The 57,671-nt window shown below is 45.6% G+C and carries 47 protein-coding genes; 28 read left to right on the top strand and 19 right to left on the bottom strand.

The window, feature by feature from the left end; all coding sequences use genetic code 11:
• Positions 1-278 precede the first annotated feature (278 nt).
• Both QUA97_RS13720 and QUA97_RS13715 read left to right on the top strand, forming a co-directional pair.
• Positions 279-1,484 (top strand): EAL domain-containing response regulator, encoded by a 1,206-nt coding sequence (locus tag QUA97_RS13720; RefSeq protein WP_194066028.1) that lies wholly within the window; start codon positions 279-281, stop codon positions 1,482-1,484.
• A gap of 179 nt (positions 1,485-1,663) precedes the next feature.
• On the top strand, positions 1,664-2,404 hold the full coding sequence (locus tag QUA97_RS13715; RefSeq protein ID WP_333194893.1) for a prohibitin family protein: 741 nt from the start codon (positions 1,664-1,666) through the stop codon (positions 2,402-2,404).
• A gap of 259 nt (positions 2,405-2,663) precedes the next feature.
• Here the strand turns inward: QUA97_RS13715 and QUA97_RS13710 are convergent, their stop codons facing one another.
• The gene (locus QUA97_RS13710) at positions 2,664-3,596 is read right to left on the bottom strand and encodes a LysR substrate-binding domain-containing protein (protein WP_333194892.1); all 933 of its coding nucleotides are present in this window, start codon (positions 3,594-3,596) and stop codon (positions 2,664-2,666) included.
• A gap of 393 nt (positions 3,597-3,989) precedes the next feature.
• Here QUA97_RS13710 and QUA97_RS13705 point away from each other — a divergent pair, with 393 nt between their 5' ends.
• From QUA97_RS13705 to QUA97_RS13665, 9 genes are all read left to right on the top strand, one after another.
• Positions 3,990-5,495 carry an APC family permease gene (locus QUA97_RS13705; RefSeq protein ID WP_194066031.1) on the top strand — a complete coding sequence of 502 codons (1,506 nt, stop codon included), beginning with the start codon at positions 3,990-3,992 and terminating at the stop codon, positions 5,493-5,495.
• A 90-nt stretch (positions 5,496-5,585) separates the two neighbouring features.
• Positions 5,586-6,290: a cadmium resistance transporter gene (locus QUA97_RS13700; RefSeq protein WP_194066032.1), complete on the top strand. Its 705-nt coding sequence runs from the start codon at positions 5,586-5,588 to the stop codon at positions 6,288-6,290.
• 20 nt (positions 6,291-6,310) lie between these two features.
• Entirely contained in the window at positions 6,311-6,970 is a 660-nt protein-coding gene (locus QUA97_RS13695; protein ID WP_194066033.1) for a cadmium resistance transporter, read from the top strand.
• A gap of 540 nt (positions 6,971-7,510) precedes the next feature.
• Positions 7,511-8,176 (top strand): hypothetical protein, encoded by a 666-nt coding sequence (locus QUA97_RS13690; protein ID WP_194066034.1) that lies wholly within the window; start codon positions 7,511-7,513, stop codon positions 8,174-8,176.
• A 145-nt stretch (positions 8,177-8,321) separates the two neighbouring features.
• Positions 8,322-8,744 (top strand): YidH family protein, encoded by a 423-nt coding sequence (locus tag QUA97_RS13685; RefSeq protein WP_194066035.1) that lies wholly within the window; start codon positions 8,322-8,324, stop codon positions 8,742-8,744.
• 15 nt (positions 8,745-8,759) lie between these two features.
• A complete protein-coding gene (locus QUA97_RS13680; protein ID WP_194066036.1) occupies positions 8,760-9,206 on the top strand; it encodes a YidH family protein in 447 nt (148 codons plus the stop codon).
• A 19-nt stretch (positions 9,207-9,225) separates the two neighbouring features.
• Positions 9,226-9,462 (top strand): hypothetical protein, encoded by a 237-nt coding sequence (locus QUA97_RS13675; protein ID WP_194066037.1) that lies wholly within the window; start codon positions 9,226-9,228, stop codon positions 9,460-9,462.
• Positions 9,463-9,634: 172 nt separating this feature from the next.
• Positions 9,635-10,138: a hypothetical protein gene (locus QUA97_RS13670; RefSeq protein ID WP_194066038.1), complete on the top strand. Its 504-nt coding sequence runs from the start codon at positions 9,635-9,637 to the stop codon at positions 10,136-10,138.
• A gap of 304 nt (positions 10,139-10,442) precedes the next feature.
• Positions 10,443-11,237 (top strand): sulfite exporter TauE/SafE family protein, encoded by a 795-nt coding sequence (locus tag QUA97_RS13665; RefSeq protein WP_333194891.1) that lies wholly within the window; start codon positions 10,443-10,445, stop codon positions 11,235-11,237.
• Positions 11,238-11,412: 175 nt separating this feature from the next.
• Here QUA97_RS13665 and cysK read toward each other — a convergent pair whose 3' ends face one another.
• Both cysK and QUA97_RS13655 read right to left on the bottom strand, forming a co-directional pair.
• A complete protein-coding gene (gene cysK / locus QUA97_RS13660) occupies positions 11,413-12,390 on the bottom strand; it encodes a cysteine synthase A (RefSeq protein ID WP_333194890.1) in 978 nt (325 codons plus the stop codon).
• Between the two features lie 18 nt (positions 12,391-12,408).
• Positions 12,409-12,855 (bottom strand): RrF2 family transcriptional regulator, encoded by a 447-nt coding sequence (locus QUA97_RS13655; protein WP_194066041.1) that lies wholly within the window; start codon positions 12,853-12,855, stop codon positions 12,409-12,411.
• 101 nt (positions 12,856-12,956) lie between these two features.
• On the opposite strand from QUA97_RS13655, the gene QUA97_RS13650 reads away from it, so the two are divergent.
• Positions 12,957-13,193, top strand: a complete 237-nt coding sequence (locus QUA97_RS13650) for a hypothetical protein (protein WP_333194889.1) — start codon at positions 12,957-12,959, stop codon at positions 13,191-13,193.
• A gap of 220 nt (positions 13,194-13,413) precedes the next feature.
• Here the strand turns inward: QUA97_RS13650 and QUA97_RS13645 are convergent, their stop codons facing one another.
• The 6 genes from QUA97_RS13645 to QUA97_RS13620 form a co-directional block, all read right to left on the bottom strand.
• The gene (locus tag QUA97_RS13645; protein ID WP_333194888.1) at positions 13,414-14,538 is read right to left on the bottom strand and encodes a sulfate ABC transporter substrate-binding protein; all 1,125 of its coding nucleotides are present in this window, start codon (positions 14,536-14,538) and stop codon (positions 13,414-13,416) included.
• A 395-nt stretch (positions 14,539-14,933) separates the two neighbouring features.
• Positions 14,934-15,065, bottom strand: coding sequence for a hypothetical protein (locus QUA97_RS13640; protein WP_333194887.1), 132 nt, complete (start codon positions 15,063-15,065; stop codon positions 14,934-14,936).
• Positions 15,066-15,193: 128 nt separating this feature from the next.
• Positions 15,194-15,778 (bottom strand): Crp/Fnr family transcriptional regulator, encoded by a 585-nt coding sequence (locus QUA97_RS13635; RefSeq protein ID WP_194066043.1) that lies wholly within the window; start codon positions 15,776-15,778, stop codon positions 15,194-15,196.
• A gap of 86 nt (positions 15,779-15,864) precedes the next feature.
• Positions 15,865-16,596, bottom strand: coding sequence for a serine O-acetyltransferase (gene cysE / locus QUA97_RS13630; RefSeq protein WP_333194886.1), 732 nt, complete (start codon positions 16,594-16,596; stop codon positions 15,865-15,867).
• Between the two features lie 152 nt (positions 16,597-16,748).
• Entirely contained in the window at positions 16,749-18,692 is a 1,944-nt protein-coding gene (locus tag QUA97_RS13625; RefSeq protein WP_333194885.1) for an ATP-binding protein, read from the bottom strand.
• Between the two features lie 183 nt (positions 18,693-18,875).
• Positions 18,876-19,907 carry a sulfate/molybdate ABC transporter ATP-binding protein gene (locus QUA97_RS13620; RefSeq protein WP_194066046.1) on the bottom strand — a complete coding sequence of 344 codons (1,032 nt, stop codon included), beginning with the start codon at positions 19,905-19,907 and terminating at the stop codon, positions 18,876-18,878.
• A gap of 194 nt (positions 19,908-20,101) precedes the next feature.
• Between QUA97_RS13620 and QUA97_RS13615 the strand changes: the two genes are divergently transcribed.
• The 5 genes from QUA97_RS13615 (at position 20,102) to QUA97_RS13595 (ending at position 31,240) form a co-directional block, all read left to right on the top strand.
• The gene (locus QUA97_RS13615; protein WP_194066047.1) at positions 20,102-20,305 is read left to right on the top strand and encodes a hypothetical protein; all 204 of its coding nucleotides are present in this window, start codon (positions 20,102-20,104) and stop codon (positions 20,303-20,305) included.
• A gap of 120 nt (positions 20,306-20,425) precedes the next feature.
• Entirely contained in the window at positions 20,426-21,910 is a 1,485-nt protein-coding gene (gene gltD / locus QUA97_RS13610) for a glutamate synthase small subunit (protein WP_333194884.1), read from the top strand.
• Positions 21,911-22,771: 861 nt separating this feature from the next.
• On the top strand, positions 22,772-29,446 hold the full coding sequence (locus QUA97_RS13605) for a CHAT domain-containing protein (RefSeq protein WP_333194883.1): 6,675 nt from the start codon (positions 22,772-22,774) through the stop codon (positions 29,444-29,446).
• 429 nt (positions 29,447-29,875) lie between these two features.
• Entirely contained in the window at positions 29,876-30,889 is a 1,014-nt protein-coding gene (locus QUA97_RS13600; protein WP_194066050.1) for a tellurite resistance TerB family protein, read from the top strand.
• Positions 30,890-31,093: 204 nt separating this feature from the next.
• Positions 31,094-31,240: a hypothetical protein gene (locus QUA97_RS13595; RefSeq protein WP_194066051.1), complete on the top strand. Its 147-nt coding sequence runs from the start codon at positions 31,094-31,096 to the stop codon at positions 31,238-31,240.
• On the opposite strand, the gene QUA97_RS13590 is transcribed toward QUA97_RS13595, so the two are convergent.
• On the bottom strand, positions 31,237-31,800 hold the full coding sequence (locus QUA97_RS13590; RefSeq protein WP_194012650.1) for an RNA recognition motif domain-containing protein: 564 nt from the start codon (positions 31,798-31,800) through the stop codon (positions 31,237-31,239). The two genes, QUA97_RS13595 and QUA97_RS13590, sit on opposite strands and share 4 nt — an antisense overlap.
• A gap of 1,359 nt (positions 31,801-33,159) precedes the next feature.
• Positions 33,160-35,652: a zinc metalloprotease HtpX gene (locus QUA97_RS13585; protein ID WP_333194882.1), complete on the bottom strand. Its 2,493-nt coding sequence runs from the start codon at positions 35,650-35,652 to the stop codon at positions 33,160-33,162.
• 225 nt (positions 35,653-35,877) lie between these two features.
• Here QUA97_RS13585 and QUA97_RS13580 point away from each other — a divergent pair, with 225 nt between their 5' ends.
• Positions 35,878-38,670, top strand: a complete 2,793-nt coding sequence (locus QUA97_RS13580) for a tetratricopeptide repeat protein (protein ID WP_333194881.1) — start codon at positions 35,878-35,880, stop codon at positions 38,668-38,670.
• A 267-nt stretch (positions 38,671-38,937) separates the two neighbouring features.
• Here QUA97_RS13580 and QUA97_RS13575 read toward each other — a convergent pair whose 3' ends face one another.
• The 3 genes from QUA97_RS13575 to QUA97_RS13565 all read right to left on the bottom strand — a co-directional run bounded on the left by QUA97_RS13575 (position 38,938) and on the right by QUA97_RS13565 (position 42,392).
• Positions 38,938-40,245 carry a CAP domain-containing protein gene (locus QUA97_RS13575; protein ID WP_194070763.1) on the bottom strand — a complete coding sequence of 436 codons (1,308 nt, stop codon included), beginning with the start codon at positions 40,243-40,245 and terminating at the stop codon, positions 38,938-38,940.
• 880 nt (positions 40,246-41,125) lie between these two features.
• Entirely contained in the window at positions 41,126-41,800 is a 675-nt protein-coding gene (nblB, locus tag QUA97_RS13570) for a phycobilisome degradation protein NblB (protein ID WP_194070764.1), read from the bottom strand.
• A 130-nt stretch (positions 41,801-41,930) separates the two neighbouring features.
• Positions 41,931-42,392: a CBS domain-containing protein gene (locus QUA97_RS13565; RefSeq protein ID WP_194013033.1), complete on the bottom strand. Its 462-nt coding sequence runs from the start codon at positions 42,390-42,392 to the stop codon at positions 41,931-41,933.
• A gap of 247 nt (positions 42,393-42,639) precedes the next feature.
• On the opposite strand from QUA97_RS13565, the gene QUA97_RS13560 reads away from it, so the two are divergent.
• The 3 genes from QUA97_RS13560 to QUA97_RS13550 all read left to right on the top strand — a co-directional run bounded on the left by QUA97_RS13560 (position 42,640) and on the right by QUA97_RS13550 (position 45,828).
• A complete protein-coding gene (locus QUA97_RS13560) occupies positions 42,640-42,966 on the top strand; it encodes a (2Fe-2S) ferredoxin domain-containing protein (protein ID WP_333194879.1) in 327 nt (108 codons plus the stop codon).
• A gap of 175 nt (positions 42,967-43,141) precedes the next feature.
• The gene (gene dacB / locus QUA97_RS13555; protein ID WP_442922518.1) at positions 43,142-44,584 is read left to right on the top strand and encodes a D-alanyl-D-alanine carboxypeptidase/D-alanyl-D-alanine endopeptidase; all 1,443 of its coding nucleotides are present in this window, start codon (positions 43,142-43,144) and stop codon (positions 44,582-44,584) included.
• Between the two features lie 347 nt (positions 44,585-44,931).
• Positions 44,932-45,828 (top strand): alpha/beta fold hydrolase, encoded by an 897-nt coding sequence (locus QUA97_RS13550; protein ID WP_194070767.1) that lies wholly within the window; start codon positions 44,932-44,934, stop codon positions 45,826-45,828.
• Between the two features lie 212 nt (positions 45,829-46,040).
• On the opposite strand, the gene QUA97_RS13545 is transcribed toward QUA97_RS13550, so the two are convergent.
• On the bottom strand, positions 46,041-46,268 hold the full coding sequence (locus QUA97_RS13545) for a response regulator transcription factor (protein ID WP_194070768.1): 228 nt from the start codon (positions 46,266-46,268) through the stop codon (positions 46,041-46,043).
• Positions 46,269-46,298: 30 nt separating this feature from the next.
• The gene (locus QUA97_RS13540; protein WP_194011711.1) at positions 46,299-46,772 is read right to left on the bottom strand and encodes a Coq4 family protein; all 474 of its coding nucleotides are present in this window, start codon (positions 46,770-46,772) and stop codon (positions 46,299-46,301) included.
• 708 nt (positions 46,773-47,480) lie between these two features.
• Between QUA97_RS13540 and QUA97_RS13535 the strand changes: the two genes are divergently transcribed.
• Positions 47,481-48,203, top strand: coding sequence for a hypothetical protein (locus QUA97_RS13535; protein ID WP_333114762.1), 723 nt, complete (start codon positions 47,481-47,483; stop codon positions 48,201-48,203).
• Positions 48,204-48,375: 172 nt separating this feature from the next.
• Here the strand turns inward: QUA97_RS13535 and recA are convergent, their stop codons facing one another.
• The gene (gene recA / locus QUA97_RS13530) at positions 48,376-49,491 is read right to left on the bottom strand and encodes a recombinase RecA (RefSeq protein ID WP_194011709.1); all 1,116 of its coding nucleotides are present in this window, start codon (positions 49,489-49,491) and stop codon (positions 48,376-48,378) included.
• A 526-nt stretch (positions 49,492-50,017) separates the two neighbouring features.
• On the opposite strand from recA, the gene QUA97_RS13525 reads away from it, so the two are divergent.
• Both QUA97_RS13525 and QUA97_RS13520 read left to right on the top strand, forming a co-directional pair.
• Positions 50,018-51,634, top strand: coding sequence for a glycosyltransferase family 39 protein (locus QUA97_RS13525; RefSeq protein WP_194068288.1), 1,617 nt, complete (start codon positions 50,018-50,020; stop codon positions 51,632-51,634).
• Between the two features lie 331 nt (positions 51,635-51,965).
• Entirely contained in the window at positions 51,966-53,489 is a 1,524-nt protein-coding gene (locus QUA97_RS13520; RefSeq protein ID WP_194068291.1) for a peptide ligase PGM1-related protein, read from the top strand.
• Positions 53,490-53,631: 142 nt separating this feature from the next.
• Here the strand turns inward: QUA97_RS13520 and lepB are convergent, their stop codons facing one another.
• Positions 53,632-54,243 carry a signal peptidase I gene (gene lepB, locus QUA97_RS13515; RefSeq protein WP_194011705.1) on the bottom strand — a complete coding sequence of 204 codons (612 nt, stop codon included), beginning with the start codon at positions 54,241-54,243 and terminating at the stop codon, positions 53,632-53,634.
• 245 nt (positions 54,244-54,488) lie between these two features.
• Here lepB and QUA97_RS13510 point away from each other — a divergent pair, with 245 nt between their 5' ends.
• The 4 genes from QUA97_RS13510 (at position 54,489) to QUA97_RS28305 (ending at position 56,954) form a co-directional block, all read left to right on the top strand.
• Entirely contained in the window at positions 54,489-55,817 is a 1,329-nt protein-coding gene (locus QUA97_RS13510) for a dihydroorotase (RefSeq protein WP_333194876.1), read from the top strand.
• Positions 55,818-55,857: 40 nt separating this feature from the next.
• Positions 55,858-56,376 carry a hypothetical protein gene (locus QUA97_RS13505; protein WP_194068295.1) on the top strand — a complete coding sequence of 173 codons (519 nt, stop codon included), beginning with the start codon at positions 55,858-55,860 and terminating at the stop codon, positions 56,374-56,376.
• Positions 56,377-56,441: 65 nt separating this feature from the next.
• A complete protein-coding gene (locus QUA97_RS13500) occupies positions 56,442-56,768 on the top strand; it encodes a DUF433 domain-containing protein (protein WP_194068297.1) in 327 nt (108 codons plus the stop codon).
• Between the two features lie 3 nt (positions 56,769-56,771).
• Positions 56,772-56,954: a DUF5615 family PIN-like protein gene (locus QUA97_RS28305; protein ID WP_442922516.1), complete on the top strand. Its 183-nt coding sequence runs from the start codon at positions 56,772-56,774 to the stop codon at positions 56,952-56,954.
• 173 nt (positions 56,955-57,127) lie between these two features.
• Here the strand turns inward: QUA97_RS28305 and tsaE are convergent, their stop codons facing one another.
• Positions 57,128-57,577, bottom strand: coding sequence for a tRNA (adenosine(37)-N6)-threonylcarbamoyltransferase complex ATPase subunit type 1 TsaE (tsaE, locus tag QUA97_RS13490; RefSeq protein WP_333194875.1), 450 nt, complete (start codon positions 57,575-57,577; stop codon positions 57,128-57,130).
• Positions 57,578-57,671 lie beyond the last annotated feature (94 nt).

Here is a 57,671-nt window from a genome sequence, read left to right as displayed (position 1 = left end):
ACAACCAGTTTAGCAGTTATTTAGAGCGATGCTAACTGTCGATCGCCTAGAATTAGTTGAGAGATTTCTTGCTTTACCTCGTAATAATACGGACGGCGCTAAGTAACCAGAGAAACATCAATCTAGTTGTCCTTTAAAAATTAGTGTTTTTCAGGGGCGTCTGCTATTTATGTCGGAAAATATTCGGCTGTGCCGATCGAGCTGTGCATTTTCAGTTATTGCCACGGCGATCGCGCGAAGCCACGCCGTTCAATTATATCGCTTTCAGGGAATGACATATGAAAAAAATTCTAGTGATTGAGGACGATCGAGTAATTCGAGAGAATATTCTCAAACTCCTCAAAGCCGAAGGTTTCGACGTGACGGGTGCAGAAAATGGGGCGCTGGGTTTAAATGCCGCGGTGTCAAGTCTTCCCGACGTGATTCTTTGCGATGTGATGATGCCGGAACTTGACGGGTACGGGGTGCTGGTGGCCTTGCGATCGCACCCTGTTACTGCTACAGTACCTTTTGTTTTCCTGACAGGTAAAGCCGAACGTTCTGAAATGCGGCAAGGTATGGAATTGGGAGCAGATGATTACCTCACAAAACCTTTTACTAAAGCTGAGCTTGTGGGTGCGATATCCAGCCGCTTGAAAAAACAAGCAGCTTTTGCCGAACAGCAGCATAATTTGCGATCGCAAAGCAACCCATTACTCCCAGATGCCTCCGACAAATTAGATCGGATAGAAACAAGTTTGCGTGCAGCCTTGGAACGAGAAGAATTCCAAGTTTACTATCAGCCGCAGGTCAATGTTCAGACTGGAAAAATTATCAGCGCCGAAGCTTTGGTGCGCTGGCTGCATCCCGAAAAAGGGTTGATTTCGCCCGCCGAATTTATTCCTGATGCCGAAGCAACTGGCTTCATCGTACAGTTGGGCGAGTGGGTTTTGCAGACAGCTTGCAGACAAATACAGGTTTGGCAAAATGCTGGTTTTTCCTTGCAGCAGGTAGCGGTGAATCTGTCGCCCGCCCAATTTCACCAACCAGAACTCAGCAGCAGAGTTGCCGAAATTTTAGCAGAAATTGGTTTAGCACCGAGCAGTTTGGAATTAGAGCTGACCGAAAGTTTGATGGTGGAGGATGCCGAAGGTGCGATCGCCACTTTGCAACAATTGAAAGATTTGGGAGTTTCTATCTCTATTGACGATTTCGGCACTGGCTATTCTTCTTTAAGCTATCTGACGCAATACCCCTTTGATGTTTTAAAGATCGATCGCTGTTTCATCAGCAATATCGCCGACGGTTGCACAAATGCAGCGATTGTCAAAGCTATTATTGAAATGGCGCACAGCCTCTGTCTTGAGGTAATTGCCGAAGGAGTTGAAACTGAAGCCGAAAAAGATTTTCTGTGGCGCTACGAGTGCGATGCCATGCAAGGATATTTATTCAGTCCTCCTGTGCCGGCTGCGGATTTTGAAAAGTTGCTGGAGGCAGGCAAATAGAGCAGCGGTGTTGTCAATCTTTGTCCTATAATCAAGTACGATGGGGGTGGAATATGGTTGTCAAATCCAGCAAAAAAGTTAACTCACTCAAATCAAAAAATAAAAAAGATAAGGATAAAAGAGATAAGGATGTTTACTTAGCTATCCAACTAACTATAGTAATAATATTTTTAGCTATTATGTCCAAGTTTTTTGTCATAGTCAACGCTGGAGAACGCGGCGTGATGATGCAGTTTGGTAAAGTGCAAGAACAGGTACTCGGAGAAGGAATTCACGTAATAGTCCCCATAGTTTATACTGTAGAAAAGTTGAGCGTGCGAGTGCAGAAACAGGAAAGTTCCGCTGAAGCTTCTTCAAAAGATTTACAAGATGTTTTCACGGATGTAGCGCTCAACTGGCACATTATCCCAGCCGAAGCCAATGCAATTTTTCAACAAATAGGTGACGAAAAAGCAGTGGTAGATCGCATTATATATCCGGCAGTTGAAGAAGTCTTAAAAGCAGTCATGGCAAAATACACGGCTGAAGAAATTATTACTAAACGGGGAGAAGTTAAAGCCGCAGTAGATAATTTTTTGACCTTGAGACTGGTTACATATCACATTGCCGTTGACGATATTTCTTTAGTACACGTTCACTTTTCTGAGCGGTTTAGCGATGCAGTCGAAGCGAAACAAATTGCCGAACAGGAAGCAAAAAGAGGAGAGTTTTTAGCGCTGAAGGCAGTAAAAGAGGCGGAGGCTAAGGTGAATTTAGCCAAGGGAGAAGCCGAAGTGCAAAGGTTGCTGCGGGACAATTTGACTGCGGAATTGTTGGAAAGACAAGCTATCGAAAAATGGAATGGGAAATTGCCGCTGATAGTTGGTGATGGCAGTAAAAATATATTGGATTTGAGCAAACTATTGAACAGCCGTAATTAAGTGCTGTAAGGACACGGCTTTTGGAGTGTCCATAGGTGTCAATTTAACATCAAATGTAGTACCAGTCTACTGTCTGACGATTAGGCCAAGATCCCCCCTAGCCCCCCGGATAGTCGGGGGGGGACAGGAGTATTCTCAAAGTCCCCCGACTATCCGGGGGATTTAGGGGGATCTAGACTGGGGTAAAAACGAGATTTATCAAGGCTTTCGGCTTAAGTTGACACGAAGAAGGACACCGTGCGGTGTCCCTACGGGGATCTTACCAATTACTAGCAAATTCAGTTAATATCCGTTCAAAGGCTTTACTAATTCCAGTTTGAAAACGTTGCCTGTGCTTCACTTTTAAAACTGGTTTAACTATTTCCACAGTCGGCTGAGAAATTTCTCTAAAATCTACAAGTTGAAGAGATCGCAGTGTCGCCAACTGTAGTTCTTTCTTTACCATTAATTCAGGAATAGCGGCTGCCGCAGCGCCACTTTCTACCACGGCTTTTACCATTTCGCTACTGTTCAAAACTAAAATAGCATTCAAGTCAGTAGGATTTATGCCCCAACTTTGCAAAGATTGTTCAAACATTTGCTGAGTTCCCGAACCTGGTTCTCGCATCACCCAATCAGTTGTCGCAATTTCAGTTAAACTAATTTTGACTCGCTCAAACCAAGGGTGGGATTTGCCAACCACAATCAGCAAGCGCTCGCTACCTACAATTTCTTGTTCTAGAGTAATCCCAAGCGCGGGTTTAATGTCTCCCGTCACCAAACCTAAATCAAAAATTCCTGTCGCCGTCCCCATGCAAATCTCATCTGCATTGGCGAGGGTACAATTTACAGTTATACCGGGGTACTTTTGTTTAAAATAGCAAAGTTTTTCTGGCAACCAGTAGTTGCCAATTGTCAAACTGGATCCCAAATTAAAATCTCCTCGCTGCAAGTCGTTTAATTCTCGCAATCCTCTCTCAGTCAAAGCAACTTGGTCGAGAATTTTCTGCGTTTCGATTTGCAGCAACTTCCCAGCTTCTGTGATTTCGATGCGGCGACCGATGCGGTGAAAAAATTTTACTCCGTACTGCTCCTCTAAGTTTTGAATTGCGGCGCTGACAGCGGGTTGGGTAATGTAAAGTTCCTCCGCAGCCCGGCTGAAGTGCAGGTGTTCCGCTACAGCTAGAAAAACTCGCAGTTGGTCTAGCGTCATTCCGGCCATTCTTCCTTCCCTCTTTAGTAAATACAGTTATTTTTTGAGACTAAAATCTATTGCCGCTAAACTTTGACCAGAACTTGTCGATCGACTCTATTGTACAGGTTGGAATTCCCAAAAAATAACGGTTGTCAGCAGTTAATTGAATATTCCTTTTAACCTCAAGGGTTTGAGCTGTTGGCGGCCGATCGCTCCCGTACCGCCAACAGTTCTTTTTCCGGGCCACTGCATCACTTGCACTTATTAATTCAATAAAAAACAACATTTGATTCTACCCGAAAAGGGGATTACGCTTCTAATTAAGCTTCGAGAGCAGGGCCCGACTCTGAAGCATAACCGACAAATTTAAGCCGATCGCCAAAAGTCGATCGACAAAAAGAGAGAAGATAAATGACCAAGAAAACGCAAAAAAATCAGAGTGCCCACGGCTTAAAGCCGGACTGCCTCTCCTTCGGTGAGGTTTTAGCTCAATCCTTTGCCGTCATTGCACCTACAACTATACCAGCATCTAATATAGGCTTAATTGTCGCCCTTTCGGGTAACGGGGCTTGGCTGAGTTTTCTCATCGGCTTGATCGGCCTAGTATTTGTCAGCATCAATATCAACCAATTTGCGAGTCGATCGGCTTCTGCTGGTTCTCTTTATTCTTACATTGTTAAAGGACTTGGCCCTACTGCCGGCGTAATTTGCGGCTGGAGTTTGGTACTCGCTTATCTATTTACTGCGATGGCCGTTTTGTGTGGTTTTGCCAACTTTACGGGTACTTTCATCGGTCATTTAGGCATCCATCCGTCACCGATTACGCTGTTATCGATCGGGGCCGGGGTTGCTTGGTATGCAGGTTACAAAGATATCCAACTCTCTGCTATGGCGATGCTGTGGCTGGAGGGAGTTTCCATTTTAATGATTTCAGTTTTAGGAATTATCATCTGGGCGCACAAAGGTTTTGCTTTGGATATGTCCCAATTAACTTTGCAAGGCGTAACTCCGGGGAACATAGCGACGGGACTTGTATTAGTAATGTTTGCTTTCTCTGGTTTTGAAAGTGCTACATCTCTGGGCGACGAAGCGAAAAAACCTCTAAAAAATATCCCCAGAGCTGTCATGGGCAGTGCTGTCATGGCAGGGTTATTCTTCATTTTAATGACCTACATTGAGATTTTGGGTTTTAGCGGGACTGGAGTTTCAATCACTAATACTGAAGAACCTCTAACTTTTCTGGCGCAACAAGTGGGCATGGGTTGGCTGGGACAATTAGTGGCTTTCGGCGCTTTATTTAGCTTTTTTGCTTGCGTCCTCGGCAGCATCAATCCAGCGGCGAGAGTGTTTTATATGATGGCGCGCCACGGTTTGTTTCACTCTTCATTAGGTGTAGCGCATTCATCTAATAAAACTCCCCATGTTGCAGTAACGATGTGTACATTTCTGACATTTCTTGTGCCTGCTGTGATGTCTATGTTTCACATCAAACTGTTCGATTGCATGGGTTATTTGGGGGCAATTTGCAGCTACGGATTTTTAACGGTGTACATCTTGATTTCGATCGCGGCTCCAGTTTACCTGCACAAAATTCGTAAATTGCGCCTGCAGGATGTGGTGTGCTCGGTTGTGGCGATCGCATTTATGATGATTCCAATTGCCGGCAGCGTGGGCATTCCCGGTAGCACTATGTTCCCAGTTCCAGAAGCTCCTTACGATGCGTTTCCTTACTTGTTCTTCATGTATTTGGTTGCTACTTGCGGATGGTTTATCTTGCAGCGACTGCGCTCTCCTGAACTTGTGGGTTCGATGGAGCAAGGTATTGACGCAATTCATTCCAAGTTCGACGAAGAAAATCCAATTTACGGCGGTGTTCGATTGAATGCAGTATCGATCGACAATCAGGGCTTTGATTAGTTTATTTTCCCAAGGTAGAAGGCCTCTGAAGCCTAGAGATGTATAAGTCAGAAGTAAACACAAAGTACATAAATTGAGGAAAGAATAGAAATGAACGAATTAATGATAGCAATTTCCACTGGTGTGACGGCTTTTACGGCTACGAACCTTGACGATATTCTGATCCTGCTGCTGTTTTTCTCGCAGGTGAATGCAGCATTCCTGCGGCGACACATTGTTGCGGGTCAGTATCTAGGCTTTACAGCACTGGTTTTTGTTAGCCTTCCGGGTTTTTTTGGCAGCTTAATCTTTCCACCAGATTGGATTGGAATGCTGGGTTTGCTGCCAATTGCGATCGGGCTTAGCCGCTTGCTGAATCCAGAAACTGACGATTCGGAAGTTGAGTCAGAATTAGAGCAATCTGATAACTCTTTTTTGAGAAGTTTTCTGTCTCCTCAAACTTACAGCGTAGCAGCGGTAACGGTAGCAAATGGAGGTGACAATATCGGGATATATATGCCGCTGTTTGCTAGCAATACTTTAGAAAGTCTAGCGGTGATTCTCGGCGTATTCTTCTCGCTGGTGGGCGTTTGGTGCTATGCTGCTTATCGGTTAATTCAGATGAAGGCGATCGCAGATACTCTGACTCGCTACGGAAATCAGCTTGTGCCTTTTGTCTTGATCGGATTGGGCATGGCGATTCTGGTGAAAAGCGGCACTCTGGCTAGTCCAACTTTAAGTATAATATCTTTAGTTGGTTGCGGCTTTTGTCTGATAACTATGACCAGAAGTAACGCCAGCGAACCCGAAGTTTAGAAAAGTTTAAGGGACAGCACATGAGTTGGATTGCAGCAGCGATTATTGCCGGAATTACATCTTTTGCCGCAACCAATATCGACGATATGGTGATTTCGATGCTGTTCTTCGCCCAGGTAAATGATACTTTCCGCCCCCGGCATATCTTTGTTGGTAAGTACCTCGGATTTGCAGCACTCATCGCTGCTAGTTTGCCCGGTTTTTTTGGCGGCTTAATTGTGCCGAAAGCTTGGATTGGCTTGCTGGGTTTGGTTCCGATCGCGATCGGCATCACTCACTTAGTCAAGAGAGAAAATCAGGAAAATGATATACAAGCGGTATCGGGTGAATTTAACCGCAAATCTAATTCACCTGTGTCAAAACTAGCAACTCTTTTCAACCCCCAAACTTTGAATGTGGCTGCTGTTACTGTCGCCAACGGGGGAGACAACATCGGCATTTATTTGCCGCTGTTTGCTAGCAGCGATTTGCCGAGCTTGGTGGTGATTTTGGCGGTTTTCTCGGTGATGGTAGGTGTTTGGTCTTATGCCGCTTACCGGTTAACTCGCCACAGGGCGATCGCCCCTATTTTGACTCGCTATACCAAGGCTGCTGTCCCTTTTGTATTGATTGGCTTGGGAATATTCATCCTGATTGAAAGCGGTAGTTATCGGCTGCTCCCGCCATTTCAATCTAACTAAGAATTAGCCTCGGTTCCGCTACTTACATCCCTCTCTAGGTAGATAATTTTTCCGATGTTCATAATTTACAACTCATCATTTTTACCTTACCAATTGTTTTCTTAAAATGGTGTCTAAATCACTTGCCATATATCACCAAATATGCTAAGTTAATAATGAACTAATTAACCGAGCTAAAAGCAGCTTCAAACTAATTTAGCCTCGAATTTTTACGAAATTTCAAGCCATTTTGTGAGCTAGCAAGTTGCCAGACTTAGGCAAGAATATACCTGTCTTTTCAATAAATTATGTAGTGGTGAATCCAACTCAGCTAAAAACTTGAGGAGGAATCCTTAAAATATCGCCCGAACACTTTGCCACTACCCCACGCCGATAGACTTTGACAATAGGTCTAATCCTAAAAAACCAGATTTTTCGATTCTGCCAAATTTGGTTTCTCAGGCTCACCAGTTAAAGAGAGTTCGTTTTTGCCTAAGTCTTAAGATAGCAAGCAAACAGAAAGTTGAAAAAAACCTGACAATCTAGAAAAGGACAAAAATTGTGAAAATCTTCAAATTTGTTTTAGTGCTCTTGGTAATGACCGCCAATTTAGTATTCGTTTCCCCCTCCTGGGCGGGCGCTCCAAAAACGCCGAAATATGCGAGCAATCCCGACTACATAGAGGTGACTCAAGCTCTAAACACTCTCAGGACAGCGAAAGATGCACCCGATACCGCCCAGACTTATACCCCTGAGCAACTTCAGCAAAAAATCGCTCAATTGGAGTTTCAAAAATACACTTTAGAAACGGGAAAACCTTGGGGTCAGTGCCGCAACGAGACAGGAAAAACCCTGGCTGTCTACGGCCCGAAAGGCAAAAAAGCCGCTTCTTCTACTTACGATAATGCCCTTTATTTTCTAGCTGACGGCCAAACAACTGAACATAAATGGGATTGCGATGGAATTTATCTACCCAGCGATATCAAAGCAACCGATTTAAGAACTACAGATCAACCTTCAGAAGCATTGACCGGCGGTGTAGCTATTAAGATAGTTGACGGAACTCAATTTGTAGCGACAGCTAATCCCGATACGGCGGCTGTAGAATTCAACGTTCCTACTGCTAAAGTTTTCAAGTCTGGGGATGCGAATTGGTTTGTTCCTGACGTGACTCAGGCTTACATAGATACGCAGGTTCCCAACGCACCTACTGAGGAAAATGATTAGTTTTGGTGAAGTTGTAGTGCGATCAGTTGTTTAAAGCCTGTTGGAATGCAAGAACCCGCCGGGTATCTATCCCGGCGGATAATCCTCCCAGGTAAAATATATCAGTTGGCGTTCATATTTGGAGTTAATATTAAAAGGTTAATCTATGCTATTAAATTGGAAATCTACGAAATTAAATACAGAAAAGATTAGGCGACCAAATCCGTCGCGGGTGCGGGATCACTTGGCAAACGAGCGTACTTATTTAGCCTGGATGCGGACAGCAATATCGCTGATGGGTTTTGGCGTAGTTATTGTGCGTATTCGCGCCTTCCATGCCCCTCTGCTGCCAACTCCCGGCAATGGTTGGAAGTTGGGTTTGCTCTTTTCAGCAGTGGGTTTGCTGACGGTGTTATTCTCAACTAAGCACTACTTCGGTGTCCGCCACGATATCGATTACGATAGTTATGAACCTACGGATCGCTGGGTAATTCTTTTCAGCTTAGCGATCGCCATCCTAGGGACTGGGGTAATTTATTATATGTTCACCGTTCCTTCTAGCTTAGAAGGTTTGATGGCACCTGAATAATGGTGGTCGTTTAAGATGAATATTAAAGAGTTCGATCGCGTGCAATTATCGTTCCAACCGATGCAAGTAGATGATGAGAAACCAAAGCAGCCCAATCTGTCGCGGGCGATCGACCGATCGGCAAACGAACGCACCTTCTTAGCATGGATGCGGGTAGCGATCGCACTCATGGGTTTTGGCGTCGTCATCGTCCGACTTCGCGTCGTCCAACTCCCCGTACAGTACCGTCACGCGATGGGGTGGAAGTTGGGTTTAATCTTCTCTCTAGTAGGTTTGACGACAGTCTTCATCTCAACTGTGCACTACTTCACCGTTCGCCACCAAATTGACCACGATACCTACGAGCCACCAGACGGCATGGTTTTATTTTTCAGTTTCGCTGTGGGCTTATTGGGAATTGGAGTAATTTATTCGATTTTGGCAACCGCCCTGATCCCAAGTAGTTTTGTAATACCCGATTGATTGTCAACAGGAGTTAACCATGAACAGCGATACAGTTGCCGCGATCGCTTCCATTCTCATCTTAGCTGCTGCTATCTGGGCAGCATTCCTAGTGCTGGAGACTGTCGCGAAAATAGTCCCTAAATTGCTCGGCGTGACAGTCGCGATCGGGCTTTTGCTGGTTTACCTGCAATTTTACTGGGGGATCGATACCGCATATCTTTTGCAAACTGTCAAGCATTTGCCAGAAGCTTTCAATTTCTCGATCGCAGCCTAAACACACACCAGCCAGTATTCTCAACAACCTCTCCCGGATAGATATTTTTGTACCGGAAACAAAGTAGATTTAGGCGATCGGCAATAAACTACGGCAACTCGATTGACTTACTAGACATAACTCAGTTTGGCTGCTAAACTACGGTAAGTCGATCGAGTTATGAGATATTAACGTGGAAAACCCTAAAAAAGTCAGTCAAGAGTACCAGCTTGCAGGACAACTGACTCAACAGTTGCCAGCAGCTAAGGGCTTTCAGGAAGTCTGGTTGAAAAAAATCAGAGGCGGGTTACTTCTGGGAATTGGATATTTGCTATCACCGCTGTGTTGGTGGAACGACATATTTTTCAATCTGCCAATTGCCTACACCTTTGGGTATATCTGTAGTGGGCTTTCCCCAGATTTACTGTTTCCTTGCACAATTGTCGGCTACTGGCTTTCCAATATTGCTGGAATTCTGTTAATGCAATTCGGGGCTGTAGATGTTTTTGCAGACAAACCGAAGGAAAAAAACCTCAAAAAAGAGTTATTGACGGGTTTAGTTTCCTCAACCGCCTTCACTATTGTCGTTGTGGTATTGATTCATTTTAATGTTCTCGATACTCCCGATTTTTTTTCCAGCCAGCAGTCGGTTAAACTCAGCTCTGTTTTACCTGTGACGCTCGTAAATTCAAGGTAGAAAGCAGAATCTAAACCATCAATTAATCGAGAATTTTAAATCAGTTACACAGGTAAATTTAAGATAATCAGGGAGCTTTTATACTACAATTTTTGTGGCTTTATTTATTTGCATTTCCTTAGTCTTGCCAAGGATTCTCTAGCTAACTACGCTGAATTCTTAAGCATTGAAAAGCAAAGATTATAGTGGCAAATATTGAAATGCGAGCTATCTTTTGCCTGTGTTGCTGTGTTGCATTAGCCACCCAGATTATTTATCTATTTGTTGTTGGCAGCGCTTAAATACATAGTTTTTGGGCATAACCGTGAACTACTTATTACTATCGTTTCTCAGTTTTTTCGTGGGGATTATCGTTGGTTTGACCGGAGTTGGCGGAGCGTCGCTAATCACCCCAATGTTAATTTTTGTCTTCCAAGTTCCCGCATCAATTGCTATTAGCTCTGATGTCGTAGCTGCCACATTAATGAAAGTTGTTGGTGGCTTCAAACACTGGCAGCAAAAAACCCTCGACTTGCAAGTAGTTAAGTGGCTGGCTTTGGGGAGCGTACCCGGTTCGCTGGCGGGCGTGGGAATTTTACACTACATCAAATCCAGCGAAAATCAGAACTTAGATGGCATATTGCTGCGCTTTCTCGGAGTAGCGATCGCCCTAATTGTCGCTTTATCGCTGACCCAATTACTGCTCAAGATATTTGTCCCGAATTTGAAATTACCACAGCCGCCAGAGTGGGATTTAAATACTAATTCTGGTCGTATTTGTACTGTGAGTGCGGCAGCAATTTTAGGATGTCTAGTGGGAATCACTAGCGTGTCTTCGGGTGCTATGTTTGCACTGTTGCTGATTGCTTTTTTTCGCCTAGATTCTTCAAAATTGGTGGGTACGGATATTTCGCAGGCGGCAATTTTGTTGATGTTTACCTCTCTGGGACACCTCAGCCTCGGAACAGTAAACTGGAGTTTAGTTTTGCCAATTTGGTTGGGTTCGGTGCCGGGAGTTTTAGTAGGTGCTAAATTCTGCCAAATTATGCCTCAACGCCCGCTTAAGTTTGCGATTTACGGAATGTTGGCGATGGCGAGTTGGAAGTTGTACCAAGTGTGAAAAATCAATCAATTTTGGATTTTAGATTTTATATCAAATCCGGTAGCATCGGAGTTAATGTTACCCACAATCAGGACACGGTAGTGCCGTGTCCCAACAATTAATCTGGGTAGGGACACGGCACGGCCGTGTCCTCCTGGATCGAGATGTTTTACGTTGAATTAGGTTGATTTACTTAATAGCTAATTAATGCTTCAAGTTGGCTGACGGTCGGAAGTTCTAAGTCTTTGAACAAGACTGTACTGAGATAGCGTTCGCCATAGGAAGGCTGCACAAAAACTATCAATTTTCCAGCATTTTCGGGACGCTTCCCGACTTGAATTGCGGCAAACAAAGCCGCACCTGCTGAGATGCCTGACAACAATCCTTCTTCTCTGGCTAGCCGCCGACTGTAGGCGATCGCATCTTCGTCGCTAACTGCAATTACTTCATCAATTAACTCTGGTTTCAACACTTCCGGGATGAATCCTGCGCCAATCCCTTGAATTTTGTGAGCACCAGATTTGCCTCCAGAGAGCACCGGGCTGCTGGCGGGTTCAACTGCGATCGCCCTAAAACTCGGTTTCCGCTGTTTAATTACCTCAGCAACTCCAGTCATCGTACCGCCGGTGCCAACTCCAGCCACAAAAAAATCTACTTTACCGTCTGTATCTTCCCAAATTTCCTCGGCCGTGGTTTCCCGGTGAATTTTCGGATTAGCAGGATTGCGAAACTGTTGCAGCAGGAAAGCATTGGGGGTTTCTTCTGCAATTTCTTCCGCACGGGCGATCGCGCTTAACATCCCTTCATGTCCCGGAGTTAATTCCAACTGAGCTCCGTAAGCTTTTAACATCGATCGGCGCTCTAAACTCATCGTATCCGGCATCGTTAAAATCAGACTGTAGCCTTTCGCCGCCGCAATCATTGCCAAAGCAATTCCAGTATTTCCTGAAGTCGGTTCTACTAAAATAGTTTTCCCCGGTTGAATTAACCCCGCATCTTCTGCCGCATGAATCATGCTCGCCGCAATCCGATCTTTCACCGAAGCAGCCGGATTCATTCCTTCCAATTTTACCACAATTTGAGCAACTACTCCTTCCGCTTGGGGAATTTTATTGAGCTGAACTAAAGGAGTTCTACCAATTATTTTTGTAACATCTCTAGCAATTTTCATGGCTTATTTTCTCTCCAGTTAAATGTAGTACATGGGATTTGCTTGTTTGCGAACATCCCGCTGTTCGCACAAATCTTGTAATGTGTATTTTCCCAACACCGCCCAAGATGCCTGTCTCGCTTCCTGCCAGATTTCTAGCACCGCAGTTTTTTCTATTGTTGCAGATTCCGAAACTTTTTGGAACGGGCCCCGGTCGCCGCCTTCGAGAGTCGAAAACACCTCTAGCAAAGTAATCTGCCAAGGCTCTTTCGCCAGCAAATAACCGCCTTTAGCACCCCGCAGACTCTGGACGATACTCGCACGCCGCAGCACGGCAAGAATTTGGTCTAGATAGCGTTCCGGTATTTCTTGAGAAGCCGTAATTTCGTTCACTGTTAGGGGCGAATCCTTCGGGTGCTGACTCGCCAGTTCCAAGAGCGCTAACAGAGCATATTCTACTCTAGAAGATAGTTCCAGATTCCCCATTGGCGATCGAGTTTAAATTGTAGAATATATTATAGTACATAATTCCGGTAGATGTACAGGTGTTATTATATTTTTATTACAAAAACGGTTGGAGAAATCCCGTGAGCAACGTAAATGTAGGCAATTTAAGCTGTCGGCACTGTCGGTATTACGAGCAGCACGGACACAGGGGCGGAACCTGCCAGATGCTCGGCGTGGCGGTACAGGGTGGGTGGAAAGCTTGTCCGTTTGTGGTTCCGCCCTTTGCACAGTCTTGGGAACACCCAGAAGTGGCTAGATCCCGAAAGTCTCAAATGTTGGAGGGAGCGAGTATTTTACAGGCAATACCCCCGCCTTAAAGTAACTGCTAAGTAGGTAGGCGGATATATGCTTTCTCATCGTTAAGTTTATTCCTACTCACCTACTTAACGGCAGTCAAAAGGTGCGACATACCGCATCTGTTGGCTGTGAGAAGAAAGAAATCAGGAGAAAGAGAAAAGCAAGTGCGATCGTCGCACTTGCTTTTGAACTTATTGAGCATTCGAGGAGAAAATTTAATTAACCCAATTTCGCTCTAGATTATCTCCGGCCCAGACCATTCTCAATTTGATCGAAGATTGCACCGTCAGCAAAGAACTTGCTTTGCGCCCCCTTCCAGCCACCCATATCGCTGATTGTAAACAGTTTGCCAACTCTGGCAAACTGACTGCTAAATTGTCCGGCTACCGTCGAGTTAACAGGCCGAAAACCCACTTTAGCAAATTCTTGCTGAGCTTCCGGCGTGTAAAGATATTTCACAAAAGCCTCCGCCACTTTAGTAGTTCCGTGTTTGGCTGCGTTTTTATCAACTACAGCCACGGGGTTGTCAATAGAAATATTCACTTGGGGGATGATGAAAGGTTCGGTTTCGCCCTTCTGTTTCGCCAACAGAATTTCGTTTTCATAGTTGATCAGCACATCCCCTTGGTTTTGTTTGTAGAAGACATCTGACGCTTCGCGGGCATCTTTAGGAAGCACTGGCACGTTTTTATAAACCTGAGTGACAAAGCTGCGGGCTGCTTGTTCGTTTCCTCCGTTTCGAGTTACCGAACCCCACAAAGCTAAGAAGTTCCAGCGCGCGACACCAGAGGTTTTGGGATTAGCAGTAATTACTTTGATACCCGGTTTGGCTAAATCCGCCCAGCCTTGGATTTTTTTAGGATTGCCCGATCGCGCTACTAATGCTACGACTGATTTGCTAACAATGCCGCTATTTGGCACTTCTCGTTCCCAACCCGCTTTAATTAAACCGGCTTGTTGGATGCGATCGGTATCAAAAGCTAAGGCTAAGTGTACGACATCGGCTTCCAAACCATCAATCACAGCGCGAGTTTGGGAACCGGAACCGCCGTAGCTTTGGCTAAACTTGACATTCTGGTTGTTTTCTCGTTTCCACTTCGCTACAAAGCCGGGAATGATCCTGTCGTAGGCGGATTTGGTAACAGCAAAGGAAACTAAGGTGAGTTCGACATCTTTTGGTTTTGGCTGGCTGATTGCAGGCTGAGGAATTAACCAGCTCAAGCCTAAACCTACTGCAAAAAAGAAAGTAAAAGCTTTGAACAGTGACGATTTCAGGAAGTTTGCTGACTTCAGAGAAAAACCTGCCGAACCAGTCTTTTTTTCCGAGAACCACAAAATTCTACTTTTTAGACGTTCATACCACATTAAGAAGAGTTCCTATTGTTATTTTAGTTTCAGGTGAATTGAGCGCAAAACTTAATGTCATGCGCTGGCAAGCAGTGCAAATGCAATCCAATAATATTTGCCACGAACATCTATAGCCTTTCTCAAAAAGATGAGGTATGACTGACAGCTTACATAACCACCCAAACTAAGAGGCCCAAGCCCAACAACGTCCGCGAATCTTTCTGAGAACCGCTATATAACATTTCGCTATGGCAGTAATTTTTGCTAATGGCAACAATGGCACTATTGAGAGAGTTTTTTCCCGCAGTTGGGCTTCGCACTCAAGGATCGATCGCAAACGATCTCTACTTGATTTAACAGACTACACCATTAAATACTTAATGTCTATAGGTAAACAGTAGTTTTTTGGTAGCTTAATTCTGGAGTCGCAGGATCGATCGCAATTTAACTCCCGTAACACTACCCACTTCATCATCAGCAATCCACAGCCAACCGTGCAAACTGATGGAAGCAATGCCGCTAAAAAAAAGCGCCGAAGCAGCCAAAAGCTAGCAGCGCTCAATAGCCCATCACAAATACCTCACAAACCCCATCCATATAATTTTTTGTGAAACATGATACAATATCTGGAATTTAAAAGGTTAACAGTTAACTGTTAACTGTTAATATCCTTTTATATTTCGTAGTGCCACACATCTGAAGGTTGCAGAATAATCCGGTGGAGCGGCAGACGCTCAATCAAACCTTGCTGTTGAAAAATACCGAGGGTGCGAGTGACAGTTACGCGACTTGTACCGATGATTTCTGCAATGTCCTGATGTGTTAAAATCATATCGATCTGATGTCCTCGATCTACCTCAGAACCAAATCTCTTAGCCAGCCAAGTTAATAGTTTATAGAGCATAAAGTCAACCCTTTTGTAACCTCGCATTATCATAAAATCTTCAGCTTGCTGAATGTGATTGAGCAAAATATCTCTATTTAGCCAGCGCTCGACCGATAATAGAACTGCCTCGACTTTAGTGAGGCATTCAATTTGAAAAGGATCGCATTTTGATATTGGTTTGCCGATCGTATCACCAGGCCCCCACAATCCCAAGGTGATAATTGTGCCATCTTCCAGCCACGTTACAGTTCGCACTATGCCAGTCTCAATTTGCCACAAAGCATTGCTTCTGTTCGGCAAGTGCGATCGGCGAGAAAATATATGTCTGCTCGTTTCATCAAAAGTTTTAGTGGAAAGAGAAGCAATAGTCATAGCCAGTTACTGAAGGAATTCAAGTTAGTTCGTACAATGCTGCAGGATAGTGTTGGTCGCAGAAATCTATATAAATTTAAGCTTTCCTAGATTCCTGCACCGTCTAAAAAATCTGTAATGAATAAATTAGAATACATGAATAATTCATGTTTTTCTGCCTCTTTTTGTTCTGATTCAGTTGGTCTCAGCGGAGAGAGTTGAGAATTTAAAAAATTAACCTGGTCTTCTAAATCCTTAATTCGATCGAACAAAGCTCGAATCGCTTGAGCTTCCAAATCCGGTAGGTATTGAGAATTTTGAGCATCTTCTACCTGCTTTTTGCGAGGAATGATGCGGCCGGGAATTCCCACAACTGTGCAATCGCTAGGGACTTCCCGCAGCACTACCGAACCCGCACCAATCCGAACATTATTGCCAATTTGGATATTGCCTAAAACTTTAGCACCGGCTCCCACCACTACATTTTCTCCCAGCGTCGGATGCCGTTTTCCTATATCTTTACCCGTGCCGCCAAGGGTTACTCCTTGATAAATTACAGCATAATCTCCAACGATCGCAGTTTCGCCAATTACCACCCCCATACCGTGGTCGATAAACACGCCCCTACCAATTTTTGCTCCTGGGTGGATCTCAATACCTGTTAAAAAGCGACTGAGTTGGGAAATCAAGCGCGGTACAAACGGCAGGCCAGCGGAATAAAGCCAGTGTGCTGTCCGGTGCAAAAAAAGTGCTTGGAGTCCGGGATAGCAAAATAATACTTCCAGCCAGTTGCGGGCCGCTGGGTCACGTTCGTAAATAATTTGCAAGTCAGTGAACATATTTAGTCTCACCGTGTTTTGGTTATACATTATCGGCAGTGCCGACGGTTTAAGCTGCCTAAAGCAGTCTGGATTGTGGCATTATTACACATAATACTGTAATCCGACCTAATTACAGTAGTTAATGGGAAAAAAATTTTCCCCAGCCTTTTCTAAGCTGCCTCCGATATTTTCCGCGAAACAAATGGTACTGCTTGTCTGACTTCTTGCCGCAGCGGAATCTCGATCGAGAATTCCGTGCCCAATCCCGGTGTCGAATCGCAGCGCAGCGTACCCTTGTGCTTTTCTACGACAATTTTATAGCTGATTGACAGTCCCAATCCTGTCCCTTTTCCGACCGGTTTCGTCGTAAAGAACGGGTCAAACAGCCGTTTTTTGACATTTTCTGCCATGCCGGGGCCGTTGTCGGATATCCGCACAATTATGCGATCGGGGCTTGAATATTCTGTGGTGATGGCGATCGCGATCGGATTGGCTTTCGCTGCTGCGGGCCCGCGATCGAGGTGGTAACTCTCAAGGGCGTCGATCGCATTAGCCAGAATATTCATAAACACCTGATTTAATTGTCCGGCATAGCACTCTACTAAAGGTAAATTGCTGTAGTTTTTAACAATCTCGATCGGCGGGCGATCGGCTGTAGCTTTCAGGCGACCTTGCAGAATTAGCAGAGTGCTGTCAATGCCTTCATGGATATTGACAGGTTTCATTTCGCTTTCGTCTAAACGAGAGAAATTCCGCAAAGATTTAACAATTTGAACAATGCGATCTGCTCCTATTTTCATCGAAGACAGCAGTTGTGGCAAATCTTTGCTGAGAAAGTCCAAGTCAATATTTTTTAAATACTCAGAAATTTCCGAGGGAGGGTGTAAATATTGTTTTTGGTAGAGTTTTACCAACTCTAACAAATCGCTAGTATATGCCGTGGCGTGATGGATGTTGCCGTAAATAAAATTAATAGGATTGTTAACTTCGTGGGCGACACCAGCAACTAATAAACCCAAACTAGACATTTTTTCCTGCTGAATCAGTTGAGTTTGAGTTTGCTGCAACTCTTGCAACGTTTGCTCTAGCTGTTGAGATTTAGCCGTGCGTTCTGCTGCTACTCTTTCAATTCGAGCGGTATAATTCCACAAGCTCATTAGATAAAGTGTTGCCGCCAAAGTTAAGATGGTTCCCAAAATTAAAACAGTCAAAGAACGCCAAAATCTGAGAGGATTAATGTACTCTGGCGTTAGCCGCAGTTGCAGCAACCACCTGCGATTTTCAATATTGAGAATGCGGGTGCAACTGCTGCCGTCCGGGCAGTAAGCTATTTCCCCAATTTCGAGTTTATTTTTAATATTTTCGTCGGTGACGATCCTTTTAGTCTTCGCTTCGTAAAAAGCGAGAAATTTTCCGACTTCAGGAGCCATAGCATCTTGAAGATACACGTTAATAAAGTTCAGTTTAGTTTCCTGCAAAGCCGATTTAACTATAGCATCTACCAGCAAAACTCCGAGAGTAAAACCTTTCGATTTTTCTGGTTTCCCCGCCGAAAAATTGGGCTGCATTGCTGCGGCATCACCCGCAGAAACTTGACCAAAAATTGGCATAAATACGAGGACGCTCGGTTGATTTGGTGAAGACCATTTTTGGCGGTCAGTCGCGATAATTTCTTGTCTTTTTGTGGCTGTTTCTAAGGCTAGCCGATTGGAATTCAAATTTAAACCTAAATCTATTTTATCAGTCAGGAATTGTGGCGAGTCAGAAACACTGGGCAGCCAAGCGATCGCCTTGAGGCTCGGATGGCGGTACAGGGCACTACCAACAAATGTATTAATTTCTGGGTTTTTAACGCCGTCAAATACGCTGTAAAATGCTCCCGCTGCCCGAATTATTTCTAAATTCCCGCTAACATCTCTTTGAATGTCTGTAGCTATTTGGTCCAGTTGCTCTTGCAGTCCTGCTTGCATGAATTTGTATTCCCAATTGTACGCGACTGAAGAGGCGATCGCAGACATTCCCAATCCTGCACAAAGTGTTAATCCTGCCTGGATGTAGTGGCGATAACTAACTAAAGTGCTAGTTGCTAAATTCAACAATTTGTTAACATTCATATTCTTCGCTCACTTTTTTTCAATCGTTCCCAGTCACAGCCTGGGAATTACTTTCAGGAGCAAGCTCCTCCGATTTGGAGCTACAACATATCATTACCAAGCACCAGCCTGGTAATGATATGTCGCAGCAGTGTTTTGTAGAAGCTCCCCGATAGTATTTTGAGCAAGATCCAGCCGCTGATTTTAAATTGAATAAGCTGGAAAAGTCATCGCGTGTTTGGGCTTGACATAAACCTGCTGATCTCGCGTTAACTGTAGATGATCGAAGCGCTCGCGACTTACGTAAGCTGTTACTACCTGATCGGATTCTAACACTAATTCGGTTTGAATTTCCCGTCCTAAATGAATGATGCGGCTGACTTTTGCTAAGGCAAAACCAGACTGCGGATTAGTTTGAATTTCCACATCGTGGGGGCGCAAAAACACTAAATCAGAATGGGCGGCTCCATGATTGTGAGCTGTTGTACCGTTACTGGCGAACAAACCCGCAGTATTTGGCAGCACATTTACAGGCCCAATAAAACTCATCACAAAAGCTGATGCGGGTTTGTCGTAAATTTCAGCAGGAGTGCCAACTTGTTCGACTTTACCTTTGTTCATCACCACAATTTCATCGGCTACTTCCATAGCTTCTTCTTGGTCGTGGGTCACAAAAACTGTGGTGATGTTAACTTCTTTGTGAAGGTTGTGCAGCCACGATCGCAATTCTTTGCGGACTTTAGCATCTAAGGCTCCAAAAGGTTCGTCTAACAGCAGCACTTTTGGTTGAACTGCTAGAGCTCTCGCCAAAGCCACGCGCTGCCGCTGGCCGCCGGAAAGTTGCGAAGGATAGCGATCGCCCAAACCTGTCAACTGCACTAAATCCAAAAGTTCATCAACCCGCCTGCTAATTGAGTTTTTAGCAACTTTGCGAATTTCCATCGCAAAAGCAATATTTTTCTTAATAGTCATGTGTTTGAACAAAGCGTAGTGCTGAAACACAAAACCGATATGCCGTTCCTGCACAGACTGCTGGGTAGCATCCTCGCCGATCAGGTAAATAGAACCAGTATCCGGCGGTTCGAGTCCCGCAATCATCCTCAGCAGAGTCGATTTCCCGGAACCGGAAGGCCCCAACAGCGCGACTAAAGAGCCACTTTTAATTTCCAAATTCACGTTGTCAATGGCGTGAAAGGAGCCGAAGTGCTTCGATACGTTCTGAACTTTAATGCTCATGAGTTTATTTACTTATTTTAGGAGTTAACAAGGAAAACCCCACTTACTTGACAGATTTACAGTAGTATATCCTGAAAATAATATTTTGCAAGGTCTGTAACTTTTTGTATTGTATTTCCAGCCCTCCTGATGGGGACGGCGCTTGAAAGTTGAGGCTAAGAGTCGGAAGAGTTAACCCGCGAGGGTTTCGAGAGGTGGGACGATCGTCCGCGGGCGATCGTCCGAGAATCAGCAATGCTGAAAATACGCAAAAACCCGGCTCGATCGACGAAAATACTGCATCAAAACCTTTAAAATCTTTAATCCCGCTCAAAAACCGGGTTTCTTTGCTGTCTATCTATAATTTGACGGCGGCCGACAATTCCCCGACTCCCGGCGATATTGAAAATTTCAGGTAGGAATTGCTCAATCTGAGCTGCGATCGCCCGCAATTGAGATGATAATAGTTAATTCAGAAGCCTACAATGCTTCACCTTTGAGAAACTATCAGAATAGTAAATTCTAACCAAAACACCACTATGGGAAAACCAACAGGCTTTATCGAATTCTTGCGCGAATTGCCCTCCGAACTCTCACCAGTCGAGAGAGTCCACAACTGGGACGAATTTCACCTACCGATGGAGGAAGACAAACTCCGCAGCCAAGGCGCGCGCTGCATGGACTGCGGCATTCCATTTTGCCACACGGGTTCCCTGATTAGCGGCATGGCCAGCGGCTGCCCGATCAACAACCTCATCCCCGAATGGAACGACCTAGTATATCGCGGACTCTGGAAAGAAGCCCTTGACAGACTCCACAAAACCAACAACTTCCCCGAATTCACCGGCAGAGTCTGTCCCGCCCCCTGCGAAGGCGCTTGCGTGCTCGGCATCAACAACCCGCCAGTCACGATTAAAAATATCGAAGTCGCAATTATCGATAAAGGCTGGGATGAAGGCTGGATTACTGCCGAACCGCCCGCCAAACGTACCGGCAAAAAAATCGCCGTCATCGGTTCCGGGCCCGCCGGTTTGTCGGCTGCGGCGCAACTGAACAAAGCAGGTCATTTGGTAACAGTATACGAAAGAGCCGATCGACCGGGAGGCCTGCTAATGTACGGCATCCCCAACATGAAGCTAGACAAAGAACAAGTCGTGATGCGCCGCCTCAAAGTTCTCGAAGACGAAGGCGTGACATTCGTTTGCAACACCGAAGTTGGGAAAGACTTACCAGCCGAACAACTGCTAAAAGAATACGACTCCGTTGTCCTCTGTACCGGCGCGACAAAACCCCGCGACTTAGGAATCGAAGGGCGGGAATTAAAAGGCATCCATTTCGCGATGGACTTTTTGACTGCGAACACCAAAGCAGTTCTCGACAAGAGCACCAACGGCAATTTCATCTCCGCCGAAGGCAAAGATATCGTGATTATCGGCGGTGGCGACACAGGCACCGACTGCGTGGGCACCTCCATCCGCCACGGCTGCAAAAGCCTGGTACAGCTAGAAATCCTGCCCAAACCGCCCTCGGAACGGGCGGCCAACAATCCCTGGCCCGAATGGCCGAAAGTCTACCGCCTCGACTACGGCCAAGAAGAAGCCGCAGCCAAATTCGGCGATGACCCCCGCGGCTATCTCACCACGGCGACAAGGTTCGAGGGCGACGAAAACGGCAACGTCAAAGCCGTGCACACCGTTGAGGTGGAGTGGGCGAAAAACGAGAAAGGGCAGTTCATTCCGAAGCAAATTCCCGGCACCGAAAAAGTCCTACCGGCGCAGCTTGTCTTGCTGGCGATGGGCTTCCTGGGCCCGGAACAGCCCTTGCTGGATGCGATGGGATTGGAACGCGACGCGCGCAGCAATGTGAAGGCGGAGCACGAAAAATATACCACCAGCATTCCGGGAGTTTTCGCGGCTGGTGACTGTCGCCGGGGACAAAGTTTGATTGTTTGGGCGATTAATGAAGGGCGCGGTGTGGCCCGCGAGTGCGACCTTTATTTGATGGGTGAGACGGATTTACCTTAGTGGATTGATAGAGCCGATAGGGGCGGGTTAATCAACATTTTGAGGCAACAAACCCAAAATTCTGTAAACCCGCCCCAATACCGCGAAATGACCTAAATCCTGACGTAATATTTGGGTGGGGAACGGCGGGTTTAGATAGTTTGTGGTTGGGTGTCAGAGATTGTGGTGAACCCACCCCTTGTATATTAAAAGAAACAGGCGATCGCATCGCTAGCAACGCAAATCTAAAGAAACCAGAAAAGTGTCAAAGCTTGGTACAAGTTTCGCTAGAAATTATAGTGCGAGCGTCCCCGAAGAGCGATCGACTTCGCTCTTCGGGGATGCTCGCACTATGATTAAAATATCTAATTCCGATGCTATGGGAAACGATATTACAAGCCCTATTGCAGCGACTCGATTCCTTACAAAAAATGACGACAGCAGAACAAAACCGTTGAGAAACAGCCACAGCGACTGTGGCTGGACTTACTCAATAACATTTGGAGTACCTCAAACAACAAGCACAGATCGTACCAATTCCGCTTGCACTCCTCATGATGTTAGCTGTTAACAGTTAACAGTTAACAGTATCTACGGGATTGGTATATTTGAATTAATCGTGTGGTGGGGCGAGTTTATACGATGGGAGCATCTCATATTTGTAAAAATACTTTTTTTGACTCCTTCTTTCTTCCTCTTTCCTCCTGTCTCCTGTCTCCTGCCTCCTACCTCCAATTTATAGCTTGGCGGCAAAAGTGAAATGCTCCCTATACGATTCGTCGTTGGGTGTCAAATATTTGGGCGAGGGGAACCGCTACAAGATTGTGATATTATATATTATTGAGAAATTTATTATCGCAATCTAATTTAATAATAAACATCATGAAAGTAGCCCATACAAAAAATATATTTATCTTAACATTCCTCTCCTTTACCAGCTTAGTAACTGGGGAAATCGGACTTTTCACCCCATCCCAAACAGCCACGGCCCAAATTACTCCCGCTGCTGACGGCACAAATACTCAAATCACCCCGAATGGCAATCAATTCAACATCCAAGGCGGCCAACAATCCGGCGATGGCACTAATTTGTTTCACAGTTTTCAGCAATTTGGTTTAACTCAAGGACAAACTGCCAATTTTATCTCAAATCCCAATATCCGCAATATTTTAGGGCGAGTTGTCGGCGGTGATGCTTCGCTGATTAACGGCATAATTCAAGTTACGGGCGGCAATGTTAATTTATTTTTAATGAATCCGGCGGGGATTGTGTTTGGTGCAAATTCTAGTTTGAATATTCCCGGTTCTTTCACGGCGACTACTGCAACAGGAATCGGTTTCGGCAACAATTGGTTTAGTGCGGTTGGTACGAATAATTATACAGATTTAGTCGGAAATCCGAATACTTTTGCTTTTACAAATCTACAGCCGGGAGGAATTATCAATCTTGGTAATTTGGCGGTGAATCAGGGACAAAATATCAGTTTGTTGGGCGGCACGGTTTTGAGTGCGGGACAACTTGCTGCACCGGGAGGAAATATTATTGTGGCGGCGGTTCCGGGTCAAAGTTTAGTTAGAATTAGTCAGCCGGGAAATTTATTGAGTTTGGAGATTCAACCGCAATCTGTGGCTGGTAGTTTGCCGCAAAGTTGGGTGTTACCAGTTGCATCTTTGCCGCAGTTGTTGACTGGTGGTGGGGGAAGTGCAACGGGGGTGATAGTGAATGCTCAAGGGCAAGTAGAATTAACTGGTGGCGTGCAGGTTGAGAATGGAGATGTTGTTGCTAAAGAAGTAACTGCCGAGAATGCAACTCTGTCAGCTAATGGCAATTTGACGTTAGTTGAAAGTCTGTTGCGTACAACTGGTGATTTGAGTTTGCTGGCTAATGATACGGTGCGGGTGCGCGACAGTGTGGCGAATCCGTTTGTGGCGAATGCTGGCGGCAATCTTTATATTCAAGGTAATAAAAGTATTGATATTTTGGCGCTGAATCATCTTTTGGAAACGCCGTTTATTAGCGGTGGAAATTTGACTTTGGCGAGTGATGGCATCATATCTACAGATTCTCATTTTCGCAGTGGCAGTAATACGTCGATCGTCGATTTATCGGGTAGACCTGCTAATTTTACCAGTTTGTACGATCCGATATTTACGCAGCCCAATGACTATATATCTGGGGGATATACGGGTGCATCTCTGAAGGTAGATACGACTTCGGGGACGGGAAATATTACTTTTAACGGTGGTATTTCAATCACAAGTCCAGATGCAGCTTTTGCTAATGCTTCTCCTGGTACAGATGAATTTATTTTGGCTACTTCGCGCTCTATAATTTTGCGCTCTGGTGGCAGTATTCAAGTAGTAGGAATATACAATTATAACAACCTGCCATATAACGTAGGCCCTATAATTATGCAAGCTACAGGCAACATTCAAGCGGGACTTATTTCAGTCTATAATATAGCGGGTGATGCTGGTTATATATCTTTGAGTGCTGGGGGAAATATTTCAACAGAAGCACTTCTTGCTAATAATATTTCTGGTATTGGCGTTGGCGGTGATATTACTGTGAATGCAGGTGGCAGCTTTACTTTTATAGCAGGAAATAAACCTGAAGTGCAAAATTTAAATATAAATACTTCCGCACCTAATGGAGGGGGTAATATTACCATTAAAGCCAAAAACGATATCTCGATCGGCTGTGCTACTTACTCGTTTTGTTTAGAAACTGTTAGTAGGGATAATGGGGTCATCAAGGCTAATGGAAATAGCGGTAATGTTAGTATCATCAGCGAACAGGGTTCTATTATTTTCCAGACTCCCCGATCTATAGATACGAGTAATAACGCTTCTGTCGGCAGTCCTGGTGCTGTAAATTTACAGGCAAGGGGTGACATTACTGTAGGTGAGATATTAACCTACAGTGAAGATCCTTCACAATCTGATGGTGCAAATATTAATATTACAAGCGTAAATGGCAATATCCAGTTTGGCGATATCAATCATTCTTCAGACAACGGTAAGGGCGGCAATATTACTCTGTCTACCAGTGGGAATATTAGAACAGGTAACGTATTAAACTACGGGATATTGCGAGGTGGTAGCATTAATTTTACTAGCACGAATGGCACTATCACTACTGGAAAATTAAATGCAACTAGCTCTCAGGATTCAGGAAATGATACTATTTTTAACCCAGAAAATGGTGGATCAATTACTTTAAAAGCCGATCGCAATATTACGACGGGCAATCTCAGCGTAATGGCAAATCAAGACGGCGGCCCGATCGCCCTTACGAGCACCGCCGGTTCCATAGATACCGGGGCGATCGACACCACGGGCGATCGCGCCGCTGGCAATATTACCATTCAAGCCAGCACCGGCATCAAAACGCCGACAGAAGGAACTGCAATCGCAGGTAATTCCGTTAAGGGGAATGGCAGCAACATTACTTTATCTACCACTAGCGGTGACATTAATACAGGCAATGTATTAGTATCGGGAATTCGGGGCGGAAATCTCAATTTTACTAACAGCAATGGCAATATTACAACAGGTCAGCTACTGACAAGTTATGACGGTTTATCTGCCGATAAAAAAACTAACACAGGCGGCACTGTTAATTTAAATGCTGGGGGAAATATTACTACCAGCGACATCCGCGCGATCGGAATACTAGACGGCGGTTCGATCACCTTCAAAAGCGGCGGGGCGATCGATACTAGAGCCGGACTTATCAACGCGATCGGCGGCAACAGCGGCGGCAATATTTCCCTCGAAGCCGCCACTAACATCAGTACCGCAGGAATTGGCAGCGCCCTATTATTAACCGGATTCAACGCCAATAGCGGCAATCTTCGCATTCAAAGCGGCGGTAATATTGACACAACTGCCGGCCCGCTGATTACTGCCGCCGCCAATGGCAAAGGCGGAAATGTGGTGATAAATGCTAAGGAAAATGTGGCGACATCTAGTATTAATTCCCGCACTTTTGCTCCCAGCACCACGATGAATGGCGGCAATATAGATATTAAGGCAAATAGTATTACAGCAGGCGGAACTATCGAAACTAACCGCAACAATATTACATTTGCTGCTCCGGTAACATTGTCTGAAAACCTCTCTGTTAACATTCTGGAGATGGGCGACATTACTTTTAATTCTACAATTGACGGGCCGTACAATCTCGCGGTCAAGCCAAATGCGGGAGTTGTTCAGTTTGGCGGTGCTATCGGCCGCCTGACTCCTCTCAATAGCGTCAATATTCAAGATGATATTCCCAGCAATACGGTAGCGGTCGATATTACTGCAACTAATAACATTACCGCTCAAAAAATTACTTCGGAAGCCGGGATTTCTTTGTATAGCGAACAGGGAGAAATTAAAACAGGAAATCTTGACTCGACTTCCCAAAATAATGGCAGCAATATTGATTTGAATGCGGGAACTAATATCACAGCGGGCAATATCAACACTTCGGCCGGTGGTAATGGCGGCAATATATTTCTCGATGCCAATGGTAATATTAATGCTGGAGAAGTTGACTCTTCGGCCAATGGAAATGCGGGCAATGTCAGCGCGATTAACCGCAGCAGCGCGGGCGACATTGTTCTGAGTTTAATTAACGCTGAAAGTATGGAAAGCGGTAGGGGCGGAGATGTTGTGATTTTGACTCAAAGGTTTTTTCGATCGCCCAATTCGTTCTTAGACAGAAACGGCATCAATGCTAGCATCTCTACGGCTGCAAGTTCAGGAGACGATCGCGGCGGCTTCATAATTATCAACCACGGGGGCGACGGAATCACGCCTTTTATTGTCGGCAATTCCGAGAAAAATGGAACTGCTAGTGCAATTACTAGAGGAAATAGCAATCCCATACAAACGATTTTACCCGATAACAGTTATCGATACACTCACAGACAAGACCCCAGTCTCGCATCAAATCGCGAGCGCATTCAAATTAACTCGGTTCCCTCACCCATTACGCCCGTACCAACACCCGCGCCGACGGCGACTCCATCTCCAACAGCCGCAGCCACACCCGCCGCCACAACCGCACCGACGGCGACTCCATCTCCAACAGCCGCCGCCACACCCGCGCCGACGGCGACTCCGTCTCCAACACCCGCCGCCACACCAGCGCCGACGGCGACTCCATCTCCAACACCCGCCGCCACACCAGCGCCGACGGCGACTGCATCTCCAACACCCGCACCAACACCCGCGCCGAGGGCTGTTCCGTCGCCCATAACCCTAGCTACAAGAACCCCACCGACGGCTGTTCCCTCGCCGTCGCCGGCAACTGAAACGGCCTCACCGACGGCGACTGCATCCCCCATACCCGATCGCCCGATCGACCAAACTCCATCTTCCACTCCCTCACCAACACCCGCACCCGCGCCCGTATTCGAGAATTTTCCCGAACTCGAAGAATTGCTAAACACCAATTTCTTTACACTGCCGCCCCGCAGGCTTCCCACCCAGCCTTCTACCCCAACCACACCGGGCGCAGCCGCCCGAATATCCGTCACGCCGACAATTCCCTCGATCGCCCAACTCACCGCCCCCGTCGCTCCTCCCAGCGCGATCGCTTCTCCCAGCGCGATCGCTTCTCCAAGTGCGATCGGGCAAAATCCAGCCTCCGCACCCATTCAAGCCCCTTACAACCCGCCTGTAGGACAAATTCAACCCGTACCTGCACCTTCTGTTTCACCCGTTCCCGCACCGATTCCCGCACCGATTCTCGCACCCACTCAAAGCCAAACTCCGCAACAGCAATTAGGCTTGTTAATTGGCGATTTATTAGCAGCAAAAACCACCATCACCCCAAATCCTGAAACCGGAGGCAACACTTTTGAATGGGCATTTTCCGATCCAAAGAACAACTTTTCGCTCACACCACCGCCCCTTGAGAAAGCACCCAATCTTACTTTTATACCGCCTTCGGAAAAGCCACCAGAAAACCCGCCAGAACTTGGTTCTTCTGCTACAGAACAACCGGACGGATGGATAGTCTCAACTCCCGATTCTGCACCTGCTATTGAGCCGCCAGTTGCTCAAATAGAGCCTGATTGGTTGGCCAACATTCCCCAAATCACTTTTTCGCCAACTCCCACACCAACTCCCGCGCCAACTCCAGCCCCCGCACCCGCACCAACTCCCGCACCAACTCCCGCACCAACTCCCGCACCAACTCCCGCACCAACTCCCGCACCAACTCCCGCACCCGCGCCCGCAGCCATCCCTAATCTTTTTCCCTTAGAAATTAGCAGGTTGAGCGTCGAACAAACATTAGACCAAGGCAATGGTAATGATGCTGTTGGTCTAATTGATAAACTGTTTGAACAAGACTATGAAAATTATTATGGCGAAGATTTTACCGACCAACAAGTAACTATTGAATATCTGAAAGAAACTCTCAAAACAATTAAGGAGGAAACCGGGAAGCAAGCGGTTATTGTTTACGCGCTAGTCCGTTTTGAAGCATTGTGGCTAGTATTAGTAGTTCCCGACGGCCCTCCGATTATCAAAAAAGTTATTGTCAACAGCGAAACTTTGCTAAAAACAGTGAGAGAGTTTCACCACTTTTTGGCTAAGCCAAATGATGCAGCAGATACAAGATATTTGCCAATTGCTCAGAAACTTTACCAGTGGTTAATTGCGCCGATTAGTTCAGATATAGAAGCGTTAAATGTCGATACGTTAGTGTTTTCTTTCGATGCGGGTTTGCGCCAGTTGCCGCTAGCTGCTTTGCACGACGGCCAGCAATTTTTAGTAGAAAAATACAGCCTCGGCTCAATTCCCAGTGTTAGCTTGACTAGCACGAGTTATCAAAGTTTGAAAAACGCGGAAGTTTTGGCAATGGGTGCTTCCGTATTTCCCAATACTGATAAACTTGCTTTGCCTGCAGTGCCGATCGAATTAGCTGCGATCGCCGGTACAATCGGTAACGGGCAAAATCCTGCCGAATTGCCCTTGTGGCCTGGCCGCTTTTTTCTCAATCAAGATTTTACTGTAGAAAATCTCATAAAACAGCGCCAGCAAGAATCTTTTGATATTATTCACTTGGCTACTCACGCGAGTTTTCCGCAAAATCAATACGGGCGCAGGGAAGCTGAAATTGATTTTTGGAAGCGCTCTTTGCCGCTGGATGAATTTCGGTTGGCTAAGTGGTACTATCCCCGACAAGTACAGTTATTGGTGCTGAGTGCGTGCGAAACTGCGATCGGCGATCCGACAGCGGAAATGGGTTTTGCTGGGCTGGCAGTCGGCAGCGGTGTAAAATCAGCTTTGGCGAGTTTGTGGAAGGTTAAGGATGTTACGACTTTGGCGCTGATGACGGAGTTTTATGCTAATTTGCGATCGGCTCCGATTAAAGCTGAAGCCCTGAGACAAGCTCAACTGGCGATGATTCGCAAACAGGTAGTATTTAAAGATGGTAAGTTGGTGGGAACTCAAAGGGCGATCGATCTTACCAAAGTCGAACAAATAGCAAATTCAGATTTATCTCATCCAAAATTTTGGGCAGGATTTACAATGGTTGGCAGTCCTTGGTAATAAACTGGCGCGCATCTAATTTTAACAATAAGATTGGTTCGCCCCAGAAGCGTACTTTCGCTCGAACTTGTAACGAGTAGTTCTACAAATCATTTAGGATTGCTATAGCCTTTCTGTGCTCTGGTATGAGGTACTATCCGGGATAGGGAATAGGGAATAGGGCATAGGGAATAGGGTATGGGGCATAGGGAATAGGGTATGGGGAATAGGGCTATCCTCACTTTTGTGAGAACCGCTATATATAGAACAATACGGTTCACTTAACATATTTATGCCCCGGAGCTCCCCCTAAATCCCCCGGATAGTCGGGGGACTTTGAGGGCATTCTGATCCCCCCCTTTTTAAGGGGTGTGCCAGGGAGATCGTCTTAAGTGAACCGTATTGAGTTATAAACTGTTCTTTGCCAACTACTGTAATGGAGCAAAACCTGTGGGCAATTTTACTAAAATATTCAAGTCCAAAGATAAATCATCAATGCAGTTGCGTGTAGAGGAATCCGTCGCGGCGGTAGCACTTGTCGCAGCGGAGGCAAATTACCCTGATGTGAGTGCCGATATCTTGATAAGCAGAATTTGGGATTCAGAAATATTTGCTGAATACTCGGAGGATGATATGTCAGCAACTCTTCAAAAACTCGCGGGTATTCTTGCCAAAGACGGTTTAGGAGGATTATTTAATACGGCTTGTGAATCACTCCCAAATGAGTTGGTGTTGGATACTTTTACGATTACCGCAGCAATGTTTGTCGCAGAGGGCGAAGTGTCTCAGAAGCATCGGGCTTTTCTCAAGGAATTTCAAGAAGTATTAGGTGTAGGCGATAAGGAAGCTAAGGCAATTATTGAGGATGTAATTGCTGGATACTCGGAACTAAAACTCGAAGATTACGATATCGAGACAGATGAGGCGTTGTATTTTTCTGCTCTAGGCAATTTTGTGGTTTCGATTCCTGTTGAGAGGCAACGAGGCGGTAAAATTGAGGATGACAAAAGCTTTGTTGCTTTTTCTGACGATTTTGGTGTTTTGCTGAAAATTGATTATTTCCCGCTTTCTGGTGATGTGAAAAAATTAATCGAATCAGCGGGGGAATGGGCTTATCTTACTTTGTTTCTTAACAAGTTTATTGATGACACGGTTTTGGCTAAATTTGCTAATTCTCAGTTACTTTACAGTGAATATTTAGAAGAGGAAAATGCTTATTTTGTAGTGACCGATTTGCCTGGGAGTGCTAATGTCAGCGTACCACAAAATGACGGTCAACTTACTTTGATGGATGCTTACCGGGGATTTATGGCTTTGATCGTTGACGATTTTTGCTATACGGTGAGTTGTCAGCGAATTTATGAGAAGCAGGAGGAATTGGGTTCTATTGAGTCGGAGGTTGAGAATCTTATGAATAAGATTTTTGATTTTATTCAGACGATCCAATTCTCTGGGGAGAAATAAACACTACTTTTAGCTTCTGCGATCCAATCTTATAGTTGTCAATTGACGGGACAGGATATTAAAGCAGTTAACAGCGCTACGATACGGTGACGATTATTTTAGCGGGGTGCTAGATATTATATCAAATCCTCTCTTCATCGGAATTGTAAATTCACTGTTAGCTGTTGGCTGTTGACTGTTGACTGTTAACCGTTAACATCATGTATGAGTGCAGCCGGAATTGATATTAGAGGTTGTTGGAATAAAATAGTGCGATCGAGAACAGGCTTTGTAGTCGGTTCTCGATCGCACTTTCAGAGTCAGTCAACCTCAGTCGGAAGACAGCAGCAATTCGCCGCCATTTTCGATTAATTAGTCGTTTGAGCTTCCACCAATCGTTGCTTAAGTTCTTCCAGAGCGCTCGCCCAGCGTGGATCTGGCTGTACCGAGCCAGAATCAGCGCTCGACACTGTGGTTGTTGACTGATTGCGGCGAGACTTGTTGTTGTCACTCCGACGGCGATTGCTTTTACTAGAACCGCCTCCACCTTGAGTTGGGGGAGCCGAGCGCTGCTGTTGCTGCGGCGCGGGCACCGGCATCGCTGTTGATGCGGATGCCAACTGCGGTGAAGCAGGCGACGATGACTGCTGCTGATCTTCTTCGCCCTTCTCCGATTTACCCTTAGAGCGGGGGAGTGCCTTCTCTATTTTTAGCGGGTTTTCTTTGAACATCAAGCCGTTATATTTCTCAATAACTTGGTCGGCTTGTTCGTCGGTTAGCACCGTCACAAAACCAAATCCTCTACATTTACCTGTTTTGCGGTCTGTAATTACCTTTGTGGTAACAGATTCGCCCTCGGGTGCAAAAACTTCTTGCAATTCTAGGCGATCGAGTTCCTTGGGTAGGTTGCCAACATAAAGACGAATAGACATGAAAAATTCCTCCAGAATAGGATTCTAATTAATTTGCTCGAACCGAATTACCTGCTGTCAACTGAATGTTGACTTCAGGGAAAGACCGCATAACCGCATAATTTGCACATTCCTCCCACCAACCTTGACAGATTCTCCCACCTTTTAGAAAAAAAAGGTGATTTATTCCGATCGGGCCGGAACTTAACCGCCGATGCAGAGAGCCTTGAAATCTCAGGTTGTTGTGTAAACTTTTAGTCATCACTCAAATGTTGAGGCTATTGGCTATTCTGTATTTCTTGCTTGCGGTTTTGATTCAGAATGTTTGTAGCCAGAGCCGTGTAGAAATTTATGTCCAAGGATGTCATTTCAAGCGATCGGAATGCCAGTATTCAGTTTAATACAGTGATGGATAAAATTGCTAACATTTTTTGGCCCAGTAATCTTACCTCGCTCCTCATCTCGCTCCTAATCCTAAAAACTGCTCGCTTACCCGGTCTCCCTTAAATCGGGCTCGGCAGCGTCCGACCATTCTTTAAAGGTATCACAACCTGGGTGACAGAGCTAGCTATTTAGGTATATTTCAGGCGAATTTGATGAAAACAACAATCTGAATCATTTTTCTGAATTCATCGCCCACAGCAAAATTGCCAGTCTAAAAAAACAGCCGACAAGCGGCTGGCTAAACTTGCTGTGTTGGGAGGTTGACAATTTTTACGCAATACCTTAGCGGTTTTAGCCCACTGAAGTTATTGCGATTTTTGTTTTATCCAATTTATATAAACAAATGTAACAGGATGTCATTTAAAAAGCAACTTTTCTTTACGAAGGAAGAGGGAAGAAGTCCAACGTCATTAGTCATCAGTCCAACGTCATCAGTGCTGTCGCCTCGGAGCTTTCGGTACAACGTCATCAGTCCGAGGGAAGAGGTCCGAGGGAAGAAGTCCAACGTCATCAGTCATTAGTCCAACGTCATTAGTGCTGTCGCCTCGGAGCTTTCGGTACAACGTCATCAGTCCGAGGGAAGAGGTCCGAGGGAAGAAGTCCAACGTCATCAGTCATTAGTCCAACGTCATCAGTGCTGTCGCCTCGGAGCTTTCCGTACAACGTCATCAGTCCGAGGGAAGAGGGCGAAGCTGAGCGGGTGAAAAGAGGGAAGAGGGAAGAGGGAAGAGCATTATATATCTTGCAAAAGTCAAATTCACCCCCCGCAAGTCCCCCCTCCCGCGGGGGGAAACAAGAATAATCTTGCCCCCTACCCGCGAGTTCGGGGAGGGTTGGGGTGGGTGAACTGTATTTTTGCAAGAGTTCTATTGGTTTGTAGTGCGGACTGAAGTCCGTACTACGAACCTTTTGTGCAATCTCAAATCCCAAATTCCCTCATCTTCCGCCTTGGATAATAATGTATGCGCCCCAACAAGCAGCAGCAAAAGCCAAAATCGCAGACCAAATCGGATGTCCGCTGTTACTGACTAGGCTGCCTTGACTGCGGAGGGTTTCGAGGTCGATCGCCACAGTAGCACCCCGACGCAGCCAACCAGTCGCCACAACTGGTTTTCCGATCAAATCGCTGGGGCGAGTAGGTTGCGGCCACAAAGAACCACAGGGCCCAAACCTTGAAACATAGTGCAACCTCACCAAACCCGTCGCCGTTTGCAAAATCAAATCCTGTCCCAGCAAATTTTCTATACCAGTCCTACCCAAAAGCTGCCCGGAAAGCTGCACTGGTTGAGCATCTACGGGCAAAACATCGGGATTTGACAAAATTTGGGGTAAACTCGGCGAAGCGGTTTCTCGTGGCGTAATGTCGGGGAAAAAATAATTGATCCGCATCAAAGTACCGATGCTAAATCCGATCGGCAAACAGCCCCAAAAGATCGATCGATCGCCCAAAAGCCAATCCAGCCGCCAAATACTCGTCTGCGAAAAAATCCAGCCAATCAGCCAAAGCAGCGCCACCAGGCCCAAACTCAGGGGAATCCCAAAAAACGGCGCGCCCTGTAAAAATAGTTTTGAGTCTTTAAATTCGAGTATTGATTGAAACAAAGATAATTTTCCTGGCTTCGGTGATTCCAGCGACAGACTCGCCAAATCTAACTCAGTCTCGATTTTCCAGAATTGCGCGTAAAGCTCCAATAGCTTCAAACGCTCTCCCAGCAAAGGATGCGTGCTATTAACCGTCAGCCAAGCGCGATCGGGATTGGTGACATCCCACAGCAAAATCTGTGACAGCGGCGCGCGCAACGCAGCAGAACCAATGGTTGCAGCTTGTCCGACTCCCAGGGGTAACAACAAATCGAAACTTTCAAGAAAAAAGCTAGTTTGTTGTTGCTGTTCGATATTTGCAGCAATGCCGATCGCCATTTTACCAAGCGCCCGCGTCAAACCGTTAGGATTGCCCGTAATTTCCGCAGCGGTGCGATCGCTAAAATACACCCGGCGGCGCGACAGCCACAACATCGGCCAGCGCAACAACTTATAAATCCCGTAACTAATAGCAGAAATTGCAGCGGCCAAATTTCTCACAGCAAAACGCAAAAACTCGATCGTCATTAAATCACACAAACGTTCTTGCCAGTGCGCCACCTGCCAATAAATCAAGTAAGGAATCTGAATCACCAGCAACGCCAGCGACATCGGCGCAAAATCCCAGTGAGAAATGTGGCTTAATTCCCGCGCAAAAATAGTCGCAATTTCATCATCCGTCAACTGTTCCAACAGCCCGCGACTCACAGCAATCCGAGCAAAACGGGGCAAACAGCCGTAACTGAAAGCCACAGGAACATTTAGCGGCAAGAGTTTCAACACAGGGGTTGGCATATTTTGCTTGGTACAAAAACTGCGGAGTACCCGACTAGCTTCTTTGCTGTGCTTGGATAAAACTGAGCCGCGCAGGGTTTCGATGCCGCAAAATAGTTTTAGCAGCGCGTCTGTCAGCCAGGGAGATGAGGCCAAAAGCAATCCAAAAACTATCTGCACAAAGGGAGTTGGATCGCGGTAAAAAAGTTGGATCGGCGCGAAAATAGGCAGTCTTGTAAATATGTAAAACTGAAGCAATAGAAAATTAGCGTTTGTCAGCAGGAATTGCAGGACAAATCGGGCGAGGAAAAATAGGGCGATCGCGCTTACAGCAGCCCCAATCCAAAAATTCAGCAATTTGAGCGGTTTCAGGGGCTGCGGGTTTTTTGTGCGCCCTGCTTCGCGCCAAGTCAGTTGGTAAGTCTCTGGGCTTGGGAGTTCGATATTTGTTGCGGAACCGGAACTGTTTTCGCCGCTAGTTTCTGCATGGGTTGCGGTTTCTGTGGGGGCGGTAGATGGTGGGCGATCGCCCTCTTCTGAGGTGGGGCGAATCGGTGGTTTGGGGGGTGGAGGTGGCGGTGAAATATGTGTCGATTTGGTCTTTTCTGGCGCGCTAGTCGGGTCTAAGGGTGAAAATCCGGTTTTTTTGTCTGCGGTTGGTCGTAGCGAAGCGGGGCGTAAGCCATCGCCCTTAAGCATTTTTTTCGCTGATTCCGTTGCTGAATCGAAGGCGACAAAGCCTGTTTCTGGGGGAGTTTCCGGTGGTTTTGGGGGGAGAGGTGGGGTTAATTCGGTTAAAGTGCGATCGGCCCAGGTTTTGATTTGAGTGTTGGGGATTTTGGTGAGGGAAGTGCAAAGGGCGATCGCGCTTTTGAGATTACCGGTTGCTTTGTACGCCGCCACTAATCCCATTTGCGCGCGGATTCCGGGCGGTTGATTTGCAGCGCTTTGGCTGACGGATTCTAAAAGGGCGATCGCGCTTTGGTAATCTTTTTGTTTCAAAGCGGCTAACCCAGCCTCTAGAGACTGTTTCAGAGATGAATCCGCCGAATTTGGATTGTGTGGAGATGCCATGACTGTGCTTGCGATCGCGTCTTGTCTAAGATAACCTCACCCGAAGGCACTTCGGCAACTATAGCCCCATACCCTTGAATTAACATTTGCAATAAACTTCAGCTAACAACAGACCTTTTATACTCATTCATCAGATATCCTAAAATTATCTGCGTTCATCAGTGTTTATCTACCTTAAATCTGCCATTGCAATATTAATCCATAAACCACCACACCCGAACAACCATGCCAATTGACGACGAAGATTTTGAAAGCGAATCGATCGCGGGCGATCGCCAACTGCAACTGTTCACAGACAGACACGAATTTACCCGCCGATTTGCCTTTTATTTAAACGAAGACCCGCCCCGCGAACAAATTTTGTATTTTTTCGGGGATGGAGGCAACGGCAAGTCACTGCTGCTAAAACACTTGGAATTTCACTGCTGCAAAATATTTCCGTCGCAGGATTGGCAGCGATTGCGCGAAATCCCAGAATCACAAGCCGCCGAAGTTGCTAATTTTGTCCGCAATGCCGCCCCGAAAACCTACACTCCCATCCCCGCAGTCAGACACGATTTCGGATTGATTCCGATCAAAGAAGATAAACCGCAAGATAGATTTTACGGCTTGCTGATGCTGCGGCGAAATATCGCAGAAACCACCAAAAAACATAAATTTAAATTTCCCAATTATGATTTTGCTTGCTTTTGGTATTTATTGAACAAAGGCGAGTCTGACGCAACTCTCAGCCAACTTTTCCCCGATGATGTCATTCAATTGGTGACACCAGCCATTGAAACTTTTGCAGGATTTCCGGTGGTGGCGCAAGCAGTCGCCGTGATTAAAGGCATAGTTAAATTGAGCGGGATTAAGGGAGTGATGAAATTAATTCAACAGCGCCTCGGTGTCAGCGATGAAAAGGCGGATGAAATTCGGCGCAAAGATATTGATACTGAATTAATGGACTGTTTGCCGAAATTATTTGCCGGGGATTTGAATGCGGCAATGGCTGGCAAAAATAAACCAGAACGCCTTGTCATGTTGTTCGATACTCACGAAAAAATGTGGGAGGAAAAACGAAATTCTCAAGGCGCAACTTTTTGGTATCAAGATGAGTGGTTTCGGCGGTTGTTGAGGGCATTGGATTACAAATTGGGGATTGTAGTTGTTGTGGCGGGGCGAGATTGTCCGGTGACGCAATTGCGGTGGCCGAATGCGTCAAAGTTTCCGATTCCTGCAGATTATATAGATGCACAATTGGTGTGGCATTTGTCGCCCGCCGATGCGAGGGATTACTTGCACAAAGTGGAGATTTACAAGGCAGATTTGGCAGATGCTGTGATTAAATATGCCAGCGTCAATCCCGCTGATAATTTGGAGAATTTGCAGGTACATCCGTTTTATTTGGGTTTGTGCGCGGATGCGGTGCTGGCAGAAAGAAGGCGGGGAATTGAGTTGCTGGCGTCGGATTTTGCGCGGATTCCGAAGTTGGAAAATAAGACTGCGGAGTTAACGGATCGGTTGCTGACTTATGTGGATCGCGAAGTGCGATCGGCCGTGCATTCGCTGAGTGCTTGCCGCGCTTTTGATGAGGATTTGTACGTGAAATTAGGAACTGGTTGTCACTTCCAGGCAAGCAGTGCAAATTTTGAGATGTTGACTGGCTTTTCCTTTGTTTGGGAATCCCAAAAGCGGGGGAATAATTGGTATCGGATTCACGATTTGTTGCGGCGCTTGGATGCCGATCGGGATAATCCGAAAACTCGCAGGGCTCATGAGGTTTTAGAGGGGCATTATCGGGAAGTGGGGGATGCGGGTGAGGCAATTTTTCATGCTAATCGCTTGGATTGGCAGCGGGGTGTAGAAGAATGGAAAGAGGTGTTTGATGAAGCTTTGGACAAGAGTCGCTATAAGGAATGCGAGGCGCTGCTGGAAGTTAGAGATGAGTTGTGGATTAAAAGTGATTATTGGCTTGGTAGAGTTTCGCGATCGGAGGGAAATTACTATGCTCGGTTGGCTCGATATGTAGAGGCAAGACAGGAATATTTAGAGGCAGTTGCAGCCTGTAATTCTGCTTTACTTATTGCACCGGATGATATCAATGCTCTCAATAACAAAGGGAATGGGCTGCAAAGTCTGGGTGATTTGCAAGCAAAGCTAAGTGAATTTGAGGCGGCAAAACAGTCTTACTTTGAGGCGATCGCTGCCTATAATTCTGCTTTACTTATTGTACCAGATGATATCGAGGTTTTCAAGAACAAAGGGATTGCGCTGAAATGTCTGGGTAATTTACAGGCACAGCTAAGTGAATTTGAGGCGGCAAAACAGTCTTACTCAGAGGCAATCGCAGCCTATAATTCTGCTTTACTTATTGCACCGGATTATATCAATGCTCTCAACAACAAAGGGAATGCGCTGCGACGTTTGGGTGATTTGCAAGCACGGCTAAGTGCATTTGAGGCTGCAAAACAGTCTTACTTTGATGCGATCGCTGCCTTGAATTCTGCTTTACTGATTGCACCGGATGCTATCTGTGTTCTCAATAACAAAGGGAATGCGCTGCGAGGTCTGGGTGAATTACAAGCACAGCTAAGTGAATTTGAGGCTGCAAAACAGTCTTACTTTCAGGCGATCGCTGCCTGTAATTCTGCTTTACTTATTGCACCGGATGATATCTGTGCTCTCAACAACAAAGGGAAGGCGCTGTTAAGTCTGGGTGATTTGCAAGCACAGCTAAGTGAATTTGAGGCTGCAAAACAGTCTTACTCAGAGGCGATCGCTGCCTTGAATTCTGTTTTTCTTATTGCACCGGATGATATCGGTGTTCTCAACAACAAAGGGATTGCGCTGCGAGGTCTGGGTGATTTGCAAGCAAAATTATCTGAGCAACAGGAAGCACTCAAGAATTGGCAAGAAGCATTGGAAATGTTTAATCGCTCTTTAGCCATTGCTCCTAATAACGATTGGACTCGCAATAGACGCGATTCGCTGCAAAAATTTCTCGATAATTTTGGTGATGATACTGTCAGCAGTTAGCTCGATCGCAATTAGTAAAGATGCGGCATTTAGGAGGCGGATTTGTCCAGTTAACTTACACCAAAAGTTCACAGGATTTATGCACTTAGACAAAGAAACCGGGTTTTTGCCCGCATCTACCCATCACAACCAACAATTGTCGAAAAAACCCGGTTTCTCGGCCATTCGCGCCTCCTCAAAGAAACCGGGTTTTTGCCCAAATCTGCGAATCACAACCAATATTGTCATAAAAACCCGGTTTCTGGACAACCCTGCGTAAGTTTTGAATTACTCGCTGACAAAAACGCTTGCTGTAAGTTGACTTTGACTTACACCCTGCACGATACCCAAATAATTGCTACCAGACTTAATCGCCGTAGAAGCGACGCTTGCGCCGCCATCCAACTGCAAACTCACAGCTTCAAAAGTCAAGTTGGCAAATCCGATACCGTCAGTCAAACCAATCTTATCTCCGATCGCAAAATCGACGATCGCATCGGCACCAATTAAACTAGCCGAAGCCGACAAACCTCCTGCCAATACAAACGTATCATTACCAGCACCCCCCGTCAGAACATCTTGCCCGCGATCGCCCGCCAACAAATCAGATCCGTTACCGCCAATCAAGATATCATCTTCTTTCCCACCGCGAATAGTATCATTGCCGTCAGATCCGATCAGTCGATCGTTATCGTTATTACCGCTGATAAAATCATTCCCAGCACCGCCATCAATTGAATCCGAATCTTTGCCACCCCATAAACTATCATTGCCGCCAGCGCCGTTAATTGTATCAGCACCTTGCATTCCATTAATGTTATCAACACCCTCTCCACCAGTGAGAGTATCTTTACCAGAAAGAGCAAAAATTGGCAATCCCGCAGCATTTGCCGGTATTTGAGTATCGGCATTATCTGATAAGAAATAATTCCCGTCGCTGGCTGTATTCTTTGGCCCTGCTGTCGGGCGACCCTCCCCTGTAGCATTCGGTATTGGCGAATTAATTACTACTAATGTGTTGGGAGTTGGTGTCGGAGTTGGTGTCGGAGTTGGTGTCGGAGTTGGTGTCGGAGTTGGTGCGGGATTGACACTACCGTCAAGCGAAGTAGCAAAAACTTGCGTCCAATAATGATTAAAATTGACGCTACCAGTATCGTTTGCTAAGAAATAGTAACCAATTCCTATTTCTTTGAGATTCGGGTTAAGAATGTTCGTCCGGTGGCCGCTGCTGTTCATCCACCCTTCAACGACTTGTTCAGGTGTAGAATATCCTACACCAATATTTTCCGCTGCAGCTCCATCCGCAAATTTATAGCCCGTTGTAGTAATGCGACTGGTGAATGACGAACCATCTTTGCCAGTATGGGAAAAGAAGTCTTGCAGTGCCATGTTTTGGCTGTGAGTTTGCGCCGCACTCAGTAACTGAGTATTTAAAGTTAGGGGGGAAAAACCTAATTTGCTGCGTTCGATGTTAGTAAGTTCTAAAACTTTATAAATAAAGTCTTGATTAGTTGTGGGTTGGGAAATTTGAGAGACCGATCGCTCTCCTGTTACAATGTCTGCAGACTGAGAACCGGAATTTTGTTGTTCGCTCATGGGATGATTAAAAATTTTAAGACTTGGTGAGTGTTGGTAGATGGCTTACCGTCTTAATGATAGTTTCCCGATTATTAGTTGGCGGCCTACAATTCAAGCATTGTGTTAATCTCTGCCGCTGCTGTTGTATGTATTTTGATTATAGCTGTTGTGAAAGTGCAAATGTCAAGAGTTTGGCTGGAGTTTTGTTGATAATTAGTCCGATCGCCCTTTGCATCAATACAAATGGTAGGATTTGAGACTAACAGGTAGCGAAAGTTGCAGGGGCGGCGAATCGGGGGCGAAAAACCCGGTTTCTGGGAGTTTTGCATCCGGTTACGAAACATTTCAAAAAAAACCGGGTTTCTGAGTTCGGCGTGTGAATCGCGCGCGGGAGAAACCCGGTTTCTAGAAGTTTTGCATCCGGTTACGAAACATTTCAAAATAAACCGGATTTTTGAGACAACAAGTGCGATCGCCCTTGCTAAGTTTTTACTAGAATCATCACAAAAAATTGTAAATTATACCATTTTTCTCAAGATATGCTGATGAAGTCTTAGCCCCCCCCGATGCTTTGGGGGATTGGGGGGCTAATATCTAGCGCTACTTTATGAAATTGGTATAGCCTTTCAAGCTCTCATAGGAGGTACTATCCGGGATAGGGAATAGGGCATAGGGCATACCTCACTTTTGTGAGAACCGCTATATTAATATCGTTTCCGGTTGCATCGGAATAATAAAATCTTGTCAACAGTTAACACTCAACCATTCAGTTTTTCCACCAGTCAACAGTCAACAGTTAACAGTCAACAGTCAACAGTCAACAGTCAACAGTCAACAGTCAACAATCACCTGACAGTGCAACCGGAATTGATATAATTCAAAATCCCCAACTCAAAACTCACAATTTCAAACTATTCTCCTGTCCGATTTTAGCCTCCTGAGCAACTTGCTCAACCTCATCTTTGGCGAGAATTTCCAAAGCTGCTGCAGCTTCGGTGCCGCCCAACCGCCCCAAAGCTTGAGCGACTCTGTAACGAATTTGCCAATCTTCATTAGAAGCGCAAGGAAGCAACAGCGGCACCGCGCGTTTATCTCCCAATTCTCCTAATGCACTGATGGCTATAGTTTGGATCAATTCGTTTTCAGAAGCTATGGCATTTTCTAACATGGGAAATGCTTTGGGATCTCCCATTTCTCCCAAAGCTGCGACGATACTCAGTTGCACCAGCCATTCAGATGTACTGCTATAAACTTGCTCCAAATCTTCTAAAGCAGAGGTTAATTTCAAAGCGCCCAAAGCATCGGCTGCTGCTGCTTGCACGTCGGGTTCGGGGTCGTTGTGCAAGCTGTTAAGCAGTACCTCTAAAGCGTTCGGCAGATTCTGCGTGCCGAGGGTTGACATTTGGCTGACACCAGCGTATCTAACGCGGACGTTTTTGTCGCCGATCGCAATTTGAATCAACTTATAGGCGATCGCAGGTTCTAATTCTCGCAGTTGGTTGACACCTCGCAGCCTTTCGCCAAAATCCTCGGAATTCAACAATTGTTCGACAGACTCAGGGGTAATACTCATGGAATTTTTAAATTGGGAAAAAGGTAATTGGGAAGAAGGTAATTGGGAAAAAGGTAATTGCCAAAAGCGAAGGAGATTGAAGGAAAGATCGACTTATTTTTTGATACAATCCTTCAAGGAAAACAATTAATTAAGATTCGGCAGCCATCGACCGGATAATATCTCCCCTAGTGAGGATGCCGATTACTTTGCCTTCTGTATCAACTACCGGCAATCGGTGAATACTGCGATCGTGCATGAGTTTTGCAGCTTCTGCGACAGATTCGTCGGGCTTGATGGTAACTGGATCTTTACTCATCGCTTCTCCTACTGTTTGTCCTAAAGCCTTGTGCAGTTCTCGCTCGTAACGCGAGGGATTTTCTAGATAGATCACGCTGTCGAGTACCATGATGTAAGCGGGCGGAGTTACGCCGGTTTCCCGCCACATCAAGTCGGTTTCGGAGATGACTCCTACCAACAAGTCATTCTCATCTACGACGGGAAGACCGCTAATACGTCGATCGGCTAAGATTTTAATCGCTTCGTTCAAAGGCATTTCGGGACGCGCTAAAATCGGCTCGCGGCTCATCACATCGGCTACTGTTTTGGGCATGATTGGCGGTTGATTGACTTTTTGCTCTAAATCCGATCATATAGGGAAACCGTGACACAGGCCCAAGAAAGGCAGCGAAGCCGAAGAGATTTGTTACCAACTAGCAGCACCCAAAAAGTTTGAATGCCAGAATTTGAAAGCTTTTTTTCGATCGCCCTCACGAATTCTGCAGTTTGTCTAGAAGCACGCGGGCGATCGACCCCACAAGATTGTTAAGATATATTAAAGAGCCGATAAATCCTTACCGATGCCAGAATCTCCAGCCCCAGCACCAGAATCCCAACCAGAAGAGCGCTGTGTATTAATTTGTCAGTATCAATCTTGCCTCAAAAATGGTTCAGCAGAAGTGCTCGCTGCCTTTGAAGCCCAACCCGTTGCAGGAGTGATAGTTAAAGCTTGTAGCTGTCAGGGACAGTGCAACACAGGCCCAACTGTGCGAGTCACCCCAGACGAAACTTGGTATTGTCGAGTTAAACCGAGTGATGTACAGTCGATCGTGGAAGAGCACCTCAAAGAGGGAAAACCTGTAGAGGCGCTGTTCAATCCGAGAATTCATATGCGTTATTATTATTAAAATTGAATTGATGGAAGTGCCAATTCCCAGCTCTCGCGCATCTAATTTTAATAGTTATTACAGCAGATTGCAAGTTTATGAAGTACACCGAGCGATCCCCGTAGGGACACGGCATTGCCGTGTCCCTACAAGGGCTAATGTGAATAGTTATTGTTATGGAAATTGCGCTTTGAAAATCAAAGGAATTGCAGTTAGTTTGTTAGTCCTAGTTCTGGGGCGTTCGCCGCAGGCGATCGCGCAAACGTCGGCGGTTGCTGGGGATATTTGTCCTGGGGAATTGGGGGCGCAAGTAGATGCGATCGCCAATCGTCCCGAATTTAGCCGATCGCGCTGGGGGATTTTGATTCAACCCCTATCTTCTACCGCTACTCTCTACAGCCGCGACGCAACCAAATATTTCATTCCAGCATCAAATGTCAAGCTGCTAACTACAGCCGCTGCTTTGCAGAAACTCGGTGCCGATTTTCGGATTAAGACATCGGTTTACAGCGGCGAAAATGGGAGTTTGTACGTTGCCGGTAGGGGCGATCCTAGCATTGCTGAACCTCAGTTAAAAAACTTAGCGCAGCAGTTGAAGCAGCGGGGAATTAGTCAAGTAAACGAGTTGATTGGCGATGACAGTTATTTTCAAGGCAGTGCAGTCAATCGCAATTGGGAATGGGAAGACGCGCAAGCTGGCTATGGCGCGCCGGTTAACAGTTTAATTTTCAATCAAAACGCGATCGAGCTTGTTTTGTCTCCGCAGAATCTCGGACAACCTCTAAAAGTTACTTTTGCCGAACCAAAGTTAGCCAATCAGTGGCAAATTCAGAACAATTCAGTCACAGTCGCCCCCAACGAATCTGAGTTTCTTGAAGTTGGCAGGGAGTTCGATCGCCCCGCAATTCGAGTTAGCGGACAGTTGAAAGTTGGTGCAGAATCTGAATCAAGTTATGTTGCAGTTGTCAATCCCGCTAATAATTTTTTACAAAATTTTCAACAAGTCTTGACGGCGGAGGGAATTCCGGTTAAACAGGCTTTAGTTACCTCTGTTGCTAGCAATTTGAACCAAGAATTAGCAGCCGTTGAATCGCCGCCGCTGGCCGAATTGGTGAAGGAAACTAATCGGGAAAGTAACAATCTTTATGCAGAGGTTTTATTGAGATTGTTGGGAAAATTCACAGTCAAGATGTCTCTACCACAAGAAGATACTAATGAAACTGGTTTGAAGGAGTTAAAAACAGCTTTAACTCAATTAGGTGTAAATCCCAACAGCTACATATTAGCCGACGGTTCGGGACTTTCCCGACACAATTTAATTAGTCCCGAAGCCTTGGTGCAAACTTTGAGATTGATGGCTAATTCACCCGCTGCGTCTGTCTACCGGGCCTCGTTGCCGATCGCAGGCGAGAACGGCACTTTAAAAAATAGATTTAATTATACATCAAGCCGCGTCAATTTGCAAGCAAAAACTGGAACTTTGAGCGGAGTTTCGGCGCTGTCGGGATATATCGAAGTTCCAAGTTACGAGCCGCTGGTGTTTAGCATCATCGTCAATCAATCTGACCTGCCACCTTCAAAATTGCGATCGGCAACTGACGAAATTGTGCTATTATTGAATCGCCTCCGCCGCTGTTAAAACTACAAATTTCAATCGCTCAATTTGAAATAAGTAGTTACACCTAAAAAACCAGACACTCCAAAACGCTACAAGTTTTAAGTTTAATTAGATTCCAGCAGCGGGGATCGAAAAGCAGCTAGAATAAAAGCAGAAACATTAAAACCATTCGGTCGTTTCAGCCGACTAAGTAAGTAATGGCAAAAAAACAATAGTACCTTGTAGGGCGGGCGCGAGTTAAGAATCACGAGATACAAGCGAGAAAATCGAGGCAAAACCCGCCCGACACATCTAATGTTTATTTGTACTCACCTGCTAGCAGTCGGCGGGTTCCGTACTTCCCGAAACATAAGTCTAACTTTTAATTTATGCAGTCTTTAGATTCCGAACAGCAACACATCTTTGTCGAAACCAACAATATCCGCTTGCACTGCGTTTCCCAAGGAGAAGGCGAGCTCGTTGTGCTCCTGCACGGGTTTCCAGAGTTTTGGTACTCTTGGCGACATCAAATTCCTGCCTTAGCTCGTCATTTCAAGGTTGTGGTGCCGGATTTGCGGGGCTACAACGATTCCGACAAGCCGGAAAGCGGTTATGATTTGGATACGCTGAGTGCTGATATACGCGGTTTGATCGATCGCCTCGGCTATAAAAAAGCTCACATTGTCGGTCACGATTGCGGCGGTGCAATAGCGTGGCATTTAGCTCAAAAATTCCCTGAAAAACTCAACCGCTTAGCAATTTTAAACGCTCCGCACCCGCAGCGATTAGTGCAGGAAATGGCAAGCAATTTAGACCAACTCCGGCGCAGTTGGCACATTTTGGCTTTCCAAGTTCCCGGCATCCCCGAATGGTTGATCCGGCAAAATTTGAAAGATTTTGTGCAAAATATTTTTCAGGGTCAAGCTATTCGCAAAGGAGCTTTTAGCGCTGAGGAAACTAAGATTTATCAGACTGCTTTAGAAAAGCCGGGAGTGTTAGCTGCGGCGATGAATTATTACCAGCAAATGTTTCACCCGCAGCGGCTTTGGCATTGGGGGCAGAAATTAGAACCGGTCACAGTGCCTACTTTGGTGCTTTGGGGAGAAGAAGATGCGTTTTTGAGCCACACACTTGTAGAAGGTTTAGATCGGTTAATTACAGCTCCGTTTAAGTTGAAATTAATCCCTAATTGCGGTCACTGGGTTCAGCAGGAAGCGCCGCAAACGGTGAATCGAGAATTGCTGAATTTTTTAAGAAATTCTTCTCGTCCTTTGGCTTTGGCCTAGGTGGTTTGAGAGCGATCGCTCGGAATGCGAGTCCTCTGATTTTTCTGAGGATTAAAGTGCGTGTAGGGTGCGTCATATCAATTCCGGTTGCACTCATACATGATGTTAACTGTTAACTGTTAACGGTTAACAGTCAACAGTCAACAGTCAACAGTCAACAGTGAATTTACTATTCCGATGAAGATAGGATTTGATATGACGCACCCTACTATTTAAGAGTCCCAAAGCAAATTTTCTTGAATCAACAGTGCAATCATTGCTGCTCTGGAACAAACACCGAGTTTCATAAAAATCCGCCTCACGTAAGTAGCAACCGTCCAGTGACTGATATTTAAATTTTTGGCGATACATTTGTTTGGCTGGCCTTGGGCTACTAATTGGGCGATCGCCCTTTCTCGCGGACTCAGGCTAATTTCCGGTTTTTTAATTGTGCTTTGCATAGTTTTGCAGTGCAGTAACGAGTTAAAAATCTAATCAATTAATGGTAGAATCCCCAGTTTTTCTCTGACTTCAGATAAGGGAGTTTCCCAATCCGATTCAGGGTTCCAATCAATTAGCTTCGCGGCTAATTTTCCATGTTTTAAGCCTTTGATAATTTGTCCGATCGCGCATTTGCCACTGATCAGTCCAATTAACACTAAAATTGCACAGGAAGGGCGAAATACTTGAGCGCGAGTAAACGCTTGCAGTACAAATTCATCTTCTGTTGAAGGCGAAAGATTAGTCAAAACGTGCCAAACATCGTGGTTGCGCTGAATCCAGTCTCCCGAGGCGATCGGCTCAAACCCTTGTTCGTCAAGAAATCGCGCCACTGAGTGGCCTAACGTTCCTGCCGGCAGTTGCCGCAACTTGTCCAAATCTATTTCAAAATGTCGATCGCTCTCAATTTGAGGATTAATTGTTTGAGCCATCTTTAATATAACGTCTAATTGACCGTCAGCCATGATTGATTCTCCCTCCTACAAGGATTTAAGTTTATGGCAAAATAAATTCGTCTCGATCCCGTTCATTTTTGCGATGAAGCAATAGGATTTTTTTGGCATTTCAGTTGAGAAATCGTACATTAAGTCACAGCAATTAACTTTCCGTACCTTTTATATTTGTTTACAACTAGCCTGAGATTTGAAATTTGCCAGTTGTCAAAATCTGGCTAGTGTTAGTTACCGCTACTTACGTATATAGCGGTTCTCAAGTGTGATGAGGTATGCCCGGTTTGGCCGGTTTGGCCGATCCCGGATGGTACCTCATAGCAGAGCACAGAAAGGCTATATGTCTTTATTCTGCTGCTAAGTATTTGCACCTGCAATGAGTCAGAAGTTGAAGGGTACAAACCGATGGATGCGGGTGCTGGGAAGTGAAGAGAGTTGCACAGAGGTGAAGTAGGGTGAAGTTTAGCCTCAACCCGCGACGCGCGCGGTAATACGAGTGCGCTGTCGCTCAAATGAGTGACACTCGATCGAGGGACTGGTGAAGTATGCGCCTGCTAGCTATAAGTAGAAAGGCGTAAATATTTGTAGTTGGGATGAGGCAGGAGTCAGGAGACAGAATGCAGGAGGGATTGGGGTTTGAGCCTCATTTATCTTTCTTAACACAGTTGTGTTTTTCCCCACCGACTTACTTAAATAAAGTAGAAGTTCATAAAATGTATTGCCATGAAACGAGTTAATCTTTGGTTTTCAGCCGGAGTTTTGGCATTAATGTGGTGCGGTGCTGCTAGCGCTACAACTTATATTAATCCCACCACCAGAAAAACTACTTTAAACTTGTCAGAAAAAGTAAACAATCCTAACGGTTTTTATTTTACAAAAGTAGGTCATCGCGATTTTTTTGGCAATATTCAAATTACCAGTTCCGAAGGAGCAGCAGGATCTTACTATTACAACGGAACTTTTAAAGACAGTTCGACTGGGCCCGGCAGAAAGATTATTTGTTCTGGAGATATAGCCATTGTCCGTCGTCAAGTTGGAAGGAGCCGCCAGTTGGGAGCAGAAGTTACTTGGAAGGTGAAAGGAGGACAAAATTGTACTTCTGTTGGCCAGACATTTAAAGTAAATTTGGTCGAGCTTTTACCGCGTTCAAATGCCAGCGGCGACTATACTGCTAGCAATGCTAATACTTGGTTGAGCGAAACTTCTGGTTCTGTAACTTGGCCAGCTTGGCGAGTCACGTCGCGGGATGGAGAACTCAACTGTCGCCAGACACCAAACGGAGCAATTAAACGAGTTTACCGCGCGAATCGAGATACAATTTCTGCTGAACTCAGGGGAGCAAATGCGATCGCGATTGCCAACGGTGAACCCTGGTTGCTGACAAGACAGGGCTGTTACGTGCGCGCTAATTCTCAATATTTGCAGCCTGTTTCTTTACCTGAGTAAGGGTTGAGAACTGCTATATATAACCCATCGCAGCAATAATACAATAAGTAGGTTGGGTTTCAATACAGAAACCCAACCTACTATTGCTAATGACTAATGACTACTGACTAATGACTACTGACTACTGACTAATGACTACTGACTACTGACTACTGACTACTGACTACAAAATTTAGACTTCTTCTAAATCTTGTACATCCTCATCGTCATCGATATCCTCGTCATCAATATCCGGCTCGACAGGAGCGACAGAATTAGCAGAAACTACAGCCCCAGTATCAAGTCGTTCCCGCACTAGCCGCTGGATCTCATCTTTAAATTCGGTATTTTCTTCCATGCGCCGAATCACGTTGTCGCGTCCTTGAGCAATGTTGTCTCCGTTGTAACTGTACCAAGAACCTTTTTTAGTAATTACTCCCATTTCGTCTGCCAAGTCAGTCAGACAGCCTAAAGTAGAAATTCCTTTGCCAAATACAATGTCAAATTCGGCAATGCGGAAAGGCGGAGCAACTTTATTTTTAGCAACTTTAACTTTCGTGCGATTGCCGTATTCTTCTGTACCTTTTTTCAAGCTTTGAATGCGGCGAATGTCAAGCCGGACGCTGGCGTAGAATTTGAGTGCGTTACCGCCAGTGGTTGTTTCGGGGTTGCCGTAGGTTATGCCGATTTTCTGCCGCAATTGGTTGAGGAAAATGACGGTACAGCCTGATTTGCCGATGTTGCCGGTGATTTTGCGAAGCGCTTGACTCATCAAACGCGCTTGCAAACCCATGTGGGAGTCGCCCATGTCGCCTTCGATTTCGGCGCGGGGCACGAGGGCGGCTACGGAGTCAATGACTACGATATCGACGGCGACGGATCGCACGAGTTGATCGACGATTTCCAGGGCCATTTCGCCGGTATCTGGCTGGGAAACTAGGAGATTTTCAATATCGACACCTAATGCTGAGGCGTAGGTGGGATCGAGGGCGTGTTCGGCATCGACGAAGGCTGCGATACCGCCGGATTTTTGGACTTCGGCGATCGCGTGGAGCGCTAAAGTAGTTTTACCGGAACTTTCCGGGCCGTAAATTTCAATGACTCGGCCTTTGGGTAAACCGCCACCCAAAGCGATGTCCAGTGTCAGGGCTCCGGTGGGGATGGTTTCTACCTTCATGCGAGTGGAGTCTCCCAATCGGACGATCGCTCCTTTGCCAAAGCTGCGCTCGATTTGGGACAATACGGAAGTTAAGGCTTTTTGCTTTTCTGAGTTTTCAGCAGTTTTTGTAGAAGCTTCTTTTTTTGCCATTTGCGGTACGCGGGTAGACCCCTTGCGGAGCTTGTTGATTAACTGTACAACACGTATGTTAGCAGTTATTTTTGGGGTCTGGAGGTTCTGGGAGGATTTGGTTTAAGATTCTTGATGGTGGCTTGCTTGAGACTGCTCCAGCTTCCACAAGGCTCTTGTGTAGAATGTATTCGGCATCTGGCAGAGGGTAGAATTATTGTCGGTTGGGGTATGTACTGGGTATCGATCGCTCTTTAAGCTGTTGTGCATCCCAATTGTGCATGGTGATTGAGGGGGAGATGGGGAGACGGGGAGATGGGGAGATGGGGGAGAAGATTTTTGATCGATCGTCGAAATATACAATTTAAATGCACAGCAGCTTACCAGAACCCAAACGGGGGTGGAGAGAAACCGGGGTTTTGCAGAGCAATACACGGGTTGCAGCAGGCAAACCAGCTAAAAAACCCGCTTTCTGAGCGTAGTGGCGCGATCGTCCCCAAAGTCGATCTGCGCTGTTTCTAGGACGATCGCCACAATAAGGACAAGCATGGCATATACAACACCTCAAGACACATCTGTTAATTCTCAAAATTCCCGGTTGCCGATCGGCTTATTGGCGATCGGCATTTTACTAGGAATCGGATTTCGGTTCTTCGAGCTCGATCGCAAACTTTACTGGCACGACGAAGTTTACACATCAATCCGCGCCGCTGGTTTCACCAGGCAAGAAATCGACGACGAACTATTCCAAAACCGAATTATTCCCGCACCAGAATTGCAGAAATATCAGCGGATTAAACCGGGAAGTACAGCAGCAGACACAATTCATTCTTTAGCACTAGAAGACCCACAACATCCGCCTTTGTACTTTCTCATGGCTCGTTGGTGGATGCAACAATTTGGCAGTTCTCTAGCAGCATCCCGCAGTTTGCCAGCCATATTGAGTTTGCTGTCGCTGCCTTTGATGTACGCTTTAGCTCAGGAACTTTTCGCCTCAAAAAATGTGCAGTTAGTAGCAACAGCACTGTTAGCTTTATCTCCCTTTGACATCTTGTTTGCCCAAACAGCAAGGCAGTACAGTTTGCTGACAGCCGTAGTTATTGGCAGCAGTTGGCTGTTGTTGAGAGCAGTGCGGTTGCGGGGCTGGCAAAATTGGGCCTATTACTCGCTGGCGATCGCGATCGGCTTCTACACTCACCCTTTCTTCAGTTTAACACTCATCGGACACGGAGTTTTTATCATTTCTTCCGGGCTGTTTGTTAAAAAAAAGAAATTGCGAAGTCACCTTACTAATTCTCAATTTTTCTTAGCAGTAACAGCAGCTTTAATCTTGTATCTACCGTGGATTTACGTGCTGGCTACCAATCTCCAACGAGCTTCAGCAACGACAGATTGGACGCGAGTATCTCCTGGTTGGCTGTATCTAGCAAAATTGTGGACTCTCAGCTTTACAGCCTTATTTTTTGACTTCGACTTCGGCTTTGACAATATATGGACTTATCTGCTGAGATTGCCATTTTTGCTATTAATTGCCGCAGCCATTTACAAAATATGTCGCCAAACTAGCAATTCAACTAAGCTGTTTATCTTAACATCAATTTTTGTACCTTTTTTGATACTAGCTTTACCCGATCTAATTCTCGGTGGCAAACGTTCCGCCGTCAGCCGCTATCTCATTTCTTGCTTTCCAGGAGTGCAGCTAGCAGTGGCTTACTTGCTCGCGAGTCATCTGAAAACTCAGCAGCGGTTTTGGCAAGTCGTTTTAGCCGGGATATTTACAGCAAGTATAGCATCCTGTACGCTCAGTGCGGTTTCTGATACTTCGTGGAGCAAAGACTTGAGCTATTTTAATGCTGAAGTTGCGAAAAATATTAACAAAGAAGCGATAGCTAATAGGTCGATTAAAGATACAATTGTAATTAGCGATCGCGGGAACGATTTTACTAACATGGGAGATTTGCTTTCTCTGAGTTATTTGCTTGACAAAGATGTACGGCTGATGCTGCTGAGCCAGTCGCCAGATAGGGAAATGCTGAAAAAATATTCGGCTCCTCTGGTATTCCGCCCTTCGGAAAAATTGATCTCGGCACTCAAGCAAAATCAACGGCGACTAGAACCTATATTGGAATATGCCAGACTTTTTCGAGTGCGGCGAGCTTCTTAGTTATCCCTAGGGTGCGTCAGCAAAAATATGTTTGATTTGCCTCAAATATTGGAACAAACGCACCTTAATATCGTGTCAGATCGAACGACATAATAAAATTGGTTCGTAGCGAGCACTTTAGTCCGCATTCGTCAAAGGACTTACATTCCTCACTACAAATAATTTTTATTACAAATAATTGACGGAATAAATATAAGTCACTATTGTGCATTTGTGTCCTCAATAATCCATCAGGTGCGTCAAAAAAAACTGTTTGAGTTGTCTCAGGTATTTGGGATGATGTACCCTACACTATTAGCAAGCATTATTTGAATCATTAGGATTAAACGCCATGAAAGAGTTAAAGAATTCATCTTCGGAATCCGCACAGCAATTTCGCAATCTTCAAACACAATTACGCGAACATTGGCGAGCGAGCGAAGAATTTGACAGCGATGATTGTGACATCATCATCATTCCGTCTCTCAGCTTAGACCAGCAAGAAATGCAGAAAGTTGAGGGTGCTTACCACTATGAAGAGCGGCATTTGTTTTCATTAATTCGCCTGCGAAATCCCCGCACGCGCTTAATTTACATTACCTCGCAACCGCTGCACCCAATGATTGTGGATTATTACCTGCAATTGCTCCCTGGTATTCCATTTTCTCACGCGCGCGATCGCCTTTTGCTGTTCTGTGCTTACGATGCTTCTGCTAAATCCCTGACTCAGAAAATTTTAGACCGCCCCCGGTTGATGGAGCGCATCCGTCAAGCAGTGCGGCCGACAAAATCTTATATGGTTTGTTACAACTCGACGGCTTTGGAACGCGAGTTATCTGTTAAATTGGGAATTCCTTTGTGGGGCAGCGATCCGGATCTGCATTACTGGGGAACCAAAAGCGGCAGCAGGCAGATTTTTAAAGAATGTGGCGTGGCTTATCCTGACGGTTCTGAGTTGGTTTGGAATGCGGAAGATTTAGCGGAAGTTGCGGCCGATTTGTGGGAAAGGCAGCCGCATTTGCAGCGGATAGTAATTAAATTAAATGAAGGTTTTTCGGGGGAAGGAAATGCAATTTTAGACCTCAAACCGATCGCAAGCAAAGCGCCGCCAGAAAGAGTTAAAGCAATTGGCGATAGCTTCCATAATTTGCGCTTTCAATCCACAGGCGAAACCTGGGAAAATTTCAGCAGCCGCATTCCCGAGTTAGGGGCAATTGCCGAAGCATTTATTGAAGGAGAAGAAAAGCGATCGCCCAGCGTTCAAGGTCGAATCGTCCCCAGCGGCGAAGTAGAGATTCTCTCAACCCACGACCAGATTTTAGGAGGCCCGGACAATCAAATTTTCTTGGGTTGCCAATTTCCGGCTGATGAATCCTATCGGCTGGCGTTGCAAGAATTGGGGTGGAAAGTGGGGAAAAATTTAGCTGATAAAGGTGCTTTAGAGCGATTTGGAGTCGATGCTGTTGCCGTGCGACAAGATGACGGCACATGGGATATTCAAGCAATAGAAATTAATTTGCGAAAAGGAGGGACAACTCATCCGTTTATGGCTTTGAAGCTGTTAACAAACGGTCGTTACGATCGCACTACGGGATTGTTTTACAGCCAGCAGGGCCGTCCGAAATATTATGTCGCTTCGGACAATTTGAAAAAACAGCGGTATCGGGGATTGTTGCCGAACGATTTGATGGATATTATTGCTGACAATCAACTGCATTTTGATAGCGGTACTGAGACGGGGAGCGTGTTTCATTTAATGGGTTGTTTGTCGGAGTTTGGCAAATTGGGATTGACGAGTATCGGCAATTCGCCGCAAGAAGCAGAGGAGATGTATAACAAAGTTGTGAAAGCGATCGATCGCGAAACAGCATATTAAATCTGCTGCAATGATAAGCTGTTCCGGTTAACTGTTTACTTTTGACTGTTGACGGTTTGAACAATTCTGATGCAACCGAAATTGATATCACGCATTAACTCACAAACCCGGCGGTTGAAACCGCCGAGGATTTGAATGGTAGCTAATTTTTGGCGGGATAAAGCGGCGTGGGATCGATCGAGCCTGTGCGGTTGAGAGGCCAAAAACGGACGATCGCCCTACCGATGATATTTTGCTTCGGTACAAAGCCCCAATAATGGCTATCACAGCTTGCATTGCGGTTGTCGCCGAGCACCAAGTAAGAATTTTGAGATACAACTACAGGCCCGTAGGGATACTGCGGAATTTCTTCTATATATTTTTCCTGTAGCGGCTGCTTGTTGATAAAAACTTTTCCGTCTTTGACTTCCACAGTGTCCCCCGGAAGCCCGATAACTCGCTTGATGTAGGCATCTTTGATCGGCGGAGGCTGTCCCGTGCACAAACTCGCCGAATCGGGAGGCATAAATACGATAATATCTCCTCGGTGGGGGTCTTGGAATCGATAGCTCACCTTGTCTATAATTAACCGATCGTTAATTTGTAGAGTTGGGAGCATCGAGCCGGTAGGAATGTAACGAGCTTCTGCCACTAGGGTGCGGATGCCAAAGGCCAAGAATGCTGCTAAGCCGATCGTCTTAATTCCTTCAATCCAAGGATTTTCGTCGGTATTTTGCGGGGGTTTGTCGTCGGCTGACTTGTCTAGACGAGTCATAAGTATTAAGTGACTGAGCTGGATATAAATTATAGACTTAATTCGGAGTTTTTTTGAGGAAACCCGCCAAATCTGTGTTCGACGGGTAAGTTTTTATACTATGTCGTTGAGTAACGCACCCAATTCGCACCCGACAAATTAAAAATTTTCCCAAACCTAGTTAGATTTATTACTATTTTTCCAACTGTTTTAAGGATAAACTTGTTGCAGGTTTCCACACACATTACCGATCTCAATTATAACTTATGCCGACCACATCAAATTTGTTAATCCGCCGCGCTCGCATTTTGTTACCAGACGGCGAGTTTTTGGTAGGGGACGTACTAATTAGCGATGGCAAAATTGTTCGGGTTGCTCCCGAAATTGCCGAGTCAGCCGATCGCGAAATAGATGCGATCGGCTTAACTCTGTTACCCGGAGTAATTGACCCGCAGGTACACTTCCGCGAACCGGGTTTGGAACACAAGGAAGACTTGTTTACCGCTAGTTGTGCCTGCGCTAAAGGCGGCGTGACATCGTTTTTGGAAATGCCCAATACGCGACCTTTAACTACCACCCAAGCGGCCTTAGATGATAAATTAAGCCGCGCTGCCGAGAAGTGTTTGGTCAATTACGGCTTTTTTATTGGTGCAACGCCGGAGAATTTGCCGGATTTGTTGGATGCAAATCCGACTCCGGGGATTAAGGTATTTATGGGTTCGATGCACGGCCAGTTGTTGGTGGATGGAGAAGCAACTTTAGAGCAGATTTTTGCCAAGGGCGATCGGCTAATTGCAGTACACGCCGAAGATCAAGCTAGAATCAATCAGCGCCGTCAGGAATTTGCCGGCATTTCCGATATCGCCGTACACTCGCAAATTCAAGACAATCAAGCAGCCTTATTAGCAACTCAACTAGCCGTAAAACTTTCTAAAAAATATCAGCGCCGATTGCACATCCTGCACCTTTCAACAGGCGATGAAGCCGAGTTTTTGCGCCAGGAAAAACCGAGTTGGGTAACAGCGGAAGTAACACCACAGCATTTGTTGTTAAATACCAGTGCATATCAGAAAATTGGCAGTTTAGCACAGATGAATCCGCCCTTGCGCGAACCCAAAGACAACCAAATACTTTGGCAAGCTTTACTCGACGGCGTAATTGATTTTATCGCCACAGATCACGCGCCACACACCTTAGCAGAAAAAGCTCAAGAGTATCCGAATACGCCATCGGGAATGCCCGGAGTAGAAACTTCTTTGCCTTTGATGCTGACGCAAGCAGTCGAGGGAAAATGTACCGTAGCGCAAGTTTCTAACTGGATGTCGGCGGCAGTTGCTAAGGCTTATAAAATTCCCAATAAAGGGAAAATTGCTCCGGGTTTGGATGCCGATTTAGTATTGGTAGATTTGGAAAAATACCGCCCGGTTGTCGGAGCAGAAATGGCGAGTAAGTGCGGCTGGAGTTCCTTTGAAGGTTGGAATTTGACGGGATGGCCCGTGGTGACTGTTGTGGGAGGAAAAGTTGTTTTTGAGAACGGCAAATTAGATACAAATGTCAGGGGAGAAGCCTTGACATTTGACGCTGAGCCAGCTTGAATACAGGTAAAGTGTTAAAATCCGATCGAGGGTGACAGTAATGGCAAAGTTGTACCAATATGTAGGCTCGAATGAAATTCGGCTTTCTGTTGCTGACTTTCCTATTGGTACTAAGATTGATTCAGTCAGTCAGCTAGAGAAATGGATTGCTAGAACTAGCCGGAAGCTGAATATTTTTCGCTCGCTCGCAGCAACTTTTGTAGTAGATTTAAAAGGCGATCTTTGCATCGCCGATCGCCACTCAGAACATATAGCTTGTGCGGGCGGATTTCCTGTACTCTCGGCTGGAGAAATATTTTTTGGAGGCGGCAATCGCGGCTGGAAAGTGCTAGAAATTACCAATCAATCAACAGGCTTTTGTCCAGAACCAGAATCCTGGTTTCAAGTGGCTGAATCTCTCGATCGCATACCGCTCGATCGTCCAGATAAATTTACAATAGAGTTTGTATTTCGCCGCTGTCCTGCGTGTAGCCAACTGAACATTATCAAAGAAAACCTATTTGTATGTTCGGTCTGCAATACCGACTTGCCCCATCTTTGGAATTGCGACAATTTTTGAGCCTAACTCAAAAAATTTTTGCTAAAATAACTGTATATTCTCCTATTGCAAAGGCGATATTACCCATGCTCCTCAAAGAACTAGAAACACAACTACTGGTCTTAACTCCCAGCGAAAAAGCCGAAGTCCTACGGCTTTTAACTCAAAGTTTGAACCATAGCTGGCCGGGAATTACGAAAACTCCCGATGTGTGCGGTGGCGATGCTTGTATCGCCAAAACTCGCATCCCAGTTTGGCTGCTTGAAAGTTTTCGCCGTGAAGGTTCAAGCGATTCTGAACTTCTACAATTTTATCCCCATCTCAGCGCTGCCGATCTAGTGAATGTTTGGACTTATGCTGATGCACATCTGGAGGAAATCGAAGAAGCAATCTGCAAGAATGAGGAAGCCTGAGTCATGCTGAATTTGTATGCCGACGAACAATTTCCTTTGCCAGTCGTCCAATTGTTGCGCGCTTTTGGTCACAATGTCCTGACTGTTCAGGAAGCAGGAAAAGCAGGACTTGGGATTCCCGATCCAGAAGTGCTAGCATTTGCTATAAGCAAAGAGAGAGCTGTTTTGACATTACAATCGGTTTGATTTTATCGGACTGCACAACTAACAGCTAGACCACTCTGGTATTATTGTTTGTACCAAAAATCGGAATGTAGAAATGTTGGCAACACGCATCAATGATGCTATTGTTGGTGAAGAAACTTTGAGAGGCAAATTGATTCTTGTCAACCGTCCGCAGTAAGTACGATCGCCCTTTCTTAACCCTGTAATGACCCATCTAATAATGGGCGATCGCCAATCAATTCAATTTGCCGCCCGTTATCGCAATAACTCAGATAAATTTGCAAATAATTATCTGGTTTGTACGGCAATCTTTCTGCCCACTCGATCGCCACAATTCCCAAATCCATTTCTAATCCGTCCCAATAACTTTCTAAGTGCAAAGCCTCTGCTTCTTCGGGTTCCAGTCGATACAAGTCTAGATGATACAGCGGAACTCGCCCTGCAAAATACTCGTTAATCAGGGTGAAAGTAGGACTTTCGACAGATTCGGAGATTCCCAAACCTTCAGCGATACCTTGCACTAAGGTGGTTTTGCCGGCTCCTAAATCTCCTTGCAATAAGATTACAGTGCCGGCGGAGAGCGATCCACCTAACGCCACACCAAACTTGCGCGTAGCCTCAAAATCAGGAAGAGAAAGTATCATATTAGTTGTCAGTTGTCAGTTGTTAGTTGTTGGTTGTTAGTTGTTAGTTGTTAGTTGTTAGTTGTTAGTTGTTAGTTGTTAGTTGTTAGTTGTT

This window comes from Microcoleus sp. CZ3-B2 (genome assembly GCF_036705055.1).
Taxonomy (GTDB): domain Bacteria; phylum Cyanobacteriota; class Cyanobacteriia; order Cyanobacteriales; family Microcoleaceae; genus Microcoleus.
Note: the sequence above shows the minus strand (reverse complement) of the source record. Positions and strands in the feature narration are given on the sequence as shown.

Coding starts and splice junctions, on each gene's coding strand:
- QUA97_RS13565 (WP_194013033.1), bottom strand. CDS start 42,392: ATGCCCAAAACAGTAGCCGATGTGATGAGCCGCGAGCCGATTTTAGCG.
- QUA97_RS13625 (WP_333194885.1), bottom strand. CDS start 18,692: ATGAATGTTAACAAATTGTTGAATTTAGCAACTAGCACTTTAGTTAGT.
- nblB (WP_194070764.1), bottom strand. CDS start 41,800: ATGAGTATTACCCCTGAGTCTGTCGAACAATTGTTGAATTCCGAGGAT.
- QUA97_RS13620 (WP_194066046.1), bottom strand. CDS start 19,907: ATGAGCATTAAAGTTCAGAACGTATCGAAGCACTTCGGCTCCTTTCAC.
- QUA97_RS13720 (WP_194066028.1), top strand. CDS start 279: ATGAAAAAAATTCTAGTGATTGAGGACGATCGAGTAATTCGAGAGAAT.
- recA (WP_194011709.1), bottom strand. CDS start 49,491: ATGGCAAAAAAAGAAGCTTCTACAAAAACTGCTGAAAACTCAGAAAAG.
- gltD (WP_333194884.1), top strand. CDS start 20,426: ATGGGAAAACCAACAGGCTTTATCGAATTCTTGCGCGAATTGCCCTCC.
- cysE (WP_333194886.1), bottom strand. CDS start 16,596: ATGTTCACTGACTTGCAAATTATTTACGAACGTGACCCAGCGGCCCGC.
- QUA97_RS13700 (WP_194066032.1), top strand. CDS start 5,586: ATGAACGAATTAATGATAGCAATTTCCACTGGTGTGACGGCTTTTACG.
- QUA97_RS13500 (WP_194068297.1), top strand. CDS start 56,442: ATGCTCCTCAAAGAACTAGAAACACAACTACTGGTCTTAACTCCCAGC.
- lepB (WP_194011705.1), bottom strand. CDS start 54,243: ATGACTCGTCTAGACAAGTCAGCCGACGACAAACCCCCGCAAAATACC.
- QUA97_RS13595 (WP_194066051.1), top strand. CDS start 31,094: ATGAGTGCAGCCGGAATTGATATTAGAGGTTGTTGGAATAAAATAGTG.
- QUA97_RS13580 (WP_333194881.1), top strand. CDS start 35,878: ATGCCAATTGACGACGAAGATTTTGAAAGCGAATCGATCGCGGGCGAT.
- QUA97_RS13585 (WP_333194882.1), bottom strand. CDS start 35,652: ATGGCATCTCCACACAATCCAAATTCGGCGGATTCATCTCTGAAACAG.
- QUA97_RS13575 (WP_194070763.1), bottom strand. CDS start 40,245: ATGAGCGAACAACAAAATTCCGGTTCTCAGTCTGCAGACATTGTAACA.
- QUA97_RS13520 (WP_194068291.1), top strand. CDS start 51,966: ATGAAAGAGTTAAAGAATTCATCTTCGGAATCCGCACAGCAATTTCGC.
- QUA97_RS13675 (WP_194066037.1), top strand. CDS start 9,226: ATGAACAGCGATACAGTTGCCGCGATCGCTTCCATTCTCATCTTAGCT.
- QUA97_RS13540 (WP_194011711.1), bottom strand. CDS start 46,772: ATGGCTGACGGTCAATTAGACGTTATATTAAAGATGGCTCAAACAATT.
- QUA97_RS13645 (WP_333194888.1), bottom strand. CDS start 14,538: ATGTGGTATGAACGTCTAAAAAGTAGAATTTTGTGGTTCTCGGAAAAA.
- QUA97_RS28305 (WP_442922516.1), top strand. CDS start 56,772: ATGCTGAATTTGTATGCCGACGAACAATTTCCTTTGCCAGTCGTCCAA.
- QUA97_RS13710 (WP_333194892.1), bottom strand. CDS start 3,596: ATGACGCTAGACCAACTGCGAGTTTTTCTAGCTGTAGCGGAACACCTG.
- QUA97_RS13635 (WP_194066043.1), bottom strand. CDS start 15,778: ATGACTATTGCTTCTCTTTCCACTAAAACTTTTGATGAAACGAGCAGA.
- QUA97_RS13685 (WP_194066035.1), top strand. CDS start 8,322: ATGCTATTAAATTGGAAATCTACGAAATTAAATACAGAAAAGATTAGG.
- QUA97_RS13510 (WP_333194876.1), top strand. CDS start 54,489: ATGCCGACCACATCAAATTTGTTAATCCGCCGCGCTCGCATTTTGTTA.
- QUA97_RS13545 (WP_194070768.1), bottom strand. CDS start 46,268: ATGCAAAGCACAATTAAAAAACCGGAAATTAGCCTGAGTCCGCGAGAA.
- QUA97_RS13525 (WP_194068288.1), top strand. CDS start 50,018: ATGGCATATACAACACCTCAAGACACATCTGTTAATTCTCAAAATTCC.
- QUA97_RS13695 (WP_194066033.1), top strand. CDS start 6,311: ATGAGTTGGATTGCAGCAGCGATTATTGCCGGAATTACATCTTTTGCC.
- QUA97_RS13550 (WP_194070767.1), top strand. CDS start 44,932: ATGCAGTCTTTAGATTCCGAACAGCAACACATCTTTGTCGAAACCAAC.
- QUA97_RS13560 (WP_333194879.1), top strand. CDS start 42,640: ATGCCAGAATCTCCAGCCCCAGCACCAGAATCCCAACCAGAAGAGCGC.
- cysK (WP_333194890.1), bottom strand. CDS start 12,390: ATGAAAATTGCTAGAGATGTTACAAAAATAATTGGTAGAACTCCTTTA.
- QUA97_RS13705 (WP_194066031.1), top strand. CDS start 3,990: ATGACCAAGAAAACGCAAAAAAATCAGAGTGCCCACGGCTTAAAGCCG.
- QUA97_RS13680 (WP_194066036.1), top strand. CDS start 8,760: ATGAATATTAAAGAGTTCGATCGCGTGCAATTATCGTTCCAACCGATG.
- QUA97_RS13590 (WP_194012650.1), bottom strand. CDS start 31,800: ATGTCTATTCGTCTTTATGTTGGCAACCTACCCAAGGAACTCGATCGC.
- QUA97_RS13535 (WP_333114762.1), top strand. CDS start 47,481: ATGAAACGAGTTAATCTTTGGTTTTCAGCCGGAGTTTTGGCATTAATG.
- tsaE (WP_333194875.1), bottom strand. CDS start 57,577: ATGATACTTTCTCTTCCTGATTTTGAGGCTACGCGCAAGTTTGGTGTG.
- QUA97_RS13655 (WP_194066041.1), bottom strand. CDS start 12,855: ATGGGGAATCTGGAACTATCTTCTAGAGTAGAATATGCTCTGTTAGCG.
- QUA97_RS13715 (WP_333194893.1), top strand. CDS start 1,664: ATGTCCAAGTTTTTTGTCATAGTCAACGCTGGAGAACGCGGCGTGATG.
- QUA97_RS13505 (WP_194068295.1), top strand. CDS start 55,858: ATGGCAAAGTTGTACCAATATGTAGGCTCGAATGAAATTCGGCTTTCT.
- QUA97_RS13605 (WP_333194883.1), top strand. CDS start 22,772: ATGAAAGTAGCCCATACAAAAAATATATTTATCTTAACATTCCTCTCC.